The 57671-nt window shown below is 47.6% G+C and carries 46 protein-coding genes and 1 pseudogene (1 of these 47 running past the window's edge); 24 read left to right on the top strand and 23 right to left on the bottom strand.

Annotated elements, in window-relative coordinates; genetic code table 11:
• Positions 1 to 73, top strand: the final stretch of a protein-coding gene (locus NC997_RS17680) for an Mpo1-like protein (RefSeq protein WP_190528134.1). Its footprint begins 251 nt before the window's first position; the window shows 73 of its 324 coding nt (coding positions 252–324); its start codon lies off the left edge, out of view; the stop codon is at positions 71 to 73.
• Positions 74 to 201: 128 nt separating this feature from the next.
• A complete protein-coding gene (locus NC997_RS17675; RefSeq protein WP_190528132.1) occupies positions 202 to 1608 on the top strand; it encodes an amidohydrolase family protein in 1407 nt (468 codons plus the stop codon).
• 101 nt (positions 1609 to 1709) lie between these two features.
• Here NC997_RS17675 and NC997_RS17670 read toward each other — a convergent pair whose 3' ends face one another.
• Positions 1710 to 2216, bottom strand: a complete 507-nt coding sequence (locus NC997_RS17670) for a pentapeptide repeat-containing protein (RefSeq protein WP_190425122.1) — start codon at positions 2214 to 2216, stop codon at positions 1710 to 1712.
• Positions 2217 to 2230: 14 nt separating this feature from the next.
• Here NC997_RS17670 and NC997_RS17665 point away from each other — a divergent pair, with 14 nt between their 5' ends.
• Entirely contained in the window at positions 2231 to 2821 is a 591-nt protein-coding gene (locus tag NC997_RS17665) for a YraN family protein (RefSeq protein WP_190414651.1), read from the top strand.
• Here the strand turns inward: NC997_RS17665 and NC997_RS17660 are convergent, their stop codons facing one another.
• The gene (locus NC997_RS17660) at positions 2822 to 3211 is read right to left on the bottom strand and encodes a hypothetical protein (protein ID WP_190414650.1); all 390 of its coding nucleotides are present in this window, start codon (positions 3209 to 3211) and stop codon (positions 2822 to 2824) included. It lies immediately after the preceding gene.
• A 157-nt stretch (positions 3212 to 3368) separates the two neighbouring features.
• Between NC997_RS17660 and queA the strand changes: the two genes are divergently transcribed.
• Together queA and NC997_RS17650 are read left to right on the top strand one after the other, a co-directional pair.
• Positions 3369 to 4604, top strand: coding sequence for a tRNA preQ1(34) S-adenosylmethionine ribosyltransferase-isomerase QueA (queA, locus tag NC997_RS17655; RefSeq protein ID WP_190528131.1), 1236 nt, complete (start codon positions 3369 to 3371; stop codon positions 4602 to 4604).
• Positions 4605 to 4728: 124 nt separating this feature from the next.
• Positions 4729 to 5988, top strand: a complete 1260-nt coding sequence (locus tag NC997_RS17650) for a tetratricopeptide repeat protein (RefSeq protein ID WP_190528129.1) — start codon at positions 4729 to 4731, stop codon at positions 5986 to 5988.
• A gap of 61 nt (positions 5989 to 6049) precedes the next feature.
• Here the strand turns inward: NC997_RS17650 and NC997_RS17645 are convergent, their stop codons facing one another.
• Both NC997_RS17645 and NC997_RS17640 read right to left on the bottom strand, forming a co-directional pair.
• Positions 6050 to 6748, bottom strand: a complete 699-nt coding sequence (locus NC997_RS17645) for an NAD-binding protein (protein ID WP_190414647.1) — start codon at positions 6746 to 6748, stop codon at positions 6050 to 6052.
• A gap of 180 nt (positions 6749 to 6928) precedes the next feature.
• Positions 6929 to 8263, bottom strand: coding sequence for a TrkH family potassium uptake protein (locus tag NC997_RS17640; protein ID WP_190414646.1), 1335 nt, complete (start codon positions 8261 to 8263; stop codon positions 6929 to 6931).
• A 92-nt stretch (positions 8264 to 8355) separates the two neighbouring features.
• On the opposite strand from NC997_RS17640, the gene NC997_RS17635 reads away from it, so the two are divergent.
• The 5 genes from NC997_RS17635 to NC997_RS17615 all read left to right on the top strand — a co-directional run bounded on the left by NC997_RS17635 (position 8356) and on the right by NC997_RS17615 (position 13737).
• Entirely contained in the window at positions 8356 to 9228 is an 873-nt protein-coding gene (locus tag NC997_RS17635; protein ID WP_190414645.1) for a methyltransferase domain-containing protein, read from the top strand.
• 54 nt (positions 9229 to 9282) lie between these two features.
• A complete protein-coding gene (locus tag NC997_RS17630) occupies positions 9283 to 10254 on the top strand; it encodes a homogentisate phytyltransferase (RefSeq protein WP_190528126.1) in 972 nt (323 codons plus the stop codon).
• A 73-nt stretch (positions 10255 to 10327) separates the two neighbouring features.
• Positions 10328 to 10789, top strand: coding sequence for a tetratricopeptide repeat protein (locus tag NC997_RS17625; RefSeq protein WP_190528124.1), 462 nt, complete (start codon positions 10328 to 10330; stop codon positions 10787 to 10789).
• A gap of 30 nt (positions 10790 to 10819) precedes the next feature.
• On the top strand, positions 10820 to 12514 hold the full coding sequence (gene cobA / locus NC997_RS17620; RefSeq protein ID WP_190528122.1) for a uroporphyrinogen-III C-methyltransferase: 1695 nt from the start codon (positions 10820 to 10822) through the stop codon (positions 12512 to 12514).
• A gap of 683 nt (positions 12515 to 13197) precedes the next feature.
• Complete coding sequence (locus NC997_RS17615) at positions 13198 to 13737, top strand: phycobiliprotein lyase (protein ID WP_190528120.1); 540 nt, start codon at positions 13198 to 13200, stop codon at positions 13735 to 13737.
• Positions 13738 to 13739: 2 nt separating this feature from the next.
• Here NC997_RS17615 and NC997_RS17610 read toward each other — a convergent pair whose 3' ends face one another.
• From NC997_RS17610 to NC997_RS17590, 5 genes are all read right to left on the bottom strand, one after another.
• Positions 13740 to 15917 carry a response regulator gene (locus tag NC997_RS17610; protein ID WP_190528118.1) on the bottom strand — a complete coding sequence of 726 codons (2178 nt, stop codon included), beginning with the start codon at positions 15915 to 15917 and terminating at the stop codon, positions 13740 to 13742.
• 71 nt (positions 15918 to 15988) lie between these two features.
• The gene (locus NC997_RS17605) at positions 15989 to 16444 is read right to left on the bottom strand and encodes a response regulator (RefSeq protein WP_190414639.1); all 456 of its coding nucleotides are present in this window, start codon (positions 16442 to 16444) and stop codon (positions 15989 to 15991) included.
• Positions 16438 to 18474 (bottom strand): CHASE3 domain-containing protein, encoded by a 2037-nt coding sequence (locus NC997_RS17600; RefSeq protein WP_190528115.1) that lies wholly within the window; start codon positions 18472 to 18474, stop codon positions 16438 to 16440. The genes NC997_RS17605 and NC997_RS17600 overlap by 7 nt, the downstream gene beginning before the upstream one ends.
• A 305-nt stretch (positions 18475 to 18779) precedes the next feature.
• On the bottom strand, positions 18780 to 20549 hold the full coding sequence (locus NC997_RS17595) for a diflavin flavoprotein (RefSeq protein WP_190528213.1): 1770 nt from the start codon (positions 20547 to 20549) through the stop codon (positions 18780 to 18782).
• Positions 20550 to 20657: 108 nt separating this feature from the next.
• Complete coding sequence (locus tag NC997_RS17590) at positions 20658 to 22376, bottom strand: diflavin flavoprotein (RefSeq protein WP_190528113.1); 1719 nt, start codon at positions 22374 to 22376, stop codon at positions 20658 to 20660.
• Between the two features lie 141 nt (positions 22377 to 22517).
• On the opposite strand from NC997_RS17590, the gene NC997_RS17585 reads away from it, so the two are divergent.
• Positions 22518 to 23312 carry a pantothenate kinase gene (locus NC997_RS17585; RefSeq protein ID WP_190528111.1) on the top strand — a complete coding sequence of 265 codons (795 nt, stop codon included), beginning with the start codon at positions 22518 to 22520 and terminating at the stop codon, positions 23310 to 23312.
• 165 nt (positions 23313 to 23477) lie between these two features.
• On the opposite strand, the gene NC997_RS17580 is transcribed toward NC997_RS17585, so the two are convergent.
• Together NC997_RS17580 and NC997_RS17575 are read right to left on the bottom strand one after the other, a co-directional pair.
• The gene (locus NC997_RS17580; protein WP_190528109.1) at positions 23478 to 24317 is read right to left on the bottom strand and encodes an alpha/beta hydrolase; all 840 of its coding nucleotides are present in this window, start codon (positions 24315 to 24317) and stop codon (positions 23478 to 23480) included.
• A 73-nt stretch (positions 24318 to 24390) separates the two neighbouring features.
• Positions 24391 to 24846 (bottom strand): NUDIX hydrolase, encoded by a 456-nt coding sequence (locus tag NC997_RS17575; RefSeq protein WP_190426228.1) that lies wholly within the window; start codon positions 24844 to 24846, stop codon positions 24391 to 24393.
• Positions 24847 to 24992: 146 nt separating this feature from the next.
• Between NC997_RS17575 and NC997_RS17570 the strand changes: the two genes are divergently transcribed.
• From NC997_RS17570 to NC997_RS17560, 3 genes are all read left to right on the top strand, one after another.
• A complete protein-coding gene (locus NC997_RS17570; RefSeq protein ID WP_190528107.1) occupies positions 24993 to 25286 on the top strand; it encodes a hypothetical protein in 294 nt (97 codons plus the stop codon).
• A 282-nt stretch (positions 25287 to 25568) separates the two neighbouring features.
• Positions 25569 to 25964: an RNA-binding protein gene (locus NC997_RS17565; RefSeq protein WP_190528105.1), complete on the top strand. Its 396-nt coding sequence runs from the start codon at positions 25569 to 25571 to the stop codon at positions 25962 to 25964.
• A 2-nt stretch (positions 25965 to 25966) separates the two neighbouring features.
• A complete protein-coding gene (locus NC997_RS17560) occupies positions 25967 to 26161 on the top strand; it encodes a hypothetical protein (protein ID WP_190414631.1) in 195 nt (64 codons plus the stop codon).
• A gap of 180 nt (positions 26162 to 26341) precedes the next feature.
• Here the strand turns inward: NC997_RS17560 and argH are convergent, their stop codons facing one another.
• The 6 genes from argH to NC997_RS17530 all read right to left on the bottom strand — a co-directional run bounded on the left by argH (position 26342) and on the right by NC997_RS17530 (position 32965).
• Positions 26342 to 27727, bottom strand: coding sequence for an argininosuccinate lyase (gene argH / locus NC997_RS17555; protein ID WP_190528103.1), 1386 nt, complete (start codon positions 27725 to 27727; stop codon positions 26342 to 26344).
• 189 nt (positions 27728 to 27916) lie between these two features.
• On the bottom strand, positions 27917 to 28162 hold the full coding sequence (locus tag NC997_RS17550; RefSeq protein WP_199291966.1) for a hypothetical protein: 246 nt from the start codon (positions 28160 to 28162) through the stop codon (positions 27917 to 27919).
• A gap of 158 nt (positions 28163 to 28320) precedes the next feature.
• Positions 28321 to 29739 (bottom strand): PP2C family protein-serine/threonine phosphatase, encoded by a 1419-nt coding sequence (locus tag NC997_RS17545; RefSeq protein ID WP_190426218.1) that lies wholly within the window; start codon positions 29737 to 29739, stop codon positions 28321 to 28323.
• Between the two features lie 464 nt (positions 29740 to 30203).
• Entirely contained in the window at positions 30204 to 30335 is a 132-nt protein-coding gene (locus NC997_RS17540; RefSeq protein ID WP_277877644.1) for a hypothetical protein, read from the bottom strand.
• Between the two features lie 258 nt (positions 30336 to 30593).
• Positions 30594 to 31577: a GntR family transcriptional regulator gene (locus NC997_RS17535; RefSeq protein ID WP_190414628.1), complete on the bottom strand. Its 984-nt coding sequence runs from the start codon at positions 31575 to 31577 to the stop codon at positions 30594 to 30596.
• Between the two features lie 233 nt (positions 31578 to 31810).
• Positions 31811 to 32965 carry a polysaccharide deacetylase family protein gene (locus tag NC997_RS17530; protein WP_199306220.1) on the bottom strand — a complete coding sequence of 385 codons (1155 nt, stop codon included), beginning with the start codon at positions 32963 to 32965 and terminating at the stop codon, positions 31811 to 31813.
• A gap of 367 nt (positions 32966 to 33332) precedes the next feature.
• Here NC997_RS17530 and NC997_RS17525 point away from each other — a divergent pair, with 367 nt between their 5' ends.
• The 4 genes from NC997_RS17525 (at position 33333) to NC997_RS17510 (ending at position 37625) form a co-directional block, all read left to right on the top strand.
• Positions 33333 to 34079 (top strand): dienelactone hydrolase family protein, encoded by a 747-nt coding sequence (locus tag NC997_RS17525; protein WP_190528101.1) that lies wholly within the window; start codon positions 33333 to 33335, stop codon positions 34077 to 34079.
• A gap of 62 nt (positions 34080 to 34141) precedes the next feature.
• Positions 34142 to 35044: a S1 RNA-binding domain-containing protein gene (locus tag NC997_RS17520; protein ID WP_190528099.1), complete on the top strand. Its 903-nt coding sequence runs from the start codon at positions 34142 to 34144 to the stop codon at positions 35042 to 35044.
• Positions 35045 to 35458: 414 nt separating this feature from the next.
• Positions 35459 to 36064, top strand: a complete 606-nt coding sequence (locus NC997_RS17515; RefSeq protein ID WP_190528098.1) for a glutathione S-transferase family protein — start codon at positions 35459 to 35461, stop codon at positions 36062 to 36064.
• A gap of 229 nt (positions 36065 to 36293) precedes the next feature.
• Positions 36294 to 37625 carry a S41 family peptidase gene (locus tag NC997_RS17510; protein WP_347276124.1) on the top strand — a complete coding sequence of 444 codons (1332 nt, stop codon included), beginning with the start codon at positions 36294 to 36296 and terminating at the stop codon, positions 37623 to 37625.
• A gap of 197 nt (positions 37626 to 37822) precedes the next feature.
• On the opposite strand, the gene NC997_RS17505 is transcribed toward NC997_RS17510, so the two are convergent.
• Both NC997_RS17505 and NC997_RS17500 read right to left on the bottom strand, forming a co-directional pair.
• Positions 37823 to 38686, bottom strand: a complete 864-nt coding sequence (locus tag NC997_RS17505; RefSeq protein WP_190528096.1) for a fructosamine kinase family protein — start codon at positions 38684 to 38686, stop codon at positions 37823 to 37825.
• A gap of 104 nt (positions 38687 to 38790) precedes the next feature.
• Positions 38791 to 40089 carry a pitrilysin family protein gene (locus tag NC997_RS17500; protein WP_190414622.1) on the bottom strand — a complete coding sequence of 433 codons (1299 nt, stop codon included), beginning with the start codon at positions 40087 to 40089 and terminating at the stop codon, positions 38791 to 38793.
• Between the two features lie 570 nt (positions 40090 to 40659).
• On the opposite strand from NC997_RS17500, the gene NC997_RS17495 reads away from it, so the two are divergent.
• On the top strand, positions 40660 to 42384 hold the full coding sequence (locus NC997_RS17495) for an ATP-binding protein (RefSeq protein ID WP_347276123.1): 1725 nt from the start codon (positions 40660 to 40662) through the stop codon (positions 42382 to 42384).
• A 48-nt stretch (positions 42385 to 42432) separates the two neighbouring features.
• Positions 42433 to 43962 carry a C-3',4' desaturase CrtD gene (crtD, locus tag NC997_RS17490; RefSeq protein WP_190528092.1) on the top strand — a complete coding sequence of 510 codons (1530 nt, stop codon included), beginning with the start codon at positions 42433 to 42435 and terminating at the stop codon, positions 43960 to 43962.
• Positions 43963 to 44239: 277 nt separating this feature from the next.
• Here crtD and NC997_RS17485 read toward each other — a convergent pair whose 3' ends face one another.
• Entirely contained in the window at positions 44240 to 44713 is a 474-nt protein-coding gene (locus NC997_RS17485) for a DUF4383 domain-containing protein (protein ID WP_190528090.1), read from the bottom strand.
• Between the two features lie 373 nt (positions 44714 to 45086).
• Here NC997_RS17485 and NC997_RS17480 point away from each other — a divergent pair, with 373 nt between their 5' ends.
• From NC997_RS17480 to NC997_RS17470, 3 genes are all read left to right on the top strand, one after another.
• Positions 45087 to 48056 (top strand): PAS domain S-box protein, encoded by a 2970-nt coding sequence (locus NC997_RS17480; RefSeq protein WP_190528088.1) that lies wholly within the window; start codon positions 45087 to 45089, stop codon positions 48054 to 48056.
• Positions 48034 to 49155 carry a response regulator gene (locus tag NC997_RS17475; RefSeq protein WP_190528085.1) on the top strand — a complete coding sequence of 374 codons (1122 nt, stop codon included), beginning with the start codon at positions 48034 to 48036 and terminating at the stop codon, positions 49153 to 49155. The genes NC997_RS17480 and NC997_RS17475 overlap by 23 nt, the downstream gene beginning before the upstream one ends.
• Positions 49156 to 49719: 564 nt before the next feature.
• A complete protein-coding gene (locus NC997_RS17470) occupies positions 49720 to 53151 on the top strand; it encodes a hypothetical protein (protein ID WP_190528083.1) in 3432 nt (1143 codons plus the stop codon).
• A gap of 51 nt (positions 53152 to 53202) precedes the next feature.
• Here NC997_RS17470 and NC997_RS17465 read toward each other — a convergent pair whose 3' ends face one another.
• Together NC997_RS17465 and hslO are read right to left on the bottom strand one after the other, a co-directional pair.
• Entirely contained in the window at positions 53203 to 55464 is a 2262-nt protein-coding gene (locus NC997_RS17465; RefSeq protein WP_190528081.1) for a chromosome segregation ATPase, read from the bottom strand.
• Between the two features lie 204 nt (positions 55465 to 55668).
• Complete coding sequence (gene hslO, locus NC997_RS17460; protein ID WP_190414614.1) at positions 55669 to 56568, bottom strand: Hsp33 family molecular chaperone HslO; 900 nt, start codon at positions 56566 to 56568, stop codon at positions 55669 to 55671.
• A 427-nt stretch (positions 56569 to 56995) separates the two neighbouring features.
• Here hslO and NC997_RS17455 point away from each other — a divergent pair, with 427 nt between their 5' ends.
• Positions 56996 to 57379: a hypothetical protein gene (locus tag NC997_RS17455; protein WP_190414613.1), complete on the top strand. Its 384-nt coding sequence runs from the start codon at positions 56996 to 56998 to the stop codon at positions 57377 to 57379.
• Between the two features lie 195 nt (positions 57380 to 57574).
• Here the strand turns inward: NC997_RS17455 and NC997_RS17450 are convergent.
• Positions 57575 to 57671: pseudogene (locus tag NC997_RS17450) on the bottom strand (IS5/IS1182 family transposase); the annotation flags it as partial.

Below are 57671 nucleotides of genomic sequence, written 5' to 3'. Positions count from 1 at the left end.
GTCTTTTGAGAACTGGTTTGGACTGCGCCAAGTTTGGACATACTTGAATCGCAAGCAGAAAGCGTTGAATTAAATTTCAGCCGCAAGGCGAGTATTCAATTAAAAACATTGTGTCTTCATCGGGGCAGGCTTCTATCCGACGCCCTGAAAACCTGGAATTTATTTGCAGGTAACGATTGAGCAATTAATTAAGGAGTTTTCATGTATCAAGGTCTACTGGTAATTGATGCAGATGCCCATAAAATAGAAAATCCTTTAGTAATGCGGGATTATCTAGAGCCAGAGTATCGCGATCGCATCGGTTTAGCGATTGATAGTCTTGGCGACCAACGGGCGAGAATCGTAGACTTTAATCCCGCAACAGGTAAAAACGACTTTATGCGGATGTTTCCGCAACCTCAAGGACTGGGGAAAGGTGGCTTTCGCAACCTGCATCCCGATACAACTTTGGGGGCAATGTTCAATCGAGTGCGGATTGAACACATGGATCGAGAAGGCATTGACATCCAGGTAATCTACGGCACGCTCAACTTAGTCTTTTCGAGCTTATTGGATAAGGACTTTGCGATCGCGCTGTGTCGTGCTTACAACAACTACATTGCCGACGACTGTCGGGGTTACGATAACCGGCTCAAACCGATTGGTGTATTGCCTCTACAGGATGTAGATGCCGCGGTTGCTGAAATGCACCGTTGCATCAACGAACTGGGCATGATTAGCGTCGCCGTTGCCCCAAACCTACCGATTCCCCATCCGAAAGCGCCTCAAGCTTTCCCCGATATCCGCACCTGTAAAGCGATTAGCCATCCTGACTTCCGCCCTATCCTGCAAGCAGCCGCCGATTTGGATATTGGTCTGGGCATTCATGGAGGGCCGGGATCTTACATGGTGGGGGGGATTTCCGATCATGTGGAAACCTTTGTTCTGACGCACATTTTTGTGCAGCGAAACCAGCAACAATTGGCTTTAGCCAGAATGGTTTTTGATGGGGCGTTTGAGCAATTCCCCTCCCTGCGGGTTGGCTTTTTAGAAGGCGGTTGTGGTTGGGTGCCGGATCTTGCCCATGCTTTCCACGAGCATTGGGAAAAACGCATCCGTGACTTTGACCCCAAGCATCCCTATCGTCCTTCCCTGATGGAATTCACCAAGCTGATGATTCAGGAAAGAGGCACTCACAACAATATCAACCTGATTAGTCAGGCAAAAAATCTCTTCGATCTCCTGTGGAATGCTCAGCATGACCCGGCTCAGATTGAGGATGCAAGTCTTTATGAGCATTACGATCTCCGCCATCGAGATCCTTTGGAATACTTCGAGCGGGGTCAAATCTTTACTTCCTTTGAATCAGACGATCCAGGCCCTGCTTATCTTCACATTGCGATGGGAGAAATTGGCAAACATCTGGCTTGCTTCTCTGGAGATTATGGGCACTGGGATGGGGTACTCCATGACTGTGTCAAGGATGCTGCAACTGTTGCTGATTATGACCGGGAGCATTTAGAACTATTGCTTAGCGGCAATGCACTGGCTCTGTATGGCGATCGCCTGCGCCAATCTGCGCCGAATCAAATCGCTGATGCAGCCAGCCTGAACAGTACGGTTAATTAGCCCTTTTTGAGCGCAGACAATTCCGTTACGAACACGGGGCAATGCCCCGTGTCCCTAGGAGGATTTGTATTGAACCCCAAGTGACAACCGATTGAAAAGGATTAGGGACAAAACAAAGTTTCGCGGGTTTCGCGCCCAGTAGTGGGATTGGTACCGGACGCTATTTTACACAACTGTTGTTGCACATCCTGACGAAGCAGCACATCTGTAAAATCGGCTCCATCAATAATCGCACCTTCAAACTTAGTGTTAAAGGCAAACGCCCCTTCCAAAACCGCGTTCTTTAAGTTCGCTTTGGTCAAGCGGGCTGTGTCCAGAGTTGCGTTTCTGAGATCGGCTCCTTCTAAATTGACGCTTTCCAGATTAGCCCCAAAAAAACTGACACCCCGCAAATTCGTATGACTCAGGTTACTACTGCGGAGATTGGCTTTAGTAAAGCTGGAGTCGGTCAGCTCTTTGCCGGAGAAATCTACACCAATCAAAAATTCTTTGTTGTAGTCGTTCGCCCAGGCGGGAGATGCGATCGCGCCAAAAGAGGCAATGGCGATCGCCACAAGCAATAAACCGAGTAAAATTGTCGAAATCCGATTATCTAGCCTACACTTCATGCTGGTTCCATTTGATGGAAAACCGTCGTCTATCTCATTATCCCGATATCGGTGTTTTAGGAGAAGACCTAGTTGCTCAATGGTTGATTTCCCAAGCCTGGGAAATTCTTGAGCGCCGGTGGCGTTGCCGCTGGGGAGAAATTGATATAATTGCGCGACAACGCCCAGATGAAGGTAAGGGAGGGGGAGACAGAAAGACAGGAAGACAGCGGGAGGAAGAGTTTCCCACTACCCATTACCCATCACCCGTTCCCCATTGCCCCATTACCCTGTCCTCTTGCTTAATCTTTGTCGAGGTCAAAACTCGCAGCCGGGGAAATTGGGATGCGGATGGAATGCTAGCGATTACACCGCAAAAGCAAGCTAAACTCTGGCGCACAGCAGAGATTTTTTTGGCAGAGCGTCCAGATTTAGTAAATCTTCCTTGCCGGTTTGATGTCGCTTTGGTCAGATGTCAGCGTCCTAAGACCAATACTGTTCTGCTACCAGAACCTGAAAAGCTCCCTTTGATTTCTTTACCAGAACCTAGAAATTTAGCTGTGGGAGAATATCAGTTGAGTCTACAAGACTATATTCAGTCCGCTTTCGATGAGCCGTTAAGTTAATTAAGCTAGAGTTTCCGGGCAATATCCCAGCCCTTTTGTGAACTGCTGGCGAAATGCTTCAATATCGCTCCGATCGGGACTACCATGAGAAACCACAGCGACTTGGTAGCGACGCATCACATCGATGGGGGACTGTCCAGTTTCCAGACTCCAAAGCGCCATCTGGAGGCGAATAGCCGGTTCGTAGGGAATACCCAGTTCGTTCATGAACGCCCGGAAGTCACCATCTTGCTGCGCGTTTAGATGGTTACTCATTTTGACCTTGATCACCCAGCCATCAATCTGATGAATCACCGTCATTAAACGAACGGGCAACTGGGGCATTGTGTGTAAATACTCAACCACCCGTAGTGTCAGGCTGGCATTGGCCAGAAAGTAGACGTATTCCATGAGAAGTTCTTAGTGTCTAGGTCATGCTGGTTCTATAACTCTCATTCTCCATGAGTAAGATAGTCTGCGATAGGGGAGAAGCCCCCGTTCTTATCTGGGGGTATTTACCCAATCTGCAAAGTTAAATTGATCGATTCCTTATCAGTAAACTAACGGCATGACAGAATTTAACGAAGACAGTCACATCAGCGATCCCCGGTTGGGAGAGTCAAAAGCCGTTAGTGGGGCAAGAAGATTAAAGATAGACAGCCCCGAATCCTTACGGTTTCAAGCTGAAGCACCCAGCGGGGATGATATAGATATCGATCGGTTAATCGCCAGTTATGACTATGAACTCCCGGCAGAACTGATTGCCCAGAATCCATCTGTGCCAAGGGATAGTGCGCGTTTGCTGGTGGTATCCCCAGATCATCCCAGCCACGCCATTTTTCGGGATTTACCCGACTTCCTCCAGTCCGGAGATTTACTGGTATTAAATAATACTCGTGTCATCCCTGCCCGCCTCCGGGGTCGTAAATCTACGGGTGCCCCCGTGGAGGTGTTGCTGCTGGAGGAACAGCAGAACAACTGCTGGCTAGCTTTGGTGAAACCAGGGCGACGTCTGCAACCGGGGGCGCAGATATTCTTTGAACCACAGAAACTAGGGGCTGAGGAAAAATTGAACCCAGCCTCAAGCCCGAATCAATTGAGTGCGACGATTTTGTCTAGGGATGAGGCGACGGGGGGGCGGGTGTTGCAGTTTGATGTTCCAGCCGGGAGTCGGTTTGAAGATTTGTTGGAGGAATACGGTCAAGTGCCGCTACCTCCTTACATTACAGATTCCCAATCCCAGGCGGAACAGTACCAAACTGTGTATGCCCAGGCTCAAGGAGCGATCGCTGCTCCCACGGCTGGGCTACACTTTACCCCAGAGTTACTCCAGCGCTTGCAAGAACGAGGAATTCAGCAGGCTTCGGTGACGCTGCACGTCGGGGTCGGGACGTTTCGCCCGGTGGAAGTGGAGGATATCACCACCCACAAAATGCATGGGGAGTGGGTAGAAGTCCCCAAGTCTACGGTGGAACAAATTCGGGAAACCAAGGCGCGCGGGGGTCGGATTATTGCCGTGGGGACAACGGTGGTGCGATCGCTTGAGTCAGCTGCTATGAATGGGGAATTACACCCCTTCAGGGGCAAGACGGAGTTATTTATCTATCCTGGCTACCAGTGGCGGGTAGTGGACGGGTTAATTACCAATTTCCACTTACCCCGTTCGAGTTTGCTGATGTTGGTGGGTGCTTTAATCGGGCGTCAGCGGTTGCTGGAATTGTACCAAGTGGCGACAAAGCATCGGTATCGCTTCTATTCTTTTGGGGACGCGATGCTAATCTTGCCGGAAGCCACAATCAGATGACGATGGGACAAGTTAAGGTAATGAGGAATGTCAATCATCGCTGGTCAGTGGTAAATTGCAACTGACAACTAATTACCTTCCCAATTACCTTTTCCTAAATAGCGAGTGGTGCGGGGTTCTAGATATGCTTAAAAACCACAAACGAATTTATCTCCTTGCGGCTGCTTTGATCGGTCTTGGTTTGACGACTACCAGCACTGCCTTTGCTGGTGAATCGCGGAATGGGCGACAAAAGACAACCTCTTTTGAGTCGCCCGTACTCACTAAGCAGATGGTCGAAGGTCTATACACTCAAGATTTTGAGGCAGCGACTTACTTCCAACAAGGGGTGACGCGGTATAATCGCGGAGACTATCGGGGGGCAGAGCTAGCTCTTCGCAAAGCGCTTGAATTCGATTCCAGCATTGCGATGGCTTATTATCTATTGGGGAATTCTCTAGCCGAGCAAGGACAGCTTGAGAAGGCAACGAATGAGTACCTGCAAGCGCTTCGTCTCGACCCCAATTTGGGAGAGGCTTACTACAATTTGGGAGTTGCTTTATATAAGCAAGGGCAACCCGACGCCGCACTGACTGCGTATGAACGAGCGCTAAGTTTAAATCCCAAGTTGGCAGATGCTTACTATAATGTGGGCTTGGCGATGGAGGCAAAAGGTCAAACACAAGAAGCGATCGCTGCCTATCAGCAGGCGATTCAGAATGACCCGAAATATGCAGTCGCTTACTATAATCTGGGACTGCTGTTAGTCAACCAAAATCAAAATGAAGCCGCGATGGCTCAGTTTCAAAAAGCAGTTGAACTTGACCCAACGCTTGCCGATGCTCAATATCAACTGGGGTTACTTTACGCGCAGCAAAATCAGCCGACACAAGCAATTAACGCCCTGAATGCAGCGGCTTCTAAGAATCCGAACTTGGCAGAGGCTCAGTACCAGATGGGTTTAATTTTTGTCCAGCAAGGTAACTCCAAAGCGGCAGCCAATCGATTCAAGCAGGCGGTGCGTCTCAATCCCAATGATGGCGACGCTTATCAACAATTGGGAGCAATGCTGTTAAAGGAGAACCAGGTCAAAGATGCAGCTGCGGCATTGAGGGAAGCCAAGCGCCTCAACCCAAATGATGCCGTGACTCTTTATAATCTGGGCGTGGCTCTGCAACGGCAAGGTCTGCTGGCGGAAGCGATCGCGAATTACCAAGAAGCGATTGTCCTCAATTCCACTCTGGCAGATGCCTTTTTTAACTTGGGAGTAACGCTGCAACAAACTGGACGACGCGAAGAAGCAATCCCCTTTCTTTTTCAAGCTAAAACGCTATTCAATCAGCAGGGGAATGCAGACAAAATTGACCAGATTAACCAGTTTCTACAGCAGTTAGGGGCTTCTTGAATTAAAAATTAAAAATTAAAAATTAAAAAAATATCTTGATTAATTTTTAATTTTTAATTTCTTAAATGGGTAGGCGATTAATGTCTTTGTTGGAACCAATCACAACCATTGCGGCTCCCTTATAGAGTCGATGGTTGGGATTGGGATTAATTTCAAACTTGCCATTGTGACTGACTGCTAGCAGATTTAAACCATAGCGGCTGCGAAGTTGTAGTTCAGAGATGGTTTTGCCGTGAAAATCGTCTGGAATAATAATTTCTACAATACTGTTATCAACGTCCAGATCGAATCGATCTAAAATAGCTGGTTTAGTCAGCGATCGCGCTAACGTGCACCCCATTTCATGCTCTGGAAATACCACATGATCTGCCCCGACTTTTGTCAGGAGTTTCATATGGATTTCCGAGGATGCTTTTGCTACCACATGAGTCACCCCGCCTTCCTTCAGATTCAGGGTCGTTACCACGCTAGCTTCGAGATAATTCCCAATCGCCACAATGACCGTATCAAAATCAAAAATTCCTCCCTCTTTAAGCGCAGCGGGTTCAGTCGAGTCCAGCTGCAAGGCATGGGAAGCGATTTGATCGGTCAAAACTTGGGCGACTCTCTTTTCCTCGGCGTCAATACCCAGCACTTCGTAGCCCAGATGGTGTAAGGTCGAGCAGACGCCACGACCAAAACGACCTAACCCAATGACTGCGAATTGATTCTTGGTATTAGTGCTGAGACTGCGAAAAAAGTTTAAAGATGATAAGTTCACAAATAAACTCCGAACTGACTCATTGAGTTAGGGATCATTCGTCGAAAACAATTGTCGGTTTAAACCGACCTTTTAACTTTCAACCTTTTAATCTACAAGCTGCAATTGGGTCACAAACAACTGACAAAAAGCTTAAAGATTACTCAGGTTCTAGCTTATCAAGCATCGGGAATGCGATCGCTATCCGACCAACAAATTCTCCTCCGGATAGCGGATAATGCTGGGACTGGGATTTCCCAGAATCGCTGACATCAGGAGCAAAACTCCCACCCGACCGATGTACATGGTGGCAATCAATACCAGTTTGGCGAAAACTGAAATGCTCGCTGTAATCCCAGTAGAAAGTCCAACAGTAGCGAAGGCTGAAACAACCTCCAATAAAATTTGGATAAACGCCAATTGTGGATCGCTTATCGCAATTAAAGTGGTGGAACCAATGACCACCAGAAGCGAACCAACTGTCACCCCAGTCGCTTTCACAATTAGCGCCTTCGGGATTTGGCGCTGGTAAGAAACTACTTCTTCCTTCCCTTGTAATGCTGAAAAAGTAGAACTCAGTAAAACCCTTGTCGTCGTGGTTTTAATTCCGCCGCCGGTACTACCAGGATTTGTCCCAATAAACATTAAGGCAACGGTAATAAAAAGAGACGCTTCGGTCAATTTCCCGATATCAATGGTATTAAAACCAGCCGTTCGAGGTGTTACCGATTGAAACCAAGCCGCCATAAGCTTCTCGGGGAAACTAAGTGGGCCAAAGGTTTGGGGATTGTTGAATTCTGTAAACAAAAAGAGAATTGTTCCCAGGATGAGGAGAAAGAGAGTGGTCGTGGTAGCAATCTTAAAGTTGAGAGAAAAGACTACACAAGCTTGACTTTTGGATAAGCGATCGCGCGTCCATAAATACGCTTCCATAATCACTTCATAGCCAATCCCACCCAAAATAATCAAGGCAGTGACAATCAGGTTGAGCAAAGGCGATCGCACATATTGCATCAAATTATCTGAAAACAAGCCAAAGCCTGCATTATTAAAAGCATTCACACTATGAAAAATCGATAGCCAAAGACCGCGATCCAACCCGTAGTCGGGTACAAACACCAGCATCAGTAAAAAGATGCCAGTAATTTCAATAATCAGCGTCGTGGCAATGATTGAGCGTACCAAGTCCACCACACCAGCTAATCCTGGCTTGTCGAGCGATTGTTGAATCGCTATCTTGTCTCGCAGTCCAAACTTGCGTCCTAGCAACAGCAACAGGCACGTCGTTGCCGTCATGTAGCCCAATCCGCCTACCTGAACCAGCAAGACAAGGAACAATTGTCCCCAAAACGAATAAAATTTCCCCACATCGACCACCGATAAACCAGTTACGCAGACCGCAGACGTGGCAGTAAATAGCGCGATTATCGGATTGCTCCAACTGCCGTCACTGGTTGAAAACGGCAGCATCAGTAAAATCGTTCCCAAAGTGACGAGGGCAAGAAATCCCAAGCAAATAGTTCGGGCAACAGTCATGGTCTAGGGGTCTATCAGGAAAAGTCTTTTTAGAGCTTACTGCTTTCCGAGTTCTGGTAGGCTAATTTTCAGCAACACCGCCTGAAAATTTCATGACTTCAACTCTTTATCAGCAAATTCAGCAGTTCTACGACGCTTCCTCTGGTCTGTGGGAACAGATTTGGGGCGAACATATGCACCACGGATACTATGGCGCTGATGGTACTCTGAAAAAAGACCGGCGGCAAGCGCAAATTGACTTAATTGAAGAATTGCTCAAGTGGGGTGAGGTGCAGGTCGGGGCGGATTTGAAACCCGCCCCCGCCAATATCCTCGATGTCGGCTGTGGGATTGGCGGCAGTTCCCTTTACTTGGCGCAAAAATTCAACGCAGCAGCAACGGGAATCACTCTGAGTCCCGTCCAGGCAGCGAGAGCTAAAGAACGGGCAGCCGTTGCTGGATTAAGCGATCGCACATCGTTCCAGGTGGCAGACGCTCTGAATATGCCCTTTGCTGACGATTCCTTTGACTTTGTATGGTCGCTCGAAAGTGGCGAACATATGCCCAATAAGCAGAAGTTCTTGCAGGAGTGCTACCGGGTGCTGAAGCCGGGGGGGACTTTTCTGATGGCAACGTGGTGTCATCGTCCTGTCGGAGGCGCAGATGGGCAGCTGACAGATGATGAGCGGAAACATCTGGCGGAAATTTACCGCGTGTATGCTTTGCCTTACGTGATTTCGCTGCCAGAATATGAAACGCTGGCTCGTAAAGTTTCCTTCGAGAATATTCGCACGGCAGATTGGTCAAAAGCTGTCGCCCCATTTTGGGATATCGTGATTGATTCGACGCTCGATCCCAAAGCCATTCTGGGTTTGCTTTTCTCTGGCTGGACAACGATTCAAGCGGCGCTTTCACTCGGATTAATGAGCCGGGGCTATGAGCAAGGCTTGATTCGATTCGGATTGCTCTGTGCGACTAAGAAATAACGTTTGGGAACAAAAATTGCTTAAAATCAAGCCTGAGTATTCATTCAGGCACGCATGAGCCAGATTTCTCCTGAAAAGTCTTCCCTTCCCAAAACCAGTCCTTCTGAGTCCCACCCGGTGCGGCGTACTGGTTCCTGGCTCTACGCCTTATGGAAGTTCTCCCGCCCTCATACGATTATTGGCACCAGCCTGAGCGTGATGGCGTTGTACGCGATCGCACTTGCAACAGCTTCCGGGGGCGTTACCAGCGTCGAACAGTTTTTGGGTGCATGGATTGCCTGTCTGGGCGGAAATGTCTACATTGTCGGGCTAAATCAGCTCGAAGATGTGGAAATTGACAAAATTAACAAGCCCCATTTGCCCATCGCTGCTGGTGAATTTTCTAGGGCGCAAGCTCAAATTATTGTCGCCATTAGTGGAAGTGTGGCGCTGCTGTTAGCGCTTTTTCTAGGACGATATTTACTGTTCACGGTGGGGGTTAGTTTAGCCATTGGTACAGCCTATTCTCTGCCGCCGATTCGGTTAAAACGATTTTCCTTTTGGGCAGCGCTGTGCATTTTCACTGTGCGCGGAGTCATTGTCAATTTAGGGCTGTTTTTACACTTCAATTGGGTATTGCAAAAAAGTCAAGAAATTCCGGCATCAGTCTGGGCGCTGACGATGTTTGTGTTGGTGTTTACGTTTGCGATCGCTATCTTTAAAGATATCCCCGATATGGAAGGAGATAAGCAGTACAACATCAACACATTTACGATTCAACTCGGTAAGCCAGCCGTCTTTAATCTCTCTCTTTGGGTGATTACGGCCTGTTACCTGGGCATGATTGTGGCTGGGATATTATCCCTAAGTGCGGTTAATTCCACATTTTTGATAATTACTCATGTATTCGCACTCTTGTTGCTGTGGTGGCGAAGTAGAAGTGTAGATTTGCAGGATAAGAGCGCGATCGCATCTTTTTACCAATTTATTTGGAAACTCTTTTTCTTGGAATATCTGATTTTCCCCGCTGCCTGTCTTTTAGCATAAGAAAGGTTAAAACAATCGTCAGGGTAAGCTTAAGCAAAATAGAACTGCTAGAAGTGCCGGAGGGCTACCAAGGGTGGAAACAGAAACATCTCAAATAACTTATTTTCTGGCTGTCGCTGTCGTCGGGATTAGTCTGACTCTCCTGGGTTTTTTCTTGGGGAAGACATTCGTCGCTTCAAACTTTTTTAAAAAAGGAGTGACACTTTATAAAGAAAAAGATTATGTGGGTGCAGAGGCAGCTTTTCGCCAAGTGATTCAGCGACACCGCACCAATGACATGGCGCGATTGCTATTGGGAAATGCGCTAATGGCGCAAGATAAGATTGACGAGGCAACGCCGATATATCGGGAATTGATTGAGCGATCGCCCAAAAATGTCGATGCTTATTTGAGGTTGGGAGACACGCTGATTAAACAAGACAAAATCGAGGAAGCGATCGCAATTCTTCAAAAAGCTAGAAACTTATATAAAGCGGGTACAACCGAGCAACAACAACTCGATCAACTCATCCAAGAAATGGACATCCCGAAATAAGCTTCAAATTCATTTGAGCGCAGCCAAATCATGACTGAGCGTACCGGAAAAGTATATCTGGTGGGGGCGGGACCGGGAGATGTTGCTTACCTCACCGTCAAGGCACAACATCTGCTGGTTGAGGCAGAGGTGTTAGTCTACGACGCCCTCGTAGATGCCCAGTTGTTGGAGTTGGTGCCTGAAAGTTGCCTGAAGTTGGATGTGGGCAAACGCGGTGGACAACCCAGCACACCGCAAGCGGAAATTAACCAACTGCTGGTGGAACACTGTCAGCACAGCAAGCAAGTTGTGCGGCTAAAAAGTGGCGATCCGTTTATTTTCGGGCGTTCTACTTCAGAAATTCAGGCATTAATTGCCGCTGGGTGTCCTTTTGAAGTCGTACCGGGGATTTCTTCAGCACTGGCAGCACCGTTGCTGGCGGGGATTCCGCTGACAGATCCGGTGATGAGCCGAGGTTTTACGGTGATTACTGCCCATGAGCCAGATGTTTTGGACTGGGAAGCGCTGGCGCGGATGGAAACGCTGGTAATCTTGATGGGTGGGCGCAATCTCGGTGAAATTGTCTATCAGTTGCATCGATATGGGCGATCGCTTTCTACTCCCGTCGCTGCGATTCGTTGGGCGGGAACGCCTCAACAACAAGTCTGGACAGCTACGCTGGGCACTATCGTTGAGCAAACTAGGGGTGAATCTCTCTCTCCCAGCGTCATTACCATCGGGGAAGTCGTCGGTTTGAGAGAATACTTGCGATCGCCAGATGCACCAGTCGTCTCAGATCGACGCCTAAATCCGCCCGTACAATCATCAGAATCTTCAACCCAATCCGCAGGGGTGAGTTTATCAGACATACCTATGGGAAGCCACAGTTCTCAGAAAACCTCGTCTCTAACGACTCAAAACTCTTCCCAACCGCTAGCTGGGAAAACGATTCTAGTGACACGCGCCGCAGGACAATCGGGTGAGTTTTGCTTGCGCCTCCAAGAAGAAGGCGCGACGGTGATTGAGATGCCGACGCTGGAAATTACGCCTCCTTCCAGTTGGGAAGAATTGGATCGTGCGATCGCGCACTTATCGGATTTCGACTGGTTAATTCTCACTTCCAGCAACGGGGTTGATTACTTTTTTGAACGGCTGGAAGCGCAAAATCAAGATGCCCGTGCCTTAGCCGGGGTCAAAATTGCCGTCGTCGGGAAGAAAACCGCCCAAAGTCTCAAGCAGCAAGGCTTACAACCCGATTTTATCCCCCCAGATTTTGTCGCAGATTCTCTAATTGAATACTTTCCAGAACCGTTAGAAGGCAAGAAAATTCTGTTTCCCAGAGTGGAAACGGGCGGAAGAGAAGTCTTGGTGAAGGAATTAACCGCCCAAGGTGCAGAAGTAATCGAAGTGGCGGCTTATCAATCTCAGTGCCCGAAAGCGATCGCACCCGCCGCCTTAGACGCCCTCCAGCGACAAGCGGTAGATGTGATTACTTTTGCAAGTTCTAAAACCGTGCAATTTTTTGGTCAATTAGTCGGTGAAATCGATAAATTGCCCTTACAAGGTGTCTGTATTGCCTCGATTGGCCCTCAAACTTCTAACACCTGTCTTTCTCTGCTGGGGCGAGTGGATGTCGAAGCCCCAGAATACACTCTAGACGGCTTAACCCAAGCGATCGTCCAGTGGGCGACATCTGAGGCGAATGTCCGCGATCGCTTGGCTCACAACTCAAATATAGATTGCTAGATAGCAATTCTCGATTGGATGCCGTACATTTTAACCCCACCCCTGCCCCTCCCCGTAAACGAGGAGGGGTTTAATATTCCCGATTCTCCTCGCTGCCTGCCCCGCCTTGCTGCCGCTAGTGTCGCGCCGTCAACGAAGAGGGGTTTAATATTCTCCCCTCTCCGTGAACGGAGAGGGGCTGGGGGTGAGGTTCCATATTCTCCTCCCCATAAACGAGGAGGGGTTCCCTGTTCTCCCCTCTCCGTGAACGGAGAGGGGTTGGGGGTGAGGTTCCAAGTATTACACGCAACTGAAAACCGCGATCATCTCTCTCGAAAGCTTTTCCACCTTTCGTCGTGCCCTTATGGGATAGACGGTTCTAAGATTCTTCCGGATGACAGAGCCGCTAGTAAGTATTTTTAGCTATCATCTATTATTATTAAGATTGTTAACAGTAACTTGCATTTTGGCAGACTTACCACTCTAGCCAAGGTGGTACGTCAGCTAAGTGCCAGATAGCTGACCCGATATAGTGGCGCTCAACTGTACCCAGCTCGGGTGTCACTAGAAACCGCGACTTGCACAACCGTTCATCAGATTGCTTGCATAAAGGTCAAATAAAAGGGTGATAAGTCCCATAGCTACCAAGCAAAAATTGACGCTTGCAAGAACTTTATTTTCAATTCATATGAGGACTGGTACTGGTGACAACACTAAGACAACTTGCCCAAACCCATGAAGAATCTTTAATTGCAGCGTTTTTTCAAGAATCAGAGGGCAAATGGCGCTCTGAAAGACGCTACTATACCCTGCCGGATGGCGAAACCAAGGAGATGGTGAGTCTGATTACCGTCCGGTTTCTGGAACAGGGAAGCTCGGAATTGCTACATTTGGCAGAGTTACACCAACTGGAAGATCCAGCAGCGCTAATTTGTGGTTCTTATGTGGAGTGGAACAGCACAAATTCAGTCACAAACCGCAAAGAATCCAAAGGTTCGACACTGTTTGGCGCATTAGGAACCACACTCTATCGCGATCGCGGCTTTGCCACTCCGAAACCCGTCACGGCTGAGTATTATTTCCCCAATCCCAAAACTTTGTGCTTGCGGACAGAGTACAGAGACTCTTCATTTGAAGAAGAATTAAAACTGATTGGTCGAAGCTACCGCACCCGGCAAACGATCATCTCCCGTGCCGGAGAACAGCAAATGATCGGTCAATATCTAGAAAAGCGCCTTAGCTAGACTTAACCTGCACACCCAGCCAGAAGTGCCACCGCCGCCACTAAATCATCAGGCTCGACGGGCTTAGACTGATACATTTGAAACCCTGCCTTCAGGGCGCGGTTTTTATCTTCCTCCCTAGCGTAGGCGGTCAGCGCTAGGGCTGGAATTTGTTTTCCGGTTTTTTCTTCCAGAGTTCTCATCTTGCCGATGAGGGCGTAGCCATCTTCCTCTGGCATTCCAATATCACTCACCAGCAAATCGGGCTGCCAGCTACGAAGGACTTCTAACGCCTCGGCTACGGATGCGATCGCTTTCACTTTCGCCCCAGACTCTTCAAGCACGAGGGCGATCAATTCGCGTGTATCCGTATCATCATCCACAACTAGAACCTGCAATCCGCTCAGGAGTTGAGGTGCTTGTGCTACCTTCTCCTTAGCTTCCCCGCTCCCCGGCTCCTCTGCCCCCTGGCGCTCCTGCCCCTCGGTTTCTCGACTTTTATCAAAAAGTGGTAGAAGCACTGTAAACGTTGCTCCCTGCCCGATTCCGAGACTGGCAGCACGAACGGTGCCACCGTGCAATTCCACCAAGTGACGCACAATCGCTAATCCGAGTCCTAATCCTCCATGCGATCGCGTGGTACTCGCGTCAGCTTGACGAAAGCGGTCAAACGCATAGGGCAGAAAGTCGGGGCTAATGCCCATGCCTGTGTCGCTAATTTGGATTTGGGCAAAGAAAGTTGAAGGTTGCGGGTTATTAGGTGGAGAGTTCGTGGGTTGCACTTCAACTTTTTCTTCAAGTTTTCCTTCAACCCTCTCCAGCCGCACCTCAATTTGCCCGCCTTCTGATGTGAACTTGATGGCGTTGGAGAGTAGATTCCAAACGACTTGCTGCAAGCGATCTGGATCGGCAGCGACCAAGCCAACTGAGCGGTCTAGTACCGCCTTGACTCGAATCCCCTTGGCATCCGCTGCCGGACGCAAGATATTAATCGCTTCATCAATGATAGGTATCAGCTCGATCGAGCGAATATTCAGGTGTAGCTTGCCCCGAATAATCCGCGAGACATCTAGAATTTCATCGGTGAGTTTTACCTGCGCCTTGGCGTTGCGCTCAATACTCTCAAGGGCACGACTGATAACAGTGGGAGTTAGCTTCTGATTGCGGAGTAGCGTTGCCCATCCGAGGATAGAGTTCAGGGGGGTGCGGAGTTCGTGAGACAGGGTTGCCAGGAACTCGTCCTTGAGGTGGTTGGCTTCCTGAGCTTCCCGGTAGAGTCGGGCATTGTCAATTGCCAAAGCAGCCCGATCCGCGAGGTCTTGCAGAAAGAATTGGTCATCACGAGTATAGGAATATCCGGGGCGATCGCGCGAAACGAATAAAGTCCCAATCCGCCGACCTCGTACCTCTAAGGGTGCGATCAAAATGCTGTACATCCCAAAGCGCTCTAAGTAGGGCAAATACTTTGACTCGCGCAAAGGTTGTATCTCCTCTGGCGACACGACTGGAATCAGTAGCGTCTCGCCCGTTTTAAAGACCCGACCCGTCAAACCCTCATCAACGCGGTGTGCCTCGGTGGCGAGGGTTTCTTGCAAGCAGGCGAGGGCTTCTGGGTTTGGATGATAAATTGCTACCGGGTTGAGGTACTTTCCATCATCTGATAGGATGCGAACTACGCACAGATTTCCCAGTCGCTGAGCTATTTGCTGACTGACCAGTTCTAGAACTGCTTGAAATTCCGGAATTTTCTCAGCAAAAGCTCGCGATACCTCGCTCAAAGCTTGCCGATGCGCTTCCAGACGAGCGGCTCTTCGCTGAGTTTCGGCTCGTTCTAAGGCTAACTGCACCGCAGCGGGCAGACGGTTGTAATATTTGGGCAACTTCAGAACGTAGTCGGACAGCCCCGCCTTCATCGCTTCTACAGCAATCTCTTCGCTGCCTGTATTGGTAAACATCACCACGGGGCAGTCAGGATACCGATCTTTAACGGCACGCAACACCTGTAGACCATCACTCCAGCGCAGTTGATAGTCAGTGACAACGGCATCGAAGCCATCTGCCGCCAGCGCCTGGTTTAAGCCATTGATTTCTGCAATCTCCTGAATTTGGAGATCGGAAAAGGCTCGGCTGAGCTGACGAGCTGCTAGAAGGCGGTCATCAGGGTTGTCATCGATCAGTAAAATACGTAAGGTCTGGCTCATATCCGCTATTTAGTTGGAAGGTTGAAAGGGTTGAAGATTTAAGCTTTCAGCTTTCAAAGTCTTTCCAACTTTCAACTCTCCTCTAATTTTGGCTTCTGGTTGAAAATGAGCCAATATGAATTCAGTGTTTTCACCATATCCAGCAACGCTTCAAAAGCAACTGGTTTAACCAAGTAAGAGTTGGCTCCCAGGTCATAGGCTTGGTTGATGTCACGATTTTCCTCGGAGGAAGTTAGAACAACAACCGGCAGGCGCTTCAGGTCTGGCTGCTGCCGTAACCATTCCAGCACCTCAAGACCCGACTTGCGAGGGAGTTTCAGGTCTAGCAGGATCAAAACGGGTAGGGGGTAGCGATCGCGATCGGTGTAAGGCGGTTCGCCCGCAAGGTAAAACACGGCTGCCTCCCCATTTTCCACCACTTGCAATGGGTTAAGCAGGTTAGCTTTCCGAAAAGCTCGCTGGATCAGGAAAATGTCATTGGAGTCGTCTTCCACCAGCAAAATAGTATAGTTAGACGCGTTCAACATTCGTCTCTAGCCTTGGGCAGGTCTATCCAAAATCTGCTTCCCTCACCAGCTTGCGACTCGACTCCGGCATGACCTCCCATGCGTTCTAACCCTTTCCGCACAATTGCCAACCCAATGCCAGTGCCGGGGTAACTTTCAATTCCGTGTAGGCGCTCGAAGACGCGAAAAATGCGTTGTTGATGTTCTGGAGCAATGCCGATGCCGTTGTCTTCTATCCACAAGCGTACCCAAAATTGGGAACTTGCTGAAGGTTGATTACTCTCTGGCTCTTCGGCTCTAGATGCGATCGCTCTTGTCTCTACAATACCCTGTTCCTCGGCTTCCCCTCTCTCCCTAACTTCTGCCCATACTCGCACCTGCGGTTGGACTCCAGGAGCGATAAATTTTATTGCATTATTTAGCAAATTTGTCAAGACTTGAATCAAGGTGGTGCGATGCCCAACGATTTGAGGCAGCGGTGGTTCTACTGTCACTTGGACTTGTTTTTGCCGCAGTTCTGGCTCTAGTTGAGCAAGAACTTCCAGCACCAACGTTTCTAGGGAAATCGGCTGGAGACGGATCTCCGTGCGGCTGAGGCGACTATAGTCGAGCAGATCCTGGATTAAGGTATCCATGCGCTGAGAAGCCGTAATAATGCGCTGGGCATAATCTTGCCCGATGGTATCTAAGGAGTCGCTATAGTCTTCTAACAAAGCGTGACTGAAACCCTGCATAGCACGCAATGGCGCACGGAGGTCGTGAGAAACGGAATAGGCAAACGCTTCTAATTCAGCATTTGCTTCCTGCAATTGGACAGTGCGATCGCTGACGCGCTGCTCTAGTTGTGCATTGTTCTGTTCGAGCTGTTCTCGTAACCCAGCTTGCTGCATTGCGATCGCAAGTTGGTTGGCAACCTCAGTGGCAATCTCTTGGTGTTCCGGATTAAACGTTGCCGGTTCCGTGGCACTTAGAATCAGTTCGCCGAGCAGATTTTCTTCGACCCGCAGGGGTACAGTCATGCAGCTGCTTTGCCCTTCCCCCATTCGCTTCATGGCAGGCGGACAACGATTGAGTGCCGCGTTCTCTAGAGAATAAATTCTCTGTTGCCCTAAGACAAATCCAGGCACAAAATCGTCAATGGGAAGCGTAGCGCCTTCTTTGAACCACAAATCTCCGTTGACACTTCCGGCTATCACCTGGGCAACGCCAGTTTCAAAGTTAAACAACACCACAAAAGATTGCTGGCAGGGCACTAAGCGCCGCATCCGCGACAATGCCGCGCGGACAAGTGCTGCCCGTGAATGTGCTGCCAGAATCGCCTGGTCGATCTCATGCAATGCTTCCAACCGCTGAGCAGATCGACGCAGCGCGTTTGTTTGCTCTTGGGCGATCGCGAGGGCGTGTTTGTAGGTTTTTGCCACTCCCATCAACTGACGGCTGGTGAACAATGCTAGCAGGCTTCCCAACCCAACCGTTAAGCCGAGAGTGCTACCAATCGTCAGATAGGTTGTTTTTTGAGCGTTGTCAGTGCGAACATCCCGCAGCACCTCCTCGGTTCTGATGAACGAGGCAAGCTGAACCCGCATCGCATCCATCAGCTGTCTACGAGTGTTAAACACAGAGAATTCATAATTGCTATTGCGCTGCTTGCGAGCGATCTGGGAGGGGGCATATCGATTCCACTGTTCATAAATTGCCCGCAACTCTTTGAGGCGCTGAATTTGACGCGGGTTGTCCGAAATTAAAGAACGCAAGTCATTAAAGGCAGGATCGATTAACAAACTTGACGCTTGGTAAGGCGCTAGAAAACTCGGATTGCCGGTGACGAGATACCCGCGTATCCCGCTTTCCATATCTAACAGCAGTCTCTGAGTATAGTTTGCTTGGGCAATGACTCGATCGGTGTGGTCAACCCACCGCGTCACCGAAAGTAGGTGGTTGAGCTGCAAAAATAAGATGCCGGAGAGCACTAGCATCAAAATCAACGGCAACGCGATCGCACGAGTTAGCCTGTGTCGAAAGTTGGTTTGGGCAGTCTCAAATAGCGCCATTTCAACCCTTCAAGCTTTTCGGGTCTAGTAGTATGCTTTGGCGATCGCTAGGACGGGAGCCGTAAACACCAGCGATGATGTCTCCTTGAAAAAATACTGAGTTAGTAGATCCAAACAGAGCGATCGCTATCTTCCACGCTAACAACTTACAGCACAATAGCAATGCCCAATTAATTATTAGTTAAAACGTTGTGCAACTTTCGGGATGTCTTCCCCACTCATTCGAGTGAGATTTCCCTCTCCAAACTCCTGATAAATCGGTTGCTCAGAAAAAGTTGCACTGGGCGTTATGCACTGGGCGTTATTTAATAATGGCTACCCGATTTTCGGTGATGAACGGCGGTGACGCCTTCCTGCTGTAACACCTTGCCATTTTCCACCACAGCGTAGACCAACCAGTGATCGCCACATTCCATCCGGTTGCGGGCAGTACATTCCAGATAAGCAAGGGCATCGGTGAGAATCGGACAACCATTTTGGGCGTCTTGCGTAGCGACACCCGCAAATCGGTCTTCACCAGGACCAAAAGGTTTGAGAAAATGCTTCATCAAGCCGATGTGCTTGCCTTCTCCCAAAATATTTAAAACAAATTTTCCGCCAGAATGCATCAGCGATTCAATCGCTCGATCCTTGGCGACAGCAATGGTTAAACCGGGGGGATTAAAAGTTGCCTGAGACACCCAAGAAGCCAACATCGCCCCGCTGAGTTCGCCTTGTTTCGTTGTTACAACGGAAAGAGAGCCAACTAGATGCCCTACCGCTTGTTCGATCCTGGCAGATTGCGAAGGTGAAATCGGTTGCACGCTTAACTGTTGTCGAGCCATTTTGGCTTTTTTAGCTTTTTTCAACGCTTGGGCGAAGTCTGTCCCGGCTTCTTCGCAATATTTCAGCGTCACCTCGGTGGGTTTAAATTTGACTCGAATCGGGTCGAAGCCAAAGCGATATCCAGCATCTTTTAACTTGCCTTCTAGTAGATCGATCGCTTCTCCACTCCAGCCATAAGAACCAAAAACACCCGCCAGCTTGCCTTTGCTCGCGTTGGATAGGACAATGCCCAAGGCAGTTTGAATCGGCGTGGGAGCATGACCGCCGAGGGTAGGAGAACCCATGATAAACCCATCTGATTTTTCTACAGCTTCTTGAATTTCCGAGGGTTCGGCAAATTCGCAGTTAATTGATTCGACAGCAACGCCTGCTTTGGTAATACCACTAGCGATCGCTTGCGCCAAGGTCGCCGTATTTCCATAAGCTGAAGCATAGAGCAGCGCCACGCTCGTTTCAGTTGCCCTTTGCTGCTGGTTCCATTGACGGTAAGCTTGCGTCAGCGGAATTAGACTGTAGCGCACCAAGGGGCCATGACCCGTCCCATAGAGTCTGGCTGGCAAATCCTGTGTGAGTTTGTCTAGCGCTGTTTCGACTTGCCGAGCGTGGGGAGCCATCAGACAATCGTAATAGTAGCGCCGATCTTCGCTAAACACCGTCCATCCTTCATCAAACACCTGATCGCCGCAAACGTGCGCCCCGAAAAGCTTATCCGTATACAAAATTTCGGTTAGGGAGTCGTGGGTGCAAAGGGCGTCAGGCCAACGGGGACTAGGCGTGGGGATAAATTGTAAGTGATGACCTTTGCCTAAATCGAGGGTTTCTTCCCCTCGCATTATGGCAATTTGTAGATTGTGTTCTTGTAAAGTTTCCGGAAAAGTGCTTTCAAAAAGATTTCGCAGCAGAATTGACCCTGGATTTGAGCAAACAAAAGTAATTTGAGGAGCCAGTTTTAGTAAAGCATTCAGCGTAAAAACTCGGTTGGGGTTGACGTGCCCTAAAATTACATAATCCAGTTTTTCTAGGTCAAACCGCTGCTGTAAAGCGGAGAGAAAAATGTCTGTAAATGATTCTCCCGGTGGATCGACGAGCGCTGTTTTATCCGCTTGAATCACATAAGAATTCGCCGTTGTGCCCCGTTGTAGAGCATATTCGATTTCAAACTTAAGTCTGTCCCAAGTGCGCGATCGCAACACAGTTGTATCTGCACCAATCGGGAGAACCTGAACATCGCGGGGTTTTGTGGCTGTCATCATAAGTTAAAACGGTAATTTTTTTAAACGCAAAGGTACACTCTCATACGCAAAGTTAAAGCTGCTTCTTTGCGTACCGAGAGCGCTAACCTTGGCGCATCAAGAGCGTTAATAATAATTTCCGATCTTGCGATGGTGAACCGCTGTGAGGGCGTCGGGTTTGGAGACGCGACCGGATTGAACGGTGCTGTAAACTATCCAATGATCGCTGCATTCCATGCGGCTAGAGACTTCACACTCCATGTATGCGAGGGCTTCCGTCAGAATTGGGGAACCATTCTCCGCAGGCTGAGATTTGATCCCGGCAAATCGATCCGCGCCAGGGGGGAATCGTTTTAAAAAGTGCCGCATCAAATTTTGATAATTTCCTTCTTCTAAGACGTTGAGGACAAAGCAATCGCCTACTTGCATCATCGACTCAATAGCCCGGTCTTTTGCGACAGCGATGGTGAATCCTAGGGGTTGGAAGCTGGCTTGTGCCACCCAGGAAGCTAACATGGCACCTTTGACTTCGCCTTTTTTGGCAGTGATGATGTACAATCCACCGCTGATGCGTCCCAGGGCTTTTTCTAATTCGGCATCAAGAGATTTAATCTGTTTGATGTTGCGATCGCGGGTAAGCAATTGTCCTAAGTCTGTACCTGCTTCTTCACACAACTGATAGGTGGCTTCTCCGGGTGTATCTTTAATCCGAATTGCTGGAAATGCGACTGTCAGCCCTAACTCTCTAAATTTACTCACCAGCGGATCGACGGGTTCGTCATCTCCTCCGTAGGACTCCAGAATCCCGACTACTTGTTTTTCCTTAGCAGCGGCTAAAACGGTGCCAATCGCAGCTTGGGCGGCGGCAGAGGCGGCTGGGGGTGTGGCAATGACTAACCCAGATGAACGCCCTACCAGTTCTTGCACCTCCTGAGGATCGGCGGATTTCAGGTCGAGTGTCTCGACGGCGACGCCTGTTTTGGTGATGCCTTTGGCGAGAGATTGGGAAAGGCGATCGCTATACCCGTAATCGGAGACGTAAAATACCGCTACTGTCGTCTCGCCCTTGGTTTGAGCTTGACTCCACTGGCGATAACGTCCCGTCAGTTCCACAACGTTGTGGCGCAGCAGCGGGCCGTGTCCGGTGGCGATGGTGTGTACTTCTGGCAGTTCTCCCATCCGTTTCAGTGCAGACAGCACGGAACGGGCATTCGGAGCCATCAGGCATTCGTAGTAAAACCGATAATCGGCTTCGATGGCGGCTAAATCTTCATCGAAGGTGCTATCCGAGCAATAGTGCAAGCCAAAGGCGTCGCAAGTATACAGGATTTGGGTTTTGTGGTCGAAGGTGAAAATCGTGTCGGGCCAGTGCAAGTTGGGAGCAATCACGAATTCCAATTCGTGTCCGTTGCCTAAATCCAACTTGTCGCCATTTTTGACGATTCGCCGCTCAAACGGCTGATGCACAAAATCTTCGATAAACTGGATTGCGACTTTTGACCCAACCACCGTTACCTGGGGAGCCAGTTTCAAGATGTCTTTGACTAATCCGCTGTGGTCTGGCTCGGTGTGGCTGATAATCAGGTAATCAATTTCTTTTGGGTCGATGAGTCCATGTAATGCATCCAGATATAGCTGGCGGAACTTTTCATGGGAGGTATCCACTAAAGCCGTCTGCTCACCCCGAATGATGAAGGAATTATAGGTGGTGCCGTTTTGCAGCCCAAATTCAATGTCGAAGCGATCGCGATCCCAGTCAAGCGAGCGAATCGTTGTCGTGTCAGGGGCGATTTCGCCGGTCTGCATGGTGAGGCGTTTTTGGGTTCGGTCGGTGAGCGCTACCATCTCTGGTCTCCTTCTGTTGCAACCCATTAGGTATTTTTTCTTCTTTCATTCTGCCACGAGTCTCTTGTAAAGATTTATTAAAAAACCTATGAGTGAGTTAAGAGTTTTAAAAGTGCCGAACGGCTCCAGGCTCAGAGAACGATGAATTGGCTAGCTTTGACGATCGGGAATTCGCGGCTGCACTGGGCGTACTTTGTGGGAGAAATTCTTCAGGATGCCTGGGATAGCTACTATCTGCCAGCGGCAACTGTGAATCGTCTGGCGCAGCGCTTAGCAGCGGGTAAATTTCCACTGGAAATTTTGCCACCCAGTCCGACCAATTCACTATCCAAAATCCACAATCAGCAATCAAAGTTGCCGATTTATCTGGCTTCGGTGGTTCCAGAGCAAACAGCACTTTGGCAAAGTTACCCAGATATCCGTGTCATGACTTTAGACCAATTGCCCCTTGAAGGACTTTATCCCACTCTTGGTATTGACCGGGCTTTAGCGGTGTTGGGTGCTGGCGAAGTTTGGGGCTTGCCTTCTTTAGTGATTGACGCTGGAACTGCTTTGACATTTACGAGTGCAGATGTCAACCATCGGCTAGTGGGTGGGGCGATTTTGCCTGGGTTAAGGTTACAGCTACAGTCTCTAACCCAAAGAACTGCTGCGTTACCACCGATAGAATTGCCCCAGGAAATGCCGCCGCGTTTTGCTGTAAACACACCGGAGGCGATTCAGAGTGGCGTTATCTACACTGTCTTGGCTGGAATCAAAGACTTTATCCAGGCTTGGTGGCAGAAATTTCCAGGTAGTCGGGTGATTTTGACGGGAGGCGATCGCGCTACTTTATTTGCTTATCTCCAAATCCAGTTTCCTGAAATAGCCAGTCAGATAATTAGCGACCCGAATCTGATATTTATGGGAATGCGGTCAGTCGTCCTTAGTTCTTAGTCCTTAATAAAGCGATTCACATCAAATCCGCTTGATTCTCCACAATTGAGAAAAACCTTACCCCGCCTCCACCTGCGGCTCCGGCTCCCCTCTCCGCTTGCGGAGAGGGGTTGGGGGGTGAGGTTCTTTTATTAACTCCACTACAAGCGCACAGCCTATGCGCCCCTAATGCTTACTAACGAAATCTCGAATATACTGAGCCACGACATCTGGCAACGCTTCGGGTAGATCGTTTCCCGCAAAGCTAATAATTTCCAACTGAGCTGATGGAGTTAAGTCCGCGTAGGCTTGACTTTCGGCAATTCTAGAACGACTGTCGCGATCGCCTTGCAAAATCAAAACGGGGACTTTCAGCCACTCCAGTCTTTCTTTCAATAATTCTGCTTGAATTTCGGCGCGGCGGCGTTGAAATAATAGCTTGTCGGTAGTGGGAAACTGCACCGGCTGTTCTTGTCGCCGCTTCTTTTGCCCAGTCTGCTTGCGGGGAAACAGGCGATTGTTGGAGACACGAGCGATCGCATCTATGAGCGATTGCCACCCGGAGGATACCACCTTAGACAGCCGCTTAAATAGAGATGTAAATAGAGAGGGGCGCGATCGCTCGGTTCTTAATCCCTCCGCTTCCACCCCAATTGGAGCTAACAGCACTAATCCGCGCACCTGTTCCAAATATTTCAGCGCGAAGCTCGCCGCAATCCACCCTCCCAGCGAGTGACCAATTAAAAAAACTTCCCGCTGGTTTAATGCTTCCAACAACTCAGCGAGACATTCCATCTCTAACTCAATCGAGTAGTGAACATTCGGGCGTTCAGAGTCACCAAAGCCGAGTAAATCTGGGGCAAAGCAGTGGTAATCTCGACTCAAACAATCGATGACAGGTAGCCATTGACTACTATCGTGAGCCGATCCGTGTAAAAAAACCAAAACTGGCCCTTGACCGACTTCGCGCCAGAAGATTTGTCCTTGGGACAGCTTTATTCGAGAATTGCGTAGCGGTAGAGTCATCCTAGATTTTAGATTTTAGATTTTAGATTCTAGATTGACGATGGATTGACTCATCCAAAATCGAAAATCCTGCTTATGCGAGGGTTGTCAAGCCGTTCAAGTAGTCCTGCAACTGCTGGTCGTGGTCATGGCAGAGTTTCCCTTGAGGCAAGGATGTCACAGAGAAAGCTTTGACTTCCATAATTTCCAGCGTATCCCGAACCTGCATTTCTCCCTGCACTTCTGCTTCTAGCGCTACACAAATCGAATGAATTCTGGGATCGCGGTCTGGCGAAGAATAAACTCCCACTAACCGGCGAATTTTTACTAACTCCAGTCCAGTTTCTTCCGCCAACTCCCGCCGCGCTGATGTCGGAATGTCCTCACCCCAATCAACAATACCGCCAGGAAAACCCCATTCACCTGTGTCTCCGCGTCGAATGAACACAATTCGACCATCTGGCAAAATCGGGATGATAGTTGTGCCGATAATGGGATGGCGGAAAATAATCCCTAGCACTGTTTGTATAAATCGCCATGACCGACGCATAGGCAAAAGAAGCTTTACTTCAACGCAGAAAGGAACTTTTACTTTTAGAGTCAATTTATGAGCAGGAAGTTCTCCGATTCCAGATAAAATTTAAAACTTTGCAAAAGGAGGGTTTCCCCAAGGGCTGAATCCGCATAGTTCTGGGGATGCCAGAATTGCTTATTCATCCACCTCTACAAATTAAAATTTTAAATCAGCGAGAATTTCTGCTTTTTGAGATTCAGTCACCTGAAGATAAATCTTCTCAATGTTACCATCCGAGCCGATCGCATTCATGTGCAGCGCTGAAGGCGTATCAACTGCTTGGTGCGGAATTTTTTAGCTTTTTGCTGCGGTTACGGCTGACAATTTTACCCAGCCAAGAAGCAGTATCGCTGAGTTTTAGGGACATGGGGCTGTTTTCAACCGCAGCAAGTCAGCGCTTTTTAGTAGGCTGCTGACAGGCTGTTATGATATACGTTACAGATGCAAGTTCGGTCACGTCAGTCTGCGACCCGCCGTTTTTAGGCTAGCCTATTTCGGTGTTTCTTCCACAGGTTTGAAGGCAGAGGCTTCCAGAGCCAAAAAAATGCTCTGGGAGAGCAACGCACTCTCTGTCTAGATTCGCTTGGACAAGAGTAGGTTCTGAGAAGTTGCTAGAGACGCTTTAATTTTGCGCTTCTAGGTCGCTCTTCTCTCTCTCGACTTTCATCTGAATCAACTGTTCGGATGGATATTGTTGGATGACTATTTACATCGAAAGTCTGTCTTCGCAGGTTACTCCAAAAGACTTTAAACAAGTCTCTGCATCTGGTTCAGCCAAAAGTGTGGCGATACCAAGCGACCGGAAGACAGGCAAAGTGCGGGGCTTTGCTTTCGTAGAGAGGGTGGAAGCTCTGCAAAAAAAGACAGCTATTTCGGTGCTGGATGGTGCAAAATGGATGGGGCGTCAGATGCAGATCAACCAAGCCAGACCGAAGGAGAACCCTCGAAAAGAGGGCGATCGCGGTAGACTGCCAGATTGGCAGATTCTAGCACCTGCTTTTCCAAGCCTTGGGCGTGACTGGCAACACCAACAAGCATCAGGTGCGGGGGAAAACCCAAAGGCACCATTTTTTAGTCGTATATCAAAGAGGTGAACATGGCGAAGCGCCGTAACCCTAAGAAAGAAAAGGCGCAGCGTAATCAAGCATACGCCCGCAAGTTTCGTAAACGTCAAACTACGGGTCGGTTCTCTAAATTCCGGCGTCAAAGATCGCCAGGAGAGAGAACCAATGAGGAGGATGAAGACAAGATGGGAGGAGGAATGGGAGCAATGGGCGGCGCGATGGGTTAGCCATTGCTCGGTTCTGAGGATTGAGGGTTGAGGACTGAGGACTGAGGATTGAGGACTGAGGAAGAAAAATATTTTTCCTCAGCTACTAACTCTTTTGCGAAATTGAGAAATCCCCTATTCAGCCCTCAGTCTTGATTACTCAGTCCTAATTACTCAGTCCTCAGTCCTGATTACTTAGTCCTAACTACTCAGCCGAGACTGGGCAGCTTGAATCGCTTGTCTCACTTGCTCAAATCCGGTACCGCCGTAGCTGTTACGAGCGGCAACTACTTGTCTTGGAGAGATGGCTTCATAGATGTCTGGCTCAAAAGCTGGGTGCAATTCCTTCCATTCTTCCAAGCTCAAATCCTTGAGAAGTTTACCGGCAGCGAGGGAAGTTTTTACAACCTTGCCCACGAGATTGTAAGCTTCCCGGAAGGGGACACCCCGCGCTGCTAGGTAATCAGCAACATCGGTCGCGTTGGAGAAATCTTCCGCGACGGCTTCTGCAAGGCGAGCGGTACGAAATTCTAGCCCCTCGCGAAACAAAATGGTCATTGCTTCTAAGCAGCCTTTAACGGTCTTTACACTGTCAAATAGGCTTTCTTTGTCGTCTTGTAAGTCTTTGTTGTAAGCCAAAGGTAGCCCTTTCATCAGCACTAGCATTCCTTGCAGATGCCCAAAAACACGACCTGTTTTACCCCGCACGAGTTCAGGCACGTCGGGGTTTTTCTTTTGGGGCATGATGCTGGAGCCGGTGGCGCAGCTATCTTTGAGGGTGACAAAGCCGAATTCGTGAGATGACCAAAGGATGACTTCCTCCGATAAACGGCTGAGGTGAACCATGATCAGGCTGGCGCTAGAGAGAAATTCAATCGCAAAATCGCGATCGCTCACGCCATCCATACTGTTGGCATAGACCCCATCAAAGTTGAGCAGTTTGGCGGTGTAGTGTCGATCGATGGGGAAAGTGGTTCCGGCAAGTGCGCCACTCCCTAAGGGCGAGATATTGACGCGCCCATAGACTTCTCCTAGCCGCTCCCAGTCCCGTTCTAGCATTTGAAAGTAGGCGAGGAGGTGGTGAGCTAAAGAGACTGGTTGGGCGCGTTGTAGGTGCGTATAGCCGGGAATTAGGGTTTCGACGTGATTTTGGGCAAGGTCGAGGAGAACTCCCTGAAATTCGCGCAACTGGCTGCGAATTTGCGAAATTTGATCTCGCAAGTAGAGGCGGGTGTCAGTGCCTACTTGATCGTTGCGCGATCGCGCCGTGTGCAGTTTTTTGCCGACATCTCCGGTAATTTCTGTCAGCCTACGCTCCACCGCAAAATGAACGTCTTCTGCATCTATCCCTGGATTGAAGTTTCCTTCTCGGTATTCTTGGCGGATTTGTTCTAAGCCTGCGACTAGCTGTTGTGCCTCCGACTCTGAAATAATGCCGGTGTGAGCGAGCATTTTGGCATGGGCAATCGAGCCGGTGAGGTCGTATTCGATGAGTTCGATGTCGAAGCCGATACTAGCGTTGAAGCGAGCGATCGCAGGATGCAACGCCGATTCAAACCGTTGGCTCCAAGTTTTTTGTTGAGTCACGAGCTTCTTGGTAACGTTGGATTAACAGATTCAAAGGCGAGCAGGTTGAAAGTTGGCTCGTCGAGAAGGTTGTAGCTTGCAAAGGCAAGCATCTTACTCTTTAGCAAATTTCAGGACGAGCAAGTTGTATCCAAACATTCAACTTTCAACCTTCGACCTTTAACTTTTTAAACCTTCAAACGCTATCCACTAAGCTGTAATCCCTCGAATCAGGTAGCCAAAAAACAGCCCAATTAACAGTGCCCAGACTTGCCCTGATTTAATGAAGTAGTTAAAGGCATTTTGCATCTGGTCTAAGACTTTTGGGTCTCTGATTTGCTGCGCCAACACGGGCCAATTGATTGGCGAGTGCGAAAACCATACCGATACCGTATCGTAACTGTGGGTCAAGTTGGGCAACCAACCGATTATTTCGTGCATTTCATTAAGCACCATGACTCTGATCTCCTCACAACAAATAGAGATGTTGGCAAAGGTTGCTCGCGCATCCGTTCAGATTGTTATTAACACAAAGCTGATGTCTTTGCTAGTGGGGGAGTCAGCGATGGGTAATTCGTGATGGGTATAGGAAATGACCCATGACTCATTACCGATTAACTTTTGACCTGCATCACCACTAGCGTCATATCATCTCCGTTCCGGCTGGATGGACCAATAAACTGCTGTACCTGCTCAAATAGGTAATCTAAAATCGCTTGGGTGCCGTTGCAATGCTGGCAAGCCCACTGGAAGGTGCGGCTCAGCTTTTCTTCGTCAAAGCGATCGCCATTTTGATTTGCCGCATCGGTAAAACCATCGGTGTAATAAATAATCGTGTCCCCAGGATACAGCTGGACTTGGGCATCTTCATACTGGGAATCGGCATCCAGACCAATCAGCATTCCCCAGGTATCCAAGCGCTTGATGGAACGGGTTGATGCCTGCCATAACAAGGGAGGATGGTGGGCGGCATTACTGTAAGACAGAATCCGGGTTTGCGGATCGTATTCGGAATAAAACAGGGTGACAAACCGATGGGAGTTTTCCAAATCGGCATACATTACCCGGTTTAAATGTTGCAGGATCTTCGCCGGTGAGTGCCTGTTTAGCACTTCGGCTCGCAGCATCCCCCGCGTCATCGTCATGATTAGACCCGCTGGGACGCCTTTGCCCATGACATCCCCGATTACCAGGCTCCACGGAACCGATCCTCTTCGGGCAGTTTCCACTTCCGAATCACTGTCTGTTTGGGGGCGCAGCTGGTCATAATTGGCGGGAATAAAATCATAGTAATCTCCGCCAACGCGACTAGCCGTTTGGCACTTTGCCGCTAGTTCGACTCCATAAATATTCGGACATTGTCGCGGTAGTAGGCGCAGCTGGATATCGGCACCAATTTCTAATTCTTTATCTAGGCGTTCTTTTTGGCGTAGTTCGACGGTAAGTTCATCGTTTGCGATCGCAACTGCTGTTTGATCGGCAACTAAGCGCACCAACTTCTGCCGGGTGTCTGTCCAAATATATTTGGGATCGCGGCTGAACACATAAAGACGCCCTCGCTCTGTATTTTTCACTAAAATCGGAGTGCCAAATACCTGAATGTCTGGCCCTAAAAACCGAGTCAGCTGAGCATCCAATGATGGCGGTGTGGCGACCCCCTCTGCCGTTGTCGAGGGATTACTCGCCTGACGGGTTGCGGCGTTAAGCGCCTTGCGAATATCCTGACAAGACTGACCTTCCTGACAGTGCAGGCGTTCTAGCCGCACCTGACCATTCGGCAAAAACCGGATGAGAATGCCGCCATCGGCATCTGTGACCCGCGTTGCCATCAGCGGAATCAACTCCAAAAACTGATTCAAGTTATTGAAGCTACGCAGGGCAAACCCTAACGACGAGAGCAAGTCTTGAATCTTGCGCTGTTCTCGATGCAAACGCGCCACCAGTTCTTTGAGCGCGAAAACAGGCGTCGTTTCGGCGGTGGTACCGCCGTCAGGTAAGGGAGATGGCTGGCGAGGAAGGGGCACAGCAGTCATAGCATCAGGAGTTAGAGTTCCGCACAAAAGTTTGTTTTAGCTGTCAGGATATCTTTACAGATTCTGGCTTAAGAATTGCCAGTTTTGGCAACGGTTTGGGGAAAACGCCTTTGATTTAAAAAAAATTAAGAAGGCGTTAGAGCAAAATTGTTCCCGATTACTATCGCAACAGTTGCCAGTTGCAGCTAGCGGTCCGGACGCGATCGCTAAGCAAAAGGAGCCGGCTGTTCTTGAGGTGTAAATATACCCTTAATTGCAGGTTATGCCAATCACCCGGAGGGGCTTTTTGAAAACTTCTGCATAAGTCTATAGACGGAAATCACCATAACTGTCGCTATAGTAAACCCGATCTATACCAAAGCGCCCCTTATTATGTTTGATTGGTTCATCGGCGGCATCGCCTAAGAGTAGCAGACAGCAAACATATACGTGTGGAGTGATTTTACAAGCCAAGACTGTAAATTTTAACCGGATGGCGCGTGTATCCCTAAAGTAAAGATTTCTTCCAAACGAAAGTCTGGAATGGGATCGGGTTGGAAAGCTTTAGCAGCACGGTGTTTCTCAATGGCATCTTTTAAACCCATCGAAGGTTTCATCTAAATCGTCATCTTTGCTCCGATTGCTTCTTGCCGATGTTTCAACAGGGAATTGCCAATTTTAGAAGGGGTTTCTGAGTGAAAAACTTGAATCTCTGATGAAGACCCTACAGCATCTGGCGCGTCTAAAAGTTCAGACTGAACTGAAGGGTGCAGGTGGGATTGCCCACCTGAATCGGCACTTTATGCTGCTAAATGGAATGAGCTAGAGTGTCTAATTATTGAAATCTAATCATTGAAATCTAAAATCCAAAATTGTTAACCTAAACCGAGTTCGCGCTTGAGCAAGTTAATTGACTTGGTGCCAATATAATTTTCGCTACATAATAGCTCTGGAGGACGAATAATGTCTTCACGGGCGGCGGCGACTGCCGCTTTGACGGTGGCAAAACTGGCGCGATCGCTAACAATCGTTTGGGCACTGCGAACGATCGCGTTGAGTTTGTAGGTGTCTTTTACCTGGGCTGTCATCACCAGCAAATCATCCCCGCGCAGGCTGTGGATAAGAATTTCTGCAACTCCGAGAATGCCTGAGCTGAGACTCACTAAACCCATACAGCTGTCTTTAGGCAGGCGTTGAACCAGCTGGAGTTCTTGAGCGTAGTCGTAAATATCGACGGGGATGACGCGCACCGCTCGTGGGGCAGCGATCGCTTCCGCATCCCCAATAAAATAGCGGCTAGTCACTACGGTGCCGGAGTGGGTTTGATCGAGTATTTTACTGAGTTCCTCCATCGGCACCAACTGTACGGGTATGCCTAAAGATTTTTCCAGTTCCTGAACCATCAATTCCCCAGCACCGATGTCTCGTGACGGAACCGTGACCAGCACCCGCGCACTACAGCGTAAGCGCCAGTCAACTTCTGCTAGAAATAGTTCTCTGGCTTGGTTGAGGGTGCAACCTTGGTTGAGCAGTTCATCCAGGCTGTGCTGCACCAGCTTGTAGGCATGGGGATATTGTTCGTGTATGGGGCCGCTATGTCCAGTGCCGCCCTCGTTTCCTTGGGCTTTGACATAAATTCCCGATCCGGCTTGGGATTCTACTAATCCAGTGTCTTCTAGCTGCCGGTACACCTTGCTAATGGTATTCCGGTGCAGACCTGTCTGCATTGCTAGCTGCCGAGTGCTGGGCAATCGATGACCTGGGGGAAACTGTCGCGAGGCGATCGCAAACTGCATTTGGTCAAATAGCTGTTTTGACGCTGGAATTTCACTGTCTGGTTGAATATGAAACTGAACCATTTGCGAGCCTCCAAGGACTCTGAGTCTCATGAAGCCGTGAGAAGGGCAATTCTTTAATAGCATAATGCGCTACAGAAGCTGAGTTATCGCCCTGGTTTTTCAAGATTCTGCCTTTTCCTCAATTGCGCTATCTAGTAGGGACGCGATCGCATCAGCATATACGCTGTTAGCGCTACTTGCTGCAAGTCTTCTACAATCCAGCATCTAAATTCCAAAAAAAGTCTAAAACGCTCTCAGCCAGGGAAATAATTTTCGGGTTGTTCTCCGGGTGAATGCGGAATTTCCTCCAATCCAAGGGGAATCTGTGTTTCTGCTTCCCCACTAGAGACGGAATCAGTAGCGTCTGTTGTCTCTTGCCTCTTTAGGAGTTCCGGCAAGGTGACAAACTGATATCCCTGCTTTTTAAGTTTTTCAACGATCTGGGGTAAAGCTTGAACCGTTGTCGAATGGTTGCCGCCACCATCATGCATCAGCACAATAGAGCCGGGGAAGGCACTCTTGAGAATGTTTTTGACCAATTTGGGCGCGGCGAGGCGGTGGCGGTGACTGTCCGCTGAGTTAATCGACCACATCATCACGGCGTAGTTGTTCTTTTGGGCGTAAGCTGCTAATCCGTTTTGTAAGTTGCCGCCGGGAGGGCGGAAGTAAGCGGTTGTGACTCCGGTTGTTTTGTAGATGAGTGCGGCTGTATCGTCTATTTCCTTTGCCGCCGTAGCCTCGTCCATCTGACGATAGGAGTGATGCCAGGTGTGGTTGCCAATGGCGTGACCTTCAGCAACCACTCGTCGCGCTACGGCTGGATAACTTTGCAGTTGCTCTCCTACCCAAAAAAATGTGGCTTTGATGTCGTTTTTCTTGAGGATGTCCAGCACTTGCAATGTCGTTTTTCCCCAAGGGCCATCATCAAAAGTGAGGGCGATGACTTTTTTCTGATTCTTCGGCTTTATCTGATAAATGGTTTTTCCCTGATACTCGGTAGGCACTGGGAAAGTTTTTTCAGCTGAGGGAGAGAGCGCGATCGCCCAAGGTGTTGTTTCACTCGGTAAATTTTCCGGTTCGACAATGGGGAGTGTCTGCTGAACTGGGATAGATGGTGCGATCGCCCATACACTTGGCGATGGAGAAGCCTCTGCCGTGTCAGCGATCGCGCTACTCGCTGGCGGTATTATTTCCCCCGGTGGCGAATTTTCGGGTTTGACACTGGGGAGTTGTTGAGCTTCCGGCTTATCCTGACGAACCTCTATCGCAAACTGATGCTGAGGGGAAGTTTGAGGTGACGGCTCAATGATTTTATTGACGATAAGCGCTGTTAAGGTAACGATAGCGATGAAGGTAAGTTGCCGAGTGAATAATCCGGTCGGTTTTTCTTTTTCTCTCCAGTCTGTCAAGGTCGAACTCCTTCCCTTAGTCCTTGATAATTTTTGAGTTTTTAATGATTACAAAAAACAGCTATCGTTCTTGACTCATTTAACCAAAAATCCCTTTTCTCGGCAGTCAGCAACTCTTCAATAACCGTACAAAACTACACAATAAAACTAGCTAGCATTACAAATTATTTAAAAATTGGAATATTTTAAACAAAAAAGTTATGGTTTGATTTATATAAATTTTCTTTATAAAAAAATGCGATAATTTGTGCAGCACTATCATGAACTTTTAAATACTTTATTCTTGTAAAAAATAGGGTAATTTGCTGGTAGACAAAATAGTAGCACTATCTGCTAAAAAAACGGCAGAGGATACAGAAGAATTATCATGACAGAGAGCAAGATTCGGACAAAACACCTCAAAATTACCAATGGCGATCTAGAAATTGCGGCTTACCTGGCAATGCCGGAAGGGGAGGGGCCTTTTCCAGGCATTGTGGTGTTGCAGGAAATTTTTGGAGTGAATGCTCACATCCGGGAGGTAACAGAACGAATTGCCAAAGAAGGCTATGTAGCGATCGCGCCTGCTATCTTTCAACGCCAAGCACCGGGTTTTGAAACCGGCTACACTCCGGAAGACATTCAAATTGGCAGACAGTACAAAGAGCAAACTCAAGCTTCAGAATTACTGGGCGATATCCAGGCGGCAATTAATTACCTCAAAACCCTGCCCGAAGTCAAACCTGTCTTTGGCTGCATCGGCTTCTGCTTTGGAGGTCACGTTGCTTACCTCGCCGCGACTTTACCCAATATTAAAGCCACAGCGTCATTCTACGGTGCTGGCGTTGCTACTAACACTCCTGGCGGCGGCGAACCAACGATCGCACGCACAAAAGACATCAAAGGCACGCTTTACGCCTTTTTCGGCATGGAGGACGCCAGTATACCCGCCGAACAGGTAGATCAAATTGAAGCGGAGCTAGAGAAACACCACATTCCCCATCGTGTCTTCCGCTACGATGGAGCTGACCACGGGTTTTTCTGTGACCATCGCGCCAGTTACAATGACACCACAGCCGCCGATGCCTGGAAGCAGGTAAAACAGCTGTTTGAACAAGAACTTCAAGCGGCATAATTTTTTCCCACACTAGCAATCAGCGAGTTGGGAATTACTTTTTTTCAATCAACTAAGTTGTCATGAATTCCAAATCGACCTCTTCTCAAGATGCAAAATCGTCATTTTCTATGGACGATTTTGCCAAAGCTCTCGAACAACACGACTACCAATTTCACAAGGGGCAAGTCGTGCGCGGTAAAGTGGAAACCCACGAAAGTGATGGTGCCTATGTAGACATTGGCGGCAAGTCTTTGGCTTTTTTACCTGTTGATGAGGCGTCGTTGAGACGGGTAACAGATTTATCCATTGTGCTGCCGTTGCAGGAAGAACGGGATTTCCTGATTATCCGAGAGCAAGATGCAGATGGTCAGGTGACGCTTTCAGTGCGGCAGATGGAGATCAAGCAGGCATGGGATAACCTGGCTGATATGCAGGAAGCGAATCAAACAGTGCAAGCCCGTGTCACTGGCATCAATAAGGGGGGCGTTACGGTAGAAGTGCAAGGGTTGCGGGGGTTTATTCCGCGATCGCACTTGGTGGAACGCGATAACCTGGAGTCCCTGGTTGGTGAAAAGCTAACTGCTAGTTTTTTGGAAGTTTCTGCTGACACTAACAAACTGGTGCTTTCTCAACGGCAAGCGACTCGTTCTGTTGCCATCACTCAAATAGAAGTCGGGCAGTTAGTCGAAGGGAAAATTACTGGGGTGAAGCCCTTCGGTGTGTTTGTTGATTTGGATGGGATCACTGGTTTACTGCATATTAAGCAAGTAAGCCAAACTTACATCGAATCTCTCGCATCATTGTTTCAGGTGGGTCAAGTAATCAAAGCACTGATTGTTGATATCGATGAAAGTAAAGGTCGGGTTTCTTTGTCTACCAGAGTCTTAGAAAATCATCCAGGAGAAGTGCTGGAAAATATGGCTGAGGTAATGGAATCAGCTGAGTCGCGTTCTGAACGGGCGAGGAAAAATCTCACCAGATAGGTGTTCGGAAGATAAGAAGCGATCGCACTTGGTAATAAAGAGTGCGATCGCTTTTGATGTGAAGGGTGCGATCGCCACCCTGCGCCTAGACGCATCTCCGCGTACCCGATTTATTCCCTAAGTGTTTCCTCACCCTAATCTTGATTTGATGAAGACGAAAATCTTCAGCAACCGTCTTTCTTGCCTTGATTTTATCGAAAAAGAGCTTCGACTCCCTCAACAGTCAGCAACTGAACCCTTAGTTATCGATTTATTTGCTGGGTGTGGAGGACTGGCTCTCGGTTTTACTGATAAAAGCGATATGTGCTAGCTTATGCTTCGGGCAAGCTTCGCCTGTGACAATACTTATTGCTAACGCTCGCGCACTTGCGATCGCGTCCTGAAATCTACTATTGAAGTAGTTTAGGTATAAATATGCTCAAATTGTATCAATTTTTCTCTTCTGGTAATTGTTACAAAATTCGTCTTTTACTGACACAACTGCAAATTCCCTTTGAGAGCATAGAACTGAATATTCTCAAAGGCGAAACTCGGACTCCAGAATTTTCAAGCAAAAATCCCAATGGTCGGATTCCTGTCTTGGAAACAGAATCAGGTCAATTCCTGGCAGAATCCAACGCAATTCTTTTTTATCTGAGCGAAGAAACTGATTTTTTGCCAACGGATAATTTTGAAAGGGCAAAAGTGTTGCAATGGTTGTTTTTCGAGCAGTATAGCCATGAGCCTTATATTGCTACTTCCCGATTTTGGATTTCTATCCTTGGCAAGGCGGAGGAATATAAGGAGGCACTGAATCAAAAGCGCGAACCCGGCTATGCAGGGCTAACGGTTATGGAAAAACATTTAACAAATTGTAATTTTTTTGTAGGAGAACGCTATACGATTGCTGATATTGGGTTGTTTGCTTACACTCATGTGGCGGATGAAGGGGGATTTGATTTAACAAGATTTCCAGCAATCCAAGCTTGGCTGGAACGAGTTAAAGCTCAGCCTCGGCACATTAGTATCGCGCAATTATAATAGAGTTCGGTATGGGGAGGTAGGATAAGCGATCGCTTCATTCGCATCTCGTAATTTAGGTAACTGTACCTAAACAAACCTATCTGTAAAACCATTGATTAGCAGCGCCTACTCTAGAACATCTAGTGATGAGTTTGAAACCCGCGTAGGCGGGTTTTGTCTGTGTAGGTGCGGTTTCTAACCGCCAGCATATATTTGTAAAAATGGGATGGTTTCCACCCTGATTTAAGTGGCTGATAAGCTATACTGGCTGAAGTTAACTTTAAATATTAAAACAATGATAAAACTTAAAAAACTTAACCGTTTTTTGGCTAATTTAAGCATTAGCGTTTTAGTTATTCTTACCTTATCTTTTTTCCTCATACCCGTTAGTTCAAAACTTCAAGAGTCACCGATATTAGCTGTATTTGAAGAAGTTTGGCAAACAGTCAATGACAACTTTTTTGACCCAAAATTCAATGGAGTTGACTGGAAAGCCATGCGAGAGAAGTATAAACCTTCAGTCAAGCAGGCAAAATCTATTGATGAAGCATCCGTTGTCATCAATCAAATGCTAGCTGAGTTGCATACTTCTCATATAGGCTTTTATCCGAAGTCACAACCCGCTTACTACCAACTTTTGGGTATATTTAATCAAGGTCATTTCTTAGAAAAAATACAAAAGTTATTTCCCAAAGGCTTAGAGTACACCGGAATTGGAGCTTTCACTAAAGAGATCGATGGGAAGACCTTTATCACTGCTATTCTTGATAACAGTTCTGCTGCTCAAGCGGGACTCAAAGTAGGCGACCAAATATTAGCAGTTGATGGCAATCCGTATCAGCCAATCGAATCTTTTGTTAATAAGGCAGGGAAACAAGTCAGTATATCAATTCAACGAACTCCAGATTCAAATAGCAATAAGAATGTAACTGTAGTTCCAAAAATAATAAAACCTACTACAGTTTTCTTAGACGCAATGCGGTCGAGTATTGAAATAATCGAAAGCAATGGAAGAAAACTCGGTTATGTTCATATTTGGTCGTATGCGGGCGATAAATATCAGGACTTACTGGAAGAAGAAATTGCTTATGGACGGCTTAAAGATGCGGATGGGTTAATTTTAGACCTAAGAGACGGCTGGGGTGGAGCTACTCCGAATTATCTAAGTATTTTTTCCGAAAAAGTTCCAGTATTAACCCAAATTCCCAGAGATGGAATAAAAACTACCTTGGATTACCAGTGGAGAAAACCCGTTGTGATGCTGGTGAATAAGGGAACCAGAAGCGGAAAAGAAATTTTAGCTTATGGTTTTGAGCAGTATGGAATTGGAAAAGTCGTTGGTAGTCAAACAGCAGGAGCAGTTGTTGCGGCTCGTCCTTTCTTGCTCAAAGATGGTAATCTTCTTTATCTGGCGGTCGTTGATATTTATGTGAATGGAGAACGCTTAGAAGGCAAGGGCGTGAAACCAGATATCGAAGTGCCGTTCCAGTTAGAATATGCTCAGGGAAGCGACCCTCAAAAAGCGAAAGCTTTAGAGGTTCTAGCTGAAGCTGTTAAGAATCAGAATCGAGGGGCATAATTGCATTGCTAACCTCTAGTAGAGACGCGATTAATCGCGTTTCTACTATAGCAATCCTATTTGATTTGCGAACATATTTTTTTAAACGAACCGCAAAGACGCCCTAGCGGAGCCATGCGCGTTAGCGCTATAGAGCGCGAAGAAAAGATAGAAAGAGAGAGTTTACAACTTATTTAGGGTTGCTATATCTCTTTCTACTATCTCAAAATACGCTCAATCATCCCATTGGCTTGCGAACTATAGCCGCCGCCAAACAAATTAAAGTGGTTGAGGATGTGATAGAGATTGTAGAAGGTTTTCCGGCGCTCGTAGCCTGGAGCTAGAGGAAATACTTCGTTATAGCCGCGATAAAAGGCTGCGGGGAAGCCACCGAAAAGTTCTGTCATGGCGATATCAACCTCGCGATCGCCATAATACGCCGCCGGATCGAAAATGAGGGGTTCTCCCGATGCCGTAAAGCCTGCATTTCCCCCCCACAAATCGCCGTGAACCAGCGATGGTTGAGGGTGATAATCTGCTAGCAGTTCGGGAATTGCTGCCAGCAATTGCTCCTGTCGGGGAAATTGACCGCCGCGACGCCTTGCAAGCTGAAATTGATAGCCGAGACGATGCTTGGCATAGAATTCCGCCCAATCTGCTGTCCAATTATTGATTTGTGGCGTCGAACCAATCGTGTTATTTCTGTCCCAGCCGAAGGCGTCTTTTCCAGCGCATTTGTGCATCGCCGCTAACTTCCGTCCCATTTCTTCCCAAGAATGGGTGTCGCCGCGCCCCATTTCCAGCCACTCCAGTACGATATAGGCAGAATTCCCGCTGGTGCCCCAGCCAATCGGTTTTGGAACCCGAATCGTGTGAGTTTCTTGCATTTGCTGGAGTCCCAGCGCCTCCGCCTCAAACATATCAACCAAAGACGCTTGGTTGATTTTGATGAAGTAGGTGCGTTGCCCATCGCTGACAGCATAGCCTTGATTGATGCAACCACCACTCACCGACTGCCGCTGCTGACTTTGAAACTTTTCACCCGTTAGGCGAGTGATTTGAGCGTCTATTTCTGTCCACATGGGAGAAATTTTAACCCAGAGTCACGCTAAAGAAAGCACAAAGGTACGCCAAACCAGATTGATTCCTTGGCGTACCTTTGCGTTAACCTTTGCGTTAAAAAAACCTAGCTAGCGGGCTTGATCGCAACCACACCATAAGCATCACAAGAGAGATACTGTTGAGCTGCTGACTGGAGATCCGCCGCTTCCAACGCTTGAATCCGAGCCGGATAATTCAATGCTGGAGCCAAATCACCCATCATGGTTTGATAGTAGCCGTATAAGTTGGCGCGATCGCTCGGCGTTTCATTCCCAAAGACAAACCGATTCGCTACTTGCGTCCGGAAGCGGGAAATCTCTGCCTCACTCGCGGGTTCTGTCTGGAGGGTGCGAATATGAGCCAGAATCGCCGCTTCCACCTCTGCCAAATTCTCTACCGGCAACTGCGCGCCAATATAGAAGACGCCTTGATGCCGATGGCTCATATTGCTCACCCCAATATTCGTCACCAGGTGCCTGTCTTCCCGCAAATCTCGGAACAGCCGCGACATCCGACCTTGTCCCAGAATCACGCTCAACACATCCAGCGCGTAAGTATCGGATAAGTGCGTCATTCCAGGCACTCGCCACATCATCACTAACCGCGCTTGCTGCAAACTTTCATCAACATACTCGCGGCGGACAATTTCTCTAAAAGCGGGTTCGGGAGTGAGAGTTGAGGCGATCGCTTCTTGAGTTTTGACTTCTGGCTCTTGAGTGCTGACGCCTATCTCCGTCAATCCCGCTGCCACAATTTCAATTAATTCCTCAACCGGCAAATTGCCCACAACTGCCGCTGTTATCGATTTGGGTTGATACTGACTGGCGTGGAAATCGCGCATCTGTTGCGCCGTCAGCTGCTCAATTACCGCTGCTGGCCCAAGTACCTGACGCCGGTAAGGCAGGGTGTCAAATGCCACCTCCATCGCCCGCTGATAAGTCCGGCGGCGGGGATTATCTTCCGAGCGGCGAATTTCTTCTAAAACGACCAATCGCTCTCTTTGAAAGGCATCCTCTGGAATGCTGGGATTTAGCACTACATCTAGTTGCAATGGTGCCAAATGGGCAAAATCTTTGGGAGCTGTTGTGATGTAGTAGTGGGTATAGTCCTGACTGGTGGCTGCGTTTGTTACGGCACCCCGCTCTTCAATCAGTCGCTCGAATTCTCCACTGTTGAGCCTTGGCGTCCCCTTAAACACCATGTGTTCTAGAAAGTGAGCCATACCGTTAATGGGGTCTGGCTCATCCGATGAGCCGACATTTATCCACACGTTTAGGTTAACGGCTTCGACGGGCATCTGCTCTGCCACAATCGTTAAACCGTTAGGCAGGCGGTGGAGAGTAGGGGCGTTGAGTGGCGTAGATTTGAGCAGAGTTGAGGTCATGTGTTCTTCGGCGCTGGACTATTTCTCCTTTTATCTTACTCAGTCTGCACCTGTCTCCTCAGCCAGCTCCCCAGCATTGCGCGATCGCTCTCTAGATGTTTTTAAAAAGTTGCCCGCTCCTTTCGCCTTTAACACATATTTCCTTTCCGTGCCATTTTTTCAAGTTAATTAAGAAAGTCAATCATTCTTTAAAATTTGCCTTATTGATTAAAATTTGTTTATTTATGTATTGGGAAATACCTTGATTATGAAAGATTTATTTTAAATTTTTAAAAGCTTGAAAGAAACTCTGTATTTTTAGATAAATTTAAGAATTTCAGAGGCTTTATCAGTCTAGAGACAGATACTATGGCTTAGTCTGATAGACCAGACTAAAGCTTCATTTAACTGGAGTCAGTTGTACTCATGCTGAGTGGATTTTCAGGAAGTACAAACACCATCATTGCAGCTGGTTATTATACAACTGCGTTTTTGATTTATCGCGGTTTTCTTCGAGGGCAGCATCTACTCAGCAATCCATTAGTACTCGTAACTGTAGCAATCTTCTTGAGCTGTGCTATAGAACATTCAGTGCAGCTTTTAACATTAGTCTTGGGTGGGCAAAACGGCTCCCTAATGATGCTGAGAATTCAGGGAGGCATGGTTCCAATCATGGCTTTAGTTGTGGGAGCTTTCATGGCTCTGAGGCGTTACTACTCGCTCCTGGTTGAAAACTTCCGAATCCAAAAAAACACGAAAAATCAACTGGATCAGGCTAAGGCTGAGTTGGAAAGAGCGAACGCCAATTTGGAAGTTTTGGCAGCTCGTGCTAAAAACTTATTGCAGACAAATCAACAATTAGAAAGGGAAATTATTGAACGCAAACAGGCACAAAAAGCAACGGCACATACTCATGATTTATTGAATTCCATCGTAGAAAATCTGCCAATTGGAATTTTTATTAAAGAAGTGAATGAATTGCGATTTGTATTTTGGAACAAAGCTAACGAGGCACTCACTGGTTATTCTCAGGAAGAAGTGTTAGGCAAGAACGACTATGGCATTTTCCCGCCAGAGCAAGCTGATTTCTTCACAAGTCGCGATCGCGAAGTGTTGGCATCTGGGAAACTTCTGGAGATTCTGGAAGAGCCAATCCAGACAAAACATCAAGGTTTGAGGATTCTGCACACTAAAAAAATCCCGATTTTCGACGAATCGGGAATTCCCCAATATTTGTTGGGCATTTCCGAAGATATCACCGAGCGCAAGCAAGCGCTGGAGGCTTTAGGAGAATCGGAAGCTGCACAAAGCAGCGCGATCGCGTCTCTGCAACAACAAGCAGTCCAGATGAAAAAAGCGATGCAGACGTTGCAAAGCAGTCAATCCCAACTGGTTCAGAACGAAAAAATGTCCAGTCTGGGGCAGTTAGTTGCGGGTGTTGCTCACGAAATTAATAATCCAGTCAGCTTTATTTACGGCAATCTCGCTTACGCAGATCAATACACCCAAAATTTGCTGCATCTTCTACAACTTTACCAGGGTTATTATCCCGATCCAGTCCCAGAAATCGAAGCGTATAAGGAAAATATCGATCTAACTTTTGTCATAGAAGACCTATCGAAGATACTCTCTTCTATGAAGCTAGGGGCAGACCGCATTCGCCAGATTGTTCTGAGTTTGCGGAATTTTTCTCGGCTCGATCAAGCAGAAATGAAGGCGGTCGATATTCATGAGGGGTTAGATAGTACGCTGCTGATTTTACAGCATCGAATGAAAGCAAAGGGGGGAAATCAGGGAATTGAGCTGATCAAAGAGTACGGCAATCTCCCGCTTGTGGAGTGTCACGCTGGACAGATGAACCAGGTGTTTATGAATATCCTCAACAATGCGATTGATGTTTTAGAGGAGTACAGCTATCAGCACTTAGCGATCGCAACCATCGAGAATTTGCATACGCACTCTCTTGAGTTAGGTCAAACTCCCCCCATTTCCAATACTCAAGTGCCAGTTGCTTCGATTAGAATTCGCACTGAGGTTGTCGAAATTGATGACTGTCCTCAGGTGGTGATTCGGATTCGAGATAATGGCTCTGGCATCCCCCCAGAGGCGATAACACGACTATTTGACCCTTTCTTCACCACTAAACCTGTTGGCAAGGGGACAGGCTTGGGTTTATCCATTACCCATCAAATTGTGGTCGAGAAGCACGGCGGGGTTCTGAAGTGTTCCTCAGAACCCGGACAAGGAACAGAGTTTTACATTGAAATCCCGATTGTTCATCGTCGAGCGCGAACCTGTCAGGAAGCCGAAACTTAATGTAACGTAATATTAAGTCTCGGAAGAGGGAATCCTCGTTCTCAATTCATGCCAAGCTGTCATGTTGTCGTTATCGGTGCTGGAATTGGTGGTCTCACGGCTGGGGCATTACTGGCTCGTCGAGGCTACTCAGTCTTAGTTTTGGATCAAGCTCTGGTGCCTGGGGGATGTGCTTCCACGTTCAAACGCAAAGGATTTACCTTTGATGTGGGAGCGACTCAGGTGGCTGGACTGGAACCGGGGGGGATTCATCACCGGATTTTTCAGGAACTAGAAATTGAAATCCCAGCAGCGACGCCTTGCGATCCAGCTTGTGCCGTGTATCTACCGGGAGAAACCGAACCGATTAACGTCTGGCGCGACCCCCAAAAGTGGAAGGCGGAGCGAATTCGGCAGTTTCCCGGAAGCGAACCATTTTGGGAGTTGTTGGCGACTTTATTCCGAGCCAGCTTTGCATTTCAATCGCGCGATCCGGTGCTACCGCCGCGAAATTTGTGGGACTTATGGCAACTGGTATCGGCTGTTCGTCCCGATACGTTGATTACTTTGCCCTACACTTTTTTGACAGTGGGGGACGCTTTGCGGGGGTATGGTTTGGGCGATAATCAGCGTCTAAGAACGTTTCTGGATTTGCAGCTCAAGCTTTATTCTCAGGTAGATGCTGAAGAAACGGCTCTGCTCTATGCAGCGACGGCTTTGAGTGTGTCCCAAGAGCCGCAGGGACTATTTCATCTTCAAGGCAGTATGCAGGTGTTGAGCGATCGCCTAGTCTCCTCTTTAGAGAGAGATGCTGGCAAGCTGTTGATGCGCCACACCGTTGAACGCATCCACACCACAAATGGCAAAGCCACTGGTGTCGTTATTCGCAATCAAAAAACTGGCGCTGTCTGGACAGAACCCGCTGACCATGTCGTTGCCAATGTCACCGCCCAAAATTTGGTGCAACTTTTGGAAGCAGAGACACCAGAGGGAATTCCTAGTTCGGAACCCAAAACCCAAAATCGCTATCGTCGTCGAGTCGATAAACTTCCCCCATCGTCGGGAGCATTTGTGGTGTATCTCGGTGTCGATCGAAGCGCGATTTCCTCAGGATGCCCGCCTCATTTGCAGTTTCTCTACGATTATGACGGCCCGATTGGAGAAAATAACTCCCTATTTGTCTCAGTGAGCCACCCTAAAGATGGTCGCGCCCCAGAAGGTAAAGCAACTATCATTGCGTCTTCCTTCGTTGACACTCGGAATTGGTGGCAATCTGAGGATTATGAACAGTTAAAGCAACAATATACCGAGGAAGCGATCGCTCGTCTGAGCCAATTTTTTCACTTGACACCAGAAACCATCGTCCATCAAGAAGCCGCTACACCCCGCACCTTTGCCCGCTTCACAGCACGCGATCGCGGCATTGTAGGCGGGATTGGTCAGCGAGTTTCCACCTTTGGTCCCTTTGGCTTTGCCAATCGCACACCCGTGAATCATTTGTGGCTAGTGGGAGATTCTACCCATCCCGGCGAAGGAACCGCAGGCGTCAGCTACTCCGCCCTCACCGTGGTGCGCCAAATCGAAAATACCAAGAATTGATTCAGATGCAAGTGTTACAAATATAGCAATCCTATTTGAGTTGTGAGCCAGCCTTTCAGATCCCCGACTTCTTTCTCGAAGTCGGGGATCTCGCGTTTACGAATCATTTAGGACTGGATCTAAGTGTTATTAATATGCGCGGTAATTCCGTTTAAAGCTTACAGAAAACCAGAATACCTCGGCTAAGGTAAAGGCATACTGATTTTCTGTAAGGCAATCAGCGACGTAAAACTCAATCGGATTCGACAATCGACCCGCTATTAAACGCTACCCTTTTTTAGCCCTCGTTACGAGTACCGCCCTGTTGTGGCGTGCTTAGTTCCAACAAATCCGGTGTAGCAAAAAAGCCAAAGTACACTGCGATCGCGGCGGTGACTGCATGAAGCCAGACATCGTTGCCAAAGATTGGGATCAAGCCCAAGGTTGACTGGGTAGCCGGAAAAAGCCCCATTAGCGTTAGCACCCCATAGAAAATTCCCAAAACTCCACTATAGAGACGAGAACTGTCTAAGGCGATGGATGCAAAAATTCCCAGAAGTCCTACGACAAGGTGAACAACATTATGTAAGACATTGATGGGGAATAACCCCAGTAAGTAACCATATCCACTTGTGTATCCAAGACCCGCCATATCAGGCGTAACCGTAGGCGCTTTCACAAAGGCGGCAATAAATCCCATTACACCACAAAGGAAAAAGAAAATGCCGATAATTAACGCAAATTTTTGCGCTGGGTTCATGCCTTTCATCATTAACTTCCCGTACAAATTTGTATTTAATCTAAGCAGGATTATCAGCTCATTCGCCTTTCCTAAGGAAGAGGTCTTGAATCTACCCAGAGAAAGGGTTTATGTTAAAGGCGAATGTAGTCGATCGTACAACTGTAGCCAACTTAGACTACTAACCTACACTGATCGCTTGTCCCGTCTTAATTTCAGTAGTTGTTTATAAATTAGATTTGTAAATTCGATGGGTACAAAGAGGAGCTGTTAGCAATTAATTCACGCGAATTAGATAGCAGTGTAACTTCAGCATAATTAGGTAATGCTCGCTATTGAGGCGGTTGAGGTAAGGCAAAAAATCACTATTGCAAACAATTAAAGTTACTCTGAAGGTCAAAAGAATATGCGTAGATTGGGAAGGCAAGTGCGCTCTGTGCAGGCTGTGCTAAAACCACAATTAATCCGGAAACTCAAAGCAGAAAAAGCTAAACTACTGCGCCAATATCATAACTGTTTTGCTAACCCATTAATCGCTGACCTTGTTGTTAATTCCCGCAATATCACCAAACGAAAAGCTGCTGAAGCGGCACTGAATCAAGCGAATGAAGCCTTAGAAATTAGAGTTGAGGAACGTACCACTGCATTAACAGAAACCAACAAGCAATTGCGGCAAGAAATTATCGAAGGCAAAAAAGCTTTGGATGCGTTGCGAGCAAGTGAAGAACGGTTCCGTTGTTTGAGTAGCTACTCGCCAGTGGGGATTTTTTTGGCAAATATGGAGGGGTGCTGCATCTACACAAATCTCCGCTGTCAAGCCATCTGTGGCTTTACCTTGGCGGAGAGTTTGCAAGAAGGGTGGTTGCAGTTTGTTCATCCAAGCGATCGCGATCGCGTCTTTGCAGATTGGTTAACACATACTCGTGAACGGAGAGAATACTCTGACGAGTTTCGCTTTCAAACTAAGGAAGGAATTGTGCGTTGGGTTCGCGTTCAGTCTTCACCGATGTTCTCCGATCGAGGAGAATTTATCGGTCATGTTGGAATTTTAGAAGACATTAGTGAAAGCCTGCGGCACGCTACGCTACGCCAGCAAGCAGAGGAACAGATAACACAGCAGCGCAGCCAGCAGAAAGCCATCCTCGATAACATTCCCCATTTAGCTTGGTTAAAAGACAAAGAAAGCAGATTCATTGCCGTCAACGAGGCATTTGGTAACGCCTGCGGACTCAAACCAGAAGACTTAATTGGGAAGACAGATTTAGATATTTGGCATCCAGATTTAGCCGAAAGATATCGAGAGGACGATCGAGAGGTGATGAAAATCGGCAAGCGCAAGCGTGTCGAAGAACCCGCAGTCTACCAAGAAGGAAAGATGTTATGGACAGAAACAATTAAAACCCCAATTTTTAATAACATCGGGGAGGTAATCGGAACAACCGGGATTGCAGTCGATATAACCGAGCGCAAGCAGTCAGAGGAAGCACTCCACCGCCGCGAACAAGAGTTTAAAGCACTGGCTGACAATTCCCCTGATATCATTTCCCGATTTGGCAAAGAATTGCAACATTTATATGTCAATTCCGCTGTAGAACGAGCAATCGGAATATCCCCACAAATCTTTATCGGCAAAACTCATCCAGAGTTAGGAATCCAACCAGAAATTTATATTCCTTTTCAACAAATTCTTCAAGATGTGTTTACAACAGGTCAGCCACACGTTTTTGAAAGCAAGTCCTCAGTCAGCGGAAAATGCTATCAAGCTCGTATCGTCCCGGAATTTGCTTTAGATGGCTCAGTGGAGTCTGTGTTAAGTGTCGCTCGTGACATTACTGAGCAAAAGCAGACAGAGGAAGCGCTCCGGGATGCACTTCAGAGACTAAACTTTCATTTTGAAAACTCACCCCTAGCGGTCATAGAGTGGGATTGTAATTTTCGGGTGTCGCGTTGGTCGTCGGAAGCAGAAAAAATCTTCGGGTGGAAAGCGGAGGAAGTCATTGGCAAACATCCCGCTGAGTGGCAGTTTGTCTTTTCTGAAGACGTGCCAACTGTCGATAGCGTTATTCAGCGGCTAATCGATAGCAGCGAACAGCGTAATGTTTCTCGCAACCGCAATTACACTAAGAATGGTTCGGTTGTTTATTGCGAATGGTACAACTCGGCATTATTAGATAAATCGGGCAATTTAGTATCAGTGCTGTCTCTAACTCTGGATGTAACTAAGCGCAAACAGATGGAGGAAGCGTTGCGGGAAAGCGAAACCCGCTTCCGGATTATGGCTGACAACGTGCCTGCCTTGATTTGGATGTCAGACCTTAATTACAAGGGAACATTTTTCAACAAAGCTTGGTTAGATTTTACAGGACGCAATCTTGAACAAGAACTGGGCAACGGTTGGTTAGAAAGTGTACATCCTGATGATTTACGATGTTGCTTGGACACCTATAAATCAGCCTTCAATACTCGCCAACCAGTGCGAGTGGAATACCGCCTCAAGCGTGCTGATGGGAATTATCGCTGGGTTTTAGATACGGGGATTCCGCGCTTCACACCTGATGGCAGCTTTGCGGGTTACATCGGCTCGTGCATAGATATTACGGAGCGCAAACAGGCAGAAGAAGAGATTTTGAATGCTTTGGCAAAAGAGAAAGAACTGAGCGAACTGAAATCTCGCTTTGTCTCTATGACTTCTCACGAGTTCCGCACGCCTTTAAGCATTATTCTGTCTTCTTCCGAATTACTAGAATATTATGGCGATCGCTGGACTCAAGAGGAAAGATTAGAACAACTTCATCTCATTCAATCCTCTGTTAACCACATGACCCATCTGTTAAATGATGTGCTGACATTAGGGAGAGCCGACGCAGCAAGATTAAACTTTAATCCGGTATCCCTTGACCTAATTGAATTTTGTCGGACAATTATTGCCGAAATCCAACTTACCGCGAGCCGTGGGCATAAGATTGTCTTTACCAGCCGATACCAATTTCTGAGTGCTGGTATGGATAGAACGTTGCTGCGACAAATTTTAAATAATTTGCTCTCAAACGCTATTAATTATTCACCAAATAACAGCAATATTTATTTTGAAGTTAGTTCCCAAGACGGAGAGGCTATTTTAGAAATACAAGATGAAGGAATCGGGATTCCTCTGGCAGATCGATCCCGATTGTTTGAACCGTTTCACCGGGGCACAAATGTTAGTAACATCAATGGTACGGGATTAGGACTGGCAATTGTTAAAAGGTGTGTAGACTTACATCAGGGTAGGATAATAGTAGCTAGTAAAATTGGGCTTGGCACGACATTTAAAGTCGTTCTTCCTTTAAATAACAGATTGACGAGTCAGACCTGTGAAAAAGATTCTGGTGATTGAAGATGAGCCAGCAGTTAGAAGCAACCTTCTCAAACTCCTCAAGGCTGAGGAGTTTGATGCCATTGGTGCGGAAAACGGTTTGGTGGGAGTGCAGTTAGCGAGGGAACACGAACCCGATTTAATTATTTGTGATATCATGATGCCCGATTTTGATGGTTACAGCGTGCTAACTCAATTGCGCCAAGACCAGATAACGGCAATGATTCCGTTCATTTTTCTCACCGCTAAAACGGAGAGAGAAGACTTGCGCCAAGGGATGCAACTGGGAGCTGATGATTATCTGACGAAGCCGTTTACCAGAGCAGAATTGCTAGGCGCGATCGCTACTCGGCTGAAAAAACAAGAAGCTGTGACACTCCTGCAAGGGAAAATCCAAGAACTCCAGCAGCTCAATATTCAAAAAGATGATTTGCTTGCTAGAGCTTCTCACGATTTGCGAACCCCTCTAGCCAACATGAAGCTGATTATTCAAATGTTGGAAATCATTTCTAATGAAGAACAACAGCAACAATATAGAGCGTTATTAGAAGCTGAATGTATTCGGGAAATAGAACTAGTTAACAATATCTTAGATTTGCATCGTTTAGAATCGGAAAAAAAATTAATATCTCCAGAAACTTTAATTCTAAAATACTGGCTTCCGACTTTAATTGAGCCATTTAAACCTGGAATAGCTCAGCGCCAGCAAATTTTTAATATTGATTGTTCTCCCGCTCTTCCTCCACTGATTTCAGACCGAGTTTGTCTGGAGCAAATATTAATAGAGTTGATTGGAAATGCTTGTAAATATACCCCCTCTTTTGGTGAAATATCCATTAGTGTCTATGTGGATTATTCAATAAATATTAATTCAACCTCAAATTCAAGAGTAAACTTTAAAATCACCAATCAAGCAGAAATTTTAAATACAGAATTACCTCGAATTTTTGAAAAATTTTACCGCATTCCTAATGGTGATATCTGGAAAGAGGGAGGAAGTGGATTAGGGCTATATTTAGTGCAAAATTTGGTCGAAAAAATAGGAGGAACCATTCAGGCTCAAAGCACACAAGGATGGACTACATTTACCGTGCAACTACCCATTCAGACAAGTGCTTAAGTAGAAAAATGTAATTAAATACCAATTGACATAGGTACTAGGATATCGGTGATTTCTCCTTTCCTGGCGCACCCTGGAAGGTTTGTCATTACCTTAAGCATAAGGACATATTGCACCATTCGCAGGAAGCTGAGAGTCTGCTTTGCAATTCAGTCCAAAGCTCATAGCTTAAGTTCATTGAAATGGACTTAAATTTCTACTTAGTCTTCTAAGAGAAAACTTGCTTCTGTTAGCAAGGGGTTGAAACTAGAGACAGGTAATGCGAGTAGTACAAAATGTAAGTTGAAACAGACTAATTTTATAAAATTCAGTTTTTTAAACCATTCTCTGAGCAATTAGAAGAGAAATTTTATTCTCTGGCGGGATTGAAACAAAGCTCAAGTTTCAACACAAGTGGATAATGACACGACCTGGAAGGATAGGCAAATTAGAACTATTTGAGGCAAAAACTGCGATTCTGTGTAAGATGTAACAAAAATTCTACACAGCAATTTCTCTACTGCATAACAATAAGTAATAGTGGCTTCAGCCTGTTTTTTTTCAGAAACAGCTACAGACAAGTTTATGTACGTCTATCGCACCTCCCAATTTAACCGAAAGACTCTGTGCTATGGTGTTCAGGCTCAAGTAGATAAATTATGCAACGAACTTGAGCCTTTGAGTATTGATGAGTCACAGGCACGTTTTGAGAGGGTTTATCCCTACTTAAAGCGGAGAGGGGAAAACAATTTACGCCTCATTGCCAGAATTCGACCCGTACAGGACGACCTGGTGCTATGTCTACTAGACATTTTTCTCCGTGGCTCTAAAGAATACAAAAAGTTCCTGCGAACCCCAGAAGAGTACGGCAAAAAGAATCTCGACTGCCAATTAGATGAGGAAGCGCTAACTGGTTGGCTTCAACAACAGCAACCGTCAGCCAGCAACGTGTCTTCAAGGCGCGAACCGCTTCCAGACGATTTGCTTCCCTGGCTAGAACCTCCAGGCTGGGAGATAGAAAAGGATAAAGACTCTTGGGCAATCCTCTACGAAAGTGATGAGTGGATTGCCAAGTTCAAGAGTCCAGAAATCGGAGAAGACTGGGAAATTTACTATCAAATTATCTCTGGAATAGAAGAAAAATCGAGGAACGCTGAGAAAATTGCTGCATGGCCTGGTGTGTATTTGTGCGGTGAAAATAATTGCTATGTGCTATTTAGCCAACTTGAGACCGCCGATAAACCGCCTCGAATAGTATTATTTCTCCTAGCATCTTTTGCTCATCGACCTTCTACAGAAGAAATAGCCCAAATAGGGGAGGCAACTAATTTATTTAATGGTTCTAAAAATGTTTTATCTAAGCCTTTAACGCTGGATGAACTCACTCCCTTTGCGCGACGGTCTTATCCGAGTTACTTAGTAACAGATCAACAAAGTTGGCTTGCAATTCAAAGAGGCGCAGAAGTAAATCTAGCTCTTTCGGCAGAAGAAGAGGCAATTCTTAACTCGGTGTCAACAACATCAGCACGGGGAAATAATTGTCTGCCGCTTTTCTTAAATGGAAGGGCGGGTAGCGGTAAATCCACCATGCTGCTGTATTTGTTTGCAGATTATTGCTATCGAAAATATTACTACGAACCGGGAAAAGAACTTCCAGGAAAGCCGCTTTTTCTTACTTATAATAAGCGGCTATTAGAGGTAGCTAAAGAGTTTGTGCGCTGTCTGCATACATTCCATCACCGCTTTGTAGCAGATCGAACAGAAGGTTCGGAAATCCCCGATGTCAGTGCCTTCTTTCAGCCGTTTGGGACATTTCTCTTAAACTTACTCCCTTTAGAAGCAGACGATGCGTCACTGGCTAACCGGATGAGCCAGCAACCTTACTCTGCGGGAAACCCTACCGGCTACCGGCATACACTCCAGGAACGTTTCGATTCTCAGAAATACATTTCTTTCCATCGCTTTCGACAGCTTTACCGAGACTCAAAGCTGCCACAAGCACAGGTCTATTCCCCAGAACTTTCCTGGCACGTTATTAGAACTTTCATCAAGGGGTACAGTCTCCGGTACATGACTCCAGAAGACTACCAGGATGAAGTGCCGACTCAGGAACGCACTGTTCCAGCCGCTCAGTTCCAAGAAATTTATAAAACCATCTGGGGACGTTGGTATAAGCGGCTAACAACCGAGCTAGGGTACTGGGACGATCAAGACTTGATTAGATTGGTGCTGGAACTCAAGTGTTACCGTGCTGAGTACACCGCTATTTTCTGCGACGAGGCGCAAGATTTCACCCGGCTGGAGCTTCAGTTAATTATGCGGCTGTCTGCATTCTCTCAGTGCGATCTGGGATACCAGCCTATGCGTAATTTGCCTTTTGCTTTTGCTGGAGATCCTTTCCAAACCTTGAACCCGACGGGATTTCGTTGGGAGAGCGTACAGGCAGCATTTTACAATGAAGCGATCGCAGCACTCGATCCCACACAGCGATTAAATCTGCGGATGAATTTCCCGGAGCTGAAGTCTAACTATCGCTCTTGTACTGCGGTGGTGCAAGTGATTAACCTGATCCAATTGTGTCGTCAGGTTCTGTTCAAAATTCCGGCACTTCAGCCGCAAACTGCCTGGAAACAAGGTCACTTTCCCACTCCGCAAAAATTTATTATTGGTCGGAATATTCAAATTGAGCAACTCAAACACTACCTGAGAGACACGATTATTATTGTGCCTTGTGAAGAAGGGGGAGAGCTTACTTATGCTCAAAACGATGCGGTTCTTTCTCAAATTTTGGCAGAGATTCCAGAGTCAGAACCGCTCAAAAATGTATTGAGTGCTAGTGCAGTTAAAGGATTGGAATTTAAACGAGTCGTTCTCTACAAATTTGGCGAGGAATGTAACAAAGCTGTCTGGAATCTAGTCAATCGACGAGAAGACTCAAAAGACATTTTGGCAGATCGTTTATACGAATTTGAATTTTTCTTTAATAAACTCTACGTAGCTGCTTCCAGAGCCAAAGAACGTCTATTTGTTGTTGATTCTCAAATCGGAGACCAGCGGCTTTGGGGGGTCACAGAAACTTATTTAGAAGTGCTGTTACAGCAGTCACAAAACCCTGCTTGGCGAGAAAACGTTCAACCCATCCGTTTAGGAAAACCTGAAAGCGCACGGGATCTGCAAGAAGATGACTGGCACTCAATCGCGCAGGAGTTCGAGAGTCGGGGAATGAACTCGGAAGATCCAGATTTCATGAGACGTGCCAGACAGTGTTATAGCGATCGCGCCTACGCTAAAAAAGCAGAAATTTGTGAAGCTTGGGCACTCAAATTTGAGCATAAATTTAGCGAAGCTGGTCAACGTTTTCTTATGCTTGGCAAAACAGAAGACGCTTGGGATTGTTTTTGGCAGGGGATGTGTTGGTCAGCATTGTTGAAGCAGTTTGACAAGGCTCCGCCAGGTCGGGAATCAGAGCGGCAAATTGCCCAATTTATGGACAAAAAATTGAGCCAACCTTCTTTAAAGGAGTTCACTCACTTCCTCCAATACTGCATCAAAAGCAACCAGTTGGAGATTCACCGCAACAGCCGACAGTTGAAACTAGCCTTGGAGGAATATGCGACGGGAATTGGGACTTTAATTGCCGGGACAAACCTCCACCCGAATGAGTGGCAGCGATTTGGAGAGGTTCTCGAAGCTTTAGGAGAAGGCTGGAATGGGATGCTCTACCGTGCGGGAACTTGTTTCTACCGCGCCAAGAACTATGAACGTGCCGCGCAATGTTGGGAACGGTGCGATTCTACTCAACAGCGTAAATATTATCTGGCAAAAGCTTCTGTTCTTGGTCTGCCAAATGGTTTGGAGTATTTAGAAAAAGCCGGGGAATCCGAGCAGATTGTTAAGGAGTGGAATCAGGCTGGCAGACCTCATACTCAATTGTGGTTAAAGTATGTTGCGCCAATACTAGAAAAAGGAAAAAGAAAGAGCGGTACGGCAACAAAGGCGAAACAGAAAAAGCGGTAATGAGCGATTAGTTTTTAGATTTTGGCAAAACACCGAATAATCAACTAATGACTAAAAAGAAGGTGAGTTCTCCAGGGACTGAGGTTCTAGACTTTGTTTCCAACCTTGGATTGCCCGTTGAGCGTCGGTGTAGGCAGATGAACCATCGGGGATGTTTTGGGCGATCGCGATCGCTCTTTGGACATCATTCCGCGCCTGATCTTGTGCCATCGCCAACAGTTGATAGCTCCAGCGATTAATCACCTCTCTAGCTTCAGCACCGACTCGCGTCGAGTTACGCACCTGACGAGCCGTTTGAACTGCTTGCGCGATCGCATCCGGTGTTCCTGGATTCGCTAACTGATAAGCGGACTGCAAAATCTCTTGCGATCGCAGTTCTGTCCGCCAACTTTTAATTTTTTCCTGAGCTTCACCGTAGAGCGCTCGTCCTGAGCGAATTTGTCCCGCTGCGGTAATTGCCCCCGGAAGATTACCCGAACTCGCCAAAGCTTGCGCTTGATCCAAATAAGGCTGGTCTTGTACCCGCTCAACTCTGTCTTGCCACCGTCGGATCTTGCCTTGAGCTTCTTGATAGAGCGCTCGTCCCGCTTGAATCTGTCCCGCTGCCGCGATCGCGCCGGAAAGATCCCCTGCATTCGCTAAACCAGTCGCTTGATCCAAATAAGGCTGGTCTTGCATTCGCTCGATTTTGTCAGTCCACTGTCGGATTTTGCGCCTCGCTTCTGTATAAAGAGCGCGTCCTTGACCCACTTGACTCGCTTCGTTAATGGCTTCTTGCAGGGAACTCATATCCCCCAAACTTGCCAGTTGATCGGCGCGAGCGAGATAGGGACGATCTTCTACCGTCTCTATTTGACTCGTCCAGTTATTGACGAGAGATTTTGCTTCTGCGGAGCGGGGATTGGTGCTGGGAACCAGTTGTGCTTCCGCGATCGCTGCGCTTAAGTCACCGACCGTTCCGCCTTTTGCCAGTTCCCGCGCCCGATCTAAATGGGCGACATCTTCAATTTCTCGCTGCCAGCGAACAATCAAATCCTGGGCTTTATCGTATAGAGGGCGTCCTGGATTTAGTTTTTGGGCAAGGGCGATCGCATCTTCCAAATCTGAAACCGTTCCCTTCTGAGCGCGAGACTGGGCACTTGCCAGGTCGTTCAAATCTTGCGCTTCGCTTTGTAAATTCAGGCTTTCGGGAATTTTACTGGTAATGAGGATGACCGTTTGCCAGTCTTTTCGATCGAGCGCCTCTTGAGCCATATCGATTAATTTGCGCCCAAATTCTGTCACCGCGCCTTGAGCTTCCTTGTATGCCAAACTGCTGGGCGGAATTGCTTGTGCCAGTTTGATCGCCTCCAACAGATTATCTAATCCTCCGCTCTTAGAAAGTTGGAACGCTTTATCCAACTTGGCGCTTTCTTCCCGCGCCGACTGAATTAGATTCACCAGTTGGTCGTACTTGGTTGTTGCCCAGTAGTTATTGCCGATATAGACCAGTTGCACCGCATCGCGAAAAGCCTGAGTCCAGTTAGACTCGCGCACCTCGTCCTCGGCTTTTTTGTAAAGGCCTTCTGCCTTCGACCAGATGGATTGCCAGCGATTTACACGCTCATCCACCAACTTGTACGCTGGTACGCCCGTGGGGATTTTGCGAGCCATTGCGATCGCTTCGGACAATTGACCCGCTTGGAAGGATTCCTCTCCCAATTTCAAAATCTCCCGCGACCACTCTTCCAGATGCTTGTCAATTTCTGGGCGTAGCGGGTGATCTTCTGGCAAACCATTCACCAGCGCGATCGCTTCTAGCAAATCTTTTGCCGTCTGCTTAGAAGCCGCTATCTGAGCGCAGCTGAGGCGCAGTGATGCCGAAGCCGTAGGCCAAAAAATGGCTGGGCAGTTGGGAAGCGCTGGCAGGTTAAACAACAGCGCTACCGCTGTAAAACCCAGCCCCCCAGAGAGCAGCACCACCAAGATGCCCCAGAATGCCCAGCTAGTCGGCAAGCGTAAAAAACGTTTAGGTCGAGGTGGCTTGGGTGCTTCTGACGGAGAGTTCGGCAGTGTAGCTGGAATTTGCTGACCCCCCTCTGCTGGTGCAGCACTACCCGCCGGACGCTGAGGACGATCCGTTGGTGGAGGAAGTGGCTGTTTCCCCGGACGCGGTGCTTTTCTGGGGACGGGCTGAGAAGAGTTCTCGCTCGTGTGTGGTTTGCGATCGCTCGGACGCCCAGACGCAGGCACTCGTTTTTGGGATGTCCACCCAGCCGAATTTGAAGACTTGCCGCTCCGCCCGCCATCTGGAATTTCGGGATTTCTAGTCATAGCTTATTCACACCACAACGCGCTTCGCCTGGGACGAATGCTTTTTAGCACAGGCAGTAGTTGCAATCCTACTCCCCTCAGCCGCAAAAAGCTATATTCTCATCCAGAAGTCAAAATCTATAATTCATCATTCACAAGGAAATTTTCAATTCAGCTACAGAATCTAGAATTTTTTCTTACCTTGTGACTTCTAACTTCTGATTCCTAAACAGACTCGGCACGTAAATCCTCAATTAGCGCCGCCAATTCGTCACTGCTGGCGTTGTAAACCTCTCCACAAAAATGGCAAGTCGCTTCGGCTCCATCATCTTTTTCAATCATGTCTTGCAGTTCGGCTTCGCCTAGCATCTTCAAAGCACCCAAGACACGGCTCATCGAGCAACCACAGTGAAATTGCAGCATCTGGACTTCTGGTAGGATGACCAGACCCATATCTCCTAGTAGTTGCTCCAAAATTTCTGGCAACGTCTTGCCTGCCTGTAACAAGGGTGTAAAGCCCGCCAGTGCTTCCATTCGAGATTCCAAAAGTTGCACTAGGCTCTCGTCGCTCGCCGCCTTGGGCAGGACTTGCACCAGCAACCCACCAGAAGCCCGGACTGTACCCGCTTCTATAAATACACCCACCGCTAGCGCTGAGGGCGTTTGTTCGGAAGTCACCAGATAGTGGGCAACGTCATCCCCAATTTCACCCGACACCAGCTCAACGGTACTCGAATACGGGTAGCCGTATCCCACATCGCGCACGACATAGAGGTATCCCTCCCGACCGATTGCTCCCCCGACATCTAGTTTTCCTTTGGCATTTGGGGGCAGTTCCACGCTTGGGTTATCTACATACCCTCGTGCAGTTCCGTCCAATCCGGCGTCAACGAGAAGCCCGCCGAGTGGCCCATTTCCTTTTATGCGAATGTTGACCCTTGACCCCTCTCGCTTCATGCTAGAGGCAAGTAATAGCCCAGATGACAGGGTGCGTCCCAGTGCAGCGGTTGCCACGTATGAAAGATTATGACGCTGTCTGGCTTCTTGTGTGAGGCGTGTGGTAATGACCCCAACGGCGCGAATTCCACCCTCTGCCGCCGTGGCACGGATTAACTGATCAGCCATGAAAAGACCTTACATTTCTTAACACACTATACTTTTATTGTAGGCATGGCAGTTAATAGTGAGGTGGTATTTGCGGTGCTAATTATCAGAACCGCCAAAAACAGCTAGTTTTTCAAATAAGAGATAAGAACCTGAATCTTCTATCAGGCACAGATGGATAAACAGGCTAAAAATAAGGATTGAAATATAATTAACATTTTTAAAAAACATTTTTTATGTTGTTTTAGTTAATTTAAAAACAGATATTATATTAAAATAAATTTTTTGTTGTTGATGCAAATATGAATTTAGAGTATGCATGATAATTCTTAGCTGCCAGGACTATTTAGCCACTACTCTCAAGAAAAACAATTACATTAAGATTAGGAACAGTAAATAGAAACTTCTGTACCAGTAACAACTAATAACAAAGAAACCGCAACTGTTTATGCTAGGAAACTTTCAACAAAGCCATCTTAGAATAGAAGTAAATTCCCCCGCAGCAGCCATCGGCGACAGTCTGCTTCGCCCCAGCCAGCAAAGCCAGTGGTTGTGGCCCCTGCGCCTTTCCGCAGGGCTACCGGAACAACTGTCTGAGGGGTTAATTTACACCAGTTGGGTGGGGCCAGTGGCGATACAACACCAAGTGGAAGTGGCTCAACCCAACTGTCTGCGCCTGCTCTTGAGTCAAGGAATTGACGGTTATCACGAGTGGTACTGGGGAGAACATTGGGTACAGTCACGTCTAGAAGGAGTATCTCTACTGTCGCTGAGTTTGGGGCAAACACTCAGTTTGCTGCGCTTGCGAGAATTTCTAGCATCCCGATCTTAGAACTGAGGGCTGAGGGATGAGGACTGAGGACTGAGGGCTGAAGGGTGGCTAGAAGAACGATTTTCATGTTTGGGAATCGCGCGATCGCTATTAAAGACTAACACGAACACAAAGTGAGTAAGAGAGACAGAGAAGGTAGATTCTTCAGTGGCTTATTTGCAAATACTTTTGCCTTCACTAGACCTCCTGCATGAATCAGTGAGTATGTGCCAGTTCGTAGTTCAACAGTCCCGCAATCAAGTTGAAGCGTAAGCCAAACCGCTTTCTACGATTGCGATAGCGTCCCGAAAAG

The organism is Trichocoleus sp. DQ-A2 (assembly GCF_039961915.1).
Classification (GTDB): Bacteria; Cyanobacteriota; Cyanobacteriia; order Cyanobacteriales; family FACHB-T130; genus FACHB-T130.
This window is presented reverse-complemented; position numbering and strand designations above follow the sequence as displayed.

Bases quoted from the DNA above. Each gene is read 5' to 3' on its own strand.
- NC997_RS17545 (WP_190426218.1), bottom strand. From the start codon at position 29,739: ATGACTGCTGTGCCCCTTCCTCGCCAGCCATCTCCCTTACCTGACGGC.
- NC997_RS17650 (WP_190528129.1), top strand. From the start codon at position 4,729: ATGCTTAAAAACCACAAACGAATTTATCTCCTTGCGGCTGCTTTGATC.
- NC997_RS17570 (WP_190528107.1), top strand. From the start codon at position 24,993: ATGCCAGAATTGCTTATTCATCCACCTCTACAAATTAAAATTTTAAAT.
- NC997_RS17640 (WP_190414646.1), bottom strand. From the start codon at position 8,263: ATGACTGTTGCCCGAACTATTTGCTTGGGATTTCTTGCCCTCGTCACT.
- NC997_RS17600 (WP_190528115.1), bottom strand. From the start codon at position 18,474: ATGGCGCTATTTGAGACTGCCCAAACCAACTTTCGACACAGGCTAACT.
- NC997_RS17470 (WP_190528083.1), top strand. From the start codon at position 49,720: ATGTACGTCTATCGCACCTCCCAATTTAACCGAAAGACTCTGTGCTAT.
- NC997_RS17465 (WP_190528081.1), bottom strand. From the start codon at position 55,464: ATGACTAGAAATCCCGAAATTCCAGATGGCGGGCGGAGCGGCAAGTCT.
- NC997_RS17505 (WP_190528096.1), bottom strand. From the start codon at position 38,686: ATGTGGACAGAAATAGACGCTCAAATCACTCGCCTAACGGGTGAAAAG.
- NC997_RS17575 (WP_190426228.1), bottom strand. From the start codon at position 24,846: ATGCGTCGGTCATGGCGATTTATACAAACAGTGCTAGGGATTATTTTC.
- NC997_RS17480 (WP_190528088.1), top strand. From the start codon at position 45,087: ATGCGTAGATTGGGAAGGCAAGTGCGCTCTGTGCAGGCTGTGCTAAAA.
- NC997_RS17605 (WP_190414639.1), bottom strand. From the start codon at position 16,444: ATGTTGAACGCGTCTAACTATACTATTTTGCTGGTGGAAGACGACTCC.
- NC997_RS17515 (WP_190528098.1), top strand. From the start codon at position 35,459: ATGCTCAAATTGTATCAATTTTTCTCTTCTGGTAATTGTTACAAAATT.
- NC997_RS17560 (WP_190414631.1), top strand. From the start codon at position 25,967: ATGGCGAAGCGCCGTAACCCTAAGAAAGAAAAGGCGCAGCGTAATCAA.
- NC997_RS17670 (WP_190425122.1), bottom strand. From the start codon at position 2,216: ATGAAGTGTAGGCTAGATAATCGGATTTCGACAATTTTACTCGGTTTA.
- NC997_RS17485 (WP_190528090.1), bottom strand. From the start codon at position 44,713: ATGATGAAAGGCATGAACCCAGCGCAAAAATTTGCGTTAATTATCGGC.
- NC997_RS17675 (WP_190528132.1), top strand. From the start codon at position 202: ATGTATCAAGGTCTACTGGTAATTGATGCAGATGCCCATAAAATAGAA.
- NC997_RS17630 (WP_190528126.1), top strand. From the start codon at position 9,283: ATGAGCCAGATTTCTCCTGAAAAGTCTTCCCTTCCCAAAACCAGTCCT.
- NC997_RS17535 (WP_190414628.1), bottom strand. From the start codon at position 31,577: ATGGTTCAGTTTCATATTCAACCAGACAGTGAAATTCCAGCGTCAAAA.
- NC997_RS17565 (WP_190528105.1), top strand. From the start codon at position 25,569: ATGACTATTTACATCGAAAGTCTGTCTTCGCAGGTTACTCCAAAAGAC.
- NC997_RS17585 (WP_190528111.1), top strand. From the start codon at position 22,518: ATGAATTGGCTAGCTTTGACGATCGGGAATTCGCGGCTGCACTGGGCG.
- queA (WP_190528131.1), top strand. From the start codon at position 3,369: ATGACAGAATTTAACGAAGACAGTCACATCAGCGATCCCCGGTTGGGA.
- NC997_RS17590 (WP_190528113.1), bottom strand. From the start codon at position 22,376: ATGGTAGCGCTCACCGACCGAACCCAAAAACGCCTCACCATGCAGACC.
- crtD (WP_190528092.1), top strand. From the start codon at position 42,433: ATGCCAAGCTGTCATGTTGTCGTTATCGGTGCTGGAATTGGTGGTCTC.
- NC997_RS17550 (WP_199291966.1), bottom strand. From the start codon at position 28,162: ATGGTGCTTAATGAAATGCACGAAATAATCGGTTGGTTGCCCAACTTG.
- NC997_RS17520 (WP_190528099.1), top strand. From the start codon at position 34,142: ATGAATTCCAAATCGACCTCTTCTCAAGATGCAAAATCGTCATTTTCT.
- NC997_RS17500 (WP_190414622.1), bottom strand. From the start codon at position 40,089: ATGACCTCAACTCTGCTCAAATCTACGCCACTCAACGCCCCTACTCTC.
- NC997_RS17525 (WP_190528101.1), top strand. From the start codon at position 33,333: ATGACAGAGAGCAAGATTCGGACAAAACACCTCAAAATTACCAATGGC.
- NC997_RS17635 (WP_190414645.1), top strand. From the start codon at position 8,356: ATGACTTCAACTCTTTATCAGCAAATTCAGCAGTTCTACGACGCTTCC.
- NC997_RS17665 (WP_190414651.1), top strand. From the start codon at position 2,231: ATGGAAAACCGTCGTCTATCTCATTATCCCGATATCGGTGTTTTAGGA.
- cobA (WP_190528122.1), top strand. From the start codon at position 10,820: ATGACTGAGCGTACCGGAAAAGTATATCTGGTGGGGGCGGGACCGGGA.
- NC997_RS17580 (WP_190528109.1), bottom strand. From the start codon at position 24,317: ATGACTCTACCGCTACGCAATTCTCGAATAAAGCTGTCCCAAGGACAA.
- NC997_RS17595 (WP_190528213.1), bottom strand. From the start codon at position 20,549: ATGACAGCCACAAAACCCCGCGATGTTCAGGTTCTCCCGATTGGTGCA.
- NC997_RS17610 (WP_190528118.1), bottom strand. From the start codon at position 15,917: ATGAGCCAGACCTTACGTATTTTACTGATCGATGACAACCCTGATGAC.
- NC997_RS17540 (WP_277877644.1), bottom strand. From the start codon at position 30,335: ATGAAACCTTCGATGGGTTTAAAAGATGCCATTGAGAAACACCGTGCT.
- NC997_RS17660 (WP_190414650.1), bottom strand. From the start codon at position 3,211: ATGGAATACGTCTACTTTCTGGCCAATGCCAGCCTGACACTACGGGTG.
- NC997_RS17455 (WP_190414613.1), top strand. From the start codon at position 56,996: ATGCTAGGAAACTTTCAACAAAGCCATCTTAGAATAGAAGTAAATTCC.
- hslO (WP_190414614.1), bottom strand. From the start codon at position 56,568: ATGGCTGATCAGTTAATCCGTGCCACGGCGGCAGAGGGTGGAATTCGC.